Annotated in this window: 45 protein-coding genes, 1 tRNA gene and 2 pseudogenes; 17 read left to right on the top strand and 31 right to left on the bottom strand. The window is 60.8% G+C overall.

The genetic code is table 11. The annotated features are described in order from the left end of the window. Positions 1-116 precede the first annotated feature (116 nt). Together FBY03_RS21405 and FBY03_RS21400 are read left to right on the top strand one after the other, a co-directional pair. Positions 117-854: an HAD family phosphatase gene (locus FBY03_RS21405; protein ID WP_147174370.1), complete on the top strand. Its 738-nt coding sequence runs from the start codon at positions 117-119 to the stop codon at positions 852-854. A gap of 251 nt (positions 855-1,105) precedes the next feature. Then, complete coding sequence (locus FBY03_RS21400; protein WP_147174369.1) at positions 1,106-1,372, top strand: DUF4404 family protein; 267 nt, start codon at positions 1,106-1,108, stop codon at positions 1,370-1,372. Between the two features lie 55 nt (positions 1,373-1,427). Here FBY03_RS21400 and queF read toward each other — a convergent pair whose 3' ends face one another. The 5 genes from queF to FBY03_RS21375 all read right to left on the bottom strand — a co-directional run bounded on the left by queF (position 1,428) and on the right by FBY03_RS21375 (position 5,603). After that, the gene (queF, locus tag FBY03_RS21395; RefSeq protein ID WP_147174368.1) at positions 1,428-2,258 is read right to left on the bottom strand and encodes an NADPH-dependent 7-cyano-7-deazaguanine reductase QueF; all 831 of its coding nucleotides are present in this window, start codon (positions 2,256-2,258) and stop codon (positions 1,428-1,430) included. 112 nt (positions 2,259-2,370) lie between these two features. After that, a complete protein-coding gene (gene pyrF, locus FBY03_RS21390) occupies positions 2,371-3,069 on the bottom strand; it encodes an orotidine-5'-phosphate decarboxylase (RefSeq protein WP_178090745.1) in 699 nt (232 codons plus the stop codon). A gap of 101 nt (positions 3,070-3,170) precedes the next feature. Then, positions 3,171-4,376, bottom strand: coding sequence for a winged helix-turn-helix domain-containing protein (locus FBY03_RS21385; protein WP_256678016.1), 1,206 nt, complete (start codon positions 4,374-4,376; stop codon positions 3,171-3,173). A gap of 82 nt (positions 4,377-4,458) precedes the next feature. After that, positions 4,459-5,337, bottom strand: coding sequence for a PhzF family phenazine biosynthesis protein (locus FBY03_RS21380; protein WP_147174365.1), 879 nt, complete (start codon positions 5,335-5,337; stop codon positions 4,459-4,461). Between the two features lie 32 nt (positions 5,338-5,369). Further along, complete coding sequence (locus FBY03_RS21375; RefSeq protein WP_147174364.1) at positions 5,370-5,603, bottom strand: DUF1127 domain-containing protein; 234 nt, start codon at positions 5,601-5,603, stop codon at positions 5,370-5,372. Between the two features lie 96 nt (positions 5,604-5,699). Here FBY03_RS21375 and FBY03_RS21370 point away from each other — a divergent pair, with 96 nt between their 5' ends. Continuing rightward, positions 5,700-6,554 carry a LysR substrate-binding domain-containing protein gene (locus FBY03_RS21370; RefSeq protein ID WP_147174363.1) on the top strand — a complete coding sequence of 285 codons (855 nt, stop codon included), beginning with the start codon at positions 5,700-5,702 and terminating at the stop codon, positions 6,552-6,554. Here the strand turns inward: FBY03_RS21370 and FBY03_RS21365 are convergent. Next, positions 6,544-7,299, bottom strand: coding sequence for a sulfite exporter TauE/SafE family protein (locus tag FBY03_RS21365; protein ID WP_147174362.1), 756 nt, complete (start codon positions 7,297-7,299; stop codon positions 6,544-6,546). The genes FBY03_RS21370 and FBY03_RS21365 overlap by 11 nt on opposite strands. Positions 7,300-7,402: 103 nt before the next feature. Here FBY03_RS21365 and FBY03_RS21360 point away from each other — a divergent pair, with 103 nt between their 5' ends. Further along, positions 7,403-8,359, top strand: a complete 957-nt coding sequence (locus FBY03_RS21360; protein ID WP_147174361.1) for a LysR family transcriptional regulator — start codon at positions 7,403-7,405, stop codon at positions 8,357-8,359. 71 nt (positions 8,360-8,430) lie between these two features. Here the strand turns inward: FBY03_RS21360 and efp are convergent, their stop codons facing one another. The 4 genes from efp to FBY03_RS21340 all read right to left on the bottom strand — a co-directional run bounded on the left by efp (position 8,431) and on the right by FBY03_RS21340 (position 10,971). Next, on the bottom strand, positions 8,431-9,003 hold the full coding sequence (gene efp, locus FBY03_RS21355) for an elongation factor P (RefSeq protein WP_025167549.1): 573 nt from the start codon (positions 9,001-9,003) through the stop codon (positions 8,431-8,433). A 47-nt stretch (positions 9,004-9,050) separates the two neighbouring features. Beyond that, the gene (gene earP, locus FBY03_RS21350) at positions 9,051-10,184 is read right to left on the bottom strand and encodes an elongation factor P maturation arginine rhamnosyltransferase EarP (protein ID WP_147174360.1); all 1,134 of its coding nucleotides are present in this window, start codon (positions 10,182-10,184) and stop codon (positions 9,051-9,053) included. A 103-nt stretch (positions 10,185-10,287) separates the two neighbouring features. Further along, positions 10,288-10,677, bottom strand: coding sequence for a hypothetical protein (locus FBY03_RS21345; protein WP_147174359.1), 390 nt, complete (start codon positions 10,675-10,677; stop codon positions 10,288-10,290). Between the two features lie 204 nt (positions 10,678-10,881). Continuing rightward, a tRNA-Ser gene (locus FBY03_RS21340) sits at positions 10,882-10,971 on the bottom strand. Between the two features lie 403 nt (positions 10,972-11,374). On the opposite strand from FBY03_RS21340, the gene FBY03_RS21335 reads away from it, so the two are divergent. Continuing rightward, complete coding sequence (locus FBY03_RS21335) at positions 11,375-12,064, top strand: crotonase/enoyl-CoA hydratase family protein (protein ID WP_147174358.1); 690 nt, start codon at positions 11,375-11,377, stop codon at positions 12,062-12,064. 92 nt (positions 12,065-12,156) lie between these two features. Here the strand turns inward: FBY03_RS21335 and FBY03_RS21330 are convergent, their stop codons facing one another. After that, positions 12,157-12,672, bottom strand: a complete 516-nt coding sequence (locus FBY03_RS21330) for a hypothetical protein (protein ID WP_178090744.1) — start codon at positions 12,670-12,672, stop codon at positions 12,157-12,159. A 501-nt stretch (positions 12,673-13,173) separates the two neighbouring features. Between FBY03_RS21330 and FBY03_RS23615 the strand changes: the two are divergent. The 4 genes and pseudogenes from FBY03_RS23615 to FBY03_RS21315 all read left to right on the top strand — a co-directional run. Continuing rightward, positions 13,174-14,196: pseudogene (locus tag FBY03_RS23615) on the top strand (cache domain-containing protein); the annotation flags it as partial. A 30-nt stretch (positions 14,197-14,226) separates the two neighbouring features. Next, complete coding sequence (locus FBY03_RS23610; protein WP_371920809.1) at positions 14,227-15,054, top strand: methyl-accepting chemotaxis protein; 828 nt, start codon at positions 14,227-14,229, stop codon at positions 15,052-15,054. Positions 15,055-15,243: 189 nt separating this feature from the next. Continuing rightward, positions 15,244-15,969 carry a 1-acylglycerol-3-phosphate O-acyltransferase gene (locus FBY03_RS21320; RefSeq protein ID WP_147174356.1) on the top strand — a complete coding sequence of 242 codons (726 nt, stop codon included), beginning with the start codon at positions 15,244-15,246 and terminating at the stop codon, positions 15,967-15,969. Positions 15,970-16,474: 505 nt separating this feature from the next. After that, positions 16,475-17,446 (top strand): magnesium and cobalt transport protein CorA, encoded by a 972-nt coding sequence (locus FBY03_RS21315; protein ID WP_147174355.1) that lies wholly within the window; start codon positions 16,475-16,477, stop codon positions 17,444-17,446. Positions 17,447-17,561: 115 nt separating this feature from the next. On the opposite strand, the gene FBY03_RS21310 is transcribed toward FBY03_RS21315, so the two are convergent. After that, positions 17,562-18,290 (bottom strand): amidotransferase, encoded by a 729-nt coding sequence (locus FBY03_RS21310; RefSeq protein ID WP_147174354.1) that lies wholly within the window; start codon positions 18,288-18,290, stop codon positions 17,562-17,564. A gap of 238 nt (positions 18,291-18,528) precedes the next feature. Between FBY03_RS21310 and FBY03_RS23000 the strand changes: the two genes are divergently transcribed. The 4 genes from FBY03_RS23000 (at position 18,529) to FBY03_RS21295 (ending at position 19,580) form a co-directional block, all read left to right on the top strand. Continuing rightward, positions 18,529-18,666, top strand: coding sequence for a hypothetical protein (locus FBY03_RS23000; RefSeq protein ID WP_156088623.1), 138 nt, complete (start codon positions 18,529-18,531; stop codon positions 18,664-18,666). Between the two features lie 46 nt (positions 18,667-18,712). After that, positions 18,713-18,910, top strand: a complete 198-nt coding sequence (ptrC, locus tag FBY03_RS21305; protein WP_147174353.1) for a type III secretion system co-regulatory protein PtrC — start codon at positions 18,713-18,715, stop codon at positions 18,908-18,910. 204 nt (positions 18,911-19,114) lie between these two features. Further along, on the top strand, positions 19,115-19,303 hold the full coding sequence (locus FBY03_RS21300) for a hypothetical protein (RefSeq protein WP_147174352.1): 189 nt from the start codon (positions 19,115-19,117) through the stop codon (positions 19,301-19,303). 46 nt (positions 19,304-19,349) lie between these two features. Beyond that, entirely contained in the window at positions 19,350-19,580 is a 231-nt protein-coding gene (locus FBY03_RS21295) for a hypothetical protein (protein WP_147174351.1), read from the top strand. Positions 19,581-19,838: 258 nt separating this feature from the next. Here the strand turns inward: FBY03_RS21295 and FBY03_RS21290 are convergent, their stop codons facing one another. The 13 genes and pseudogenes from FBY03_RS21290 to FBY03_RS21230 form a co-directional block, all read right to left on the bottom strand. Beyond that, a complete protein-coding gene (locus FBY03_RS21290; protein WP_147174350.1) occupies positions 19,839-20,312 on the bottom strand; it encodes a hypothetical protein in 474 nt (157 codons plus the stop codon). A 188-nt stretch (positions 20,313-20,500) separates the two neighbouring features. Next, positions 20,501-22,645 carry a 3-hydroxyacyl-CoA dehydrogenase NAD-binding domain-containing protein gene (locus FBY03_RS21285; RefSeq protein WP_147174349.1) on the bottom strand — a complete coding sequence of 715 codons (2,145 nt, stop codon included), beginning with the start codon at positions 22,643-22,645 and terminating at the stop codon, positions 20,501-20,503. Between the two features lie 93 nt (positions 22,646-22,738). Continuing rightward, a complete protein-coding gene (locus FBY03_RS21280; protein ID WP_147174348.1) occupies positions 22,739-23,944 on the bottom strand; it encodes an acetyl-CoA C-acetyltransferase in 1,206 nt (401 codons plus the stop codon). 902 nt (positions 23,945-24,846) lie between these two features. Continuing rightward, positions 24,847-25,581 carry a proteasome-type protease gene (locus FBY03_RS21275; RefSeq protein WP_147174347.1) on the bottom strand — a complete coding sequence of 245 codons (735 nt, stop codon included), beginning with the start codon at positions 25,579-25,581 and terminating at the stop codon, positions 24,847-24,849. Positions 25,582-25,662: 81 nt separating this feature from the next. Continuing rightward, complete coding sequence (locus FBY03_RS21270; RefSeq protein ID WP_147174346.1) at positions 25,663-26,460, bottom strand: transglutaminase family protein; 798 nt, start codon at positions 26,458-26,460, stop codon at positions 25,663-25,665. Beyond that, positions 26,457-27,407, bottom strand: coding sequence for an alpha-E domain-containing protein (locus FBY03_RS21265; protein ID WP_147174345.1), 951 nt, complete (start codon positions 27,405-27,407; stop codon positions 26,457-26,459). The genes FBY03_RS21270 and FBY03_RS21265 overlap by 4 nt, the downstream gene beginning before the upstream one ends. 11 nt (positions 27,408-27,418) lie before the next feature. Further along, a complete protein-coding gene (locus tag FBY03_RS21260) occupies positions 27,419-28,828 on the bottom strand; it encodes a circularly permuted type 2 ATP-grasp protein (RefSeq protein ID WP_147174344.1) in 1,410 nt (469 codons plus the stop codon). 475 nt (positions 28,829-29,303) lie between these two features. Beyond that, positions 29,304-30,011 carry a type 1 glutamine amidotransferase gene (locus FBY03_RS21255; RefSeq protein ID WP_147174343.1) on the bottom strand — a complete coding sequence of 236 codons (708 nt, stop codon included), beginning with the start codon at positions 30,009-30,011 and terminating at the stop codon, positions 29,304-29,306. Positions 30,012-30,151: 140 nt separating this feature from the next. Further along, a complete protein-coding gene (locus FBY03_RS21250; protein ID WP_147174342.1) occupies positions 30,152-30,493 on the bottom strand; it encodes a ribonuclease E inhibitor RraB in 342 nt (113 codons plus the stop codon). Between the two features lie 321 nt (positions 30,494-30,814). Further along, positions 30,815-31,371: pseudogene (locus tag FBY03_RS21245) on the bottom strand (SDR family NAD(P)-dependent oxidoreductase). Then, positions 31,372-32,175: an alpha/beta hydrolase gene (locus FBY03_RS21240; protein ID WP_147174341.1), complete on the bottom strand. Its 804-nt coding sequence runs from the start codon at positions 32,173-32,175 to the stop codon at positions 31,372-31,374. Positions 32,176-32,203: 28 nt separating this feature from the next. Further along, positions 32,204-33,895 (bottom strand): choline dehydrogenase, encoded by a 1,692-nt coding sequence (betA, locus tag FBY03_RS21235; RefSeq protein ID WP_147174340.1) that lies wholly within the window; start codon positions 33,893-33,895, stop codon positions 32,204-32,206. A gap of 17 nt (positions 33,896-33,912) precedes the next feature. Further along, entirely contained in the window at positions 33,913-34,200 is a 288-nt protein-coding gene (locus tag FBY03_RS21230) for a hypothetical protein (protein ID WP_178090742.1), read from the bottom strand. A 215-nt stretch (positions 34,201-34,415) separates the two neighbouring features. On the opposite strand from FBY03_RS21230, the gene FBY03_RS21225 reads away from it, so the two are divergent. The 4 genes from FBY03_RS21225 to FBY03_RS21210 all read left to right on the top strand — a co-directional run bounded on the left by FBY03_RS21225 (position 34,416) and on the right by FBY03_RS21210 (position 36,150). Continuing rightward, entirely contained in the window at positions 34,416-34,772 is a 357-nt protein-coding gene (locus tag FBY03_RS21225) for a hypothetical protein (protein WP_147174339.1), read from the top strand. Between the two features lie 117 nt (positions 34,773-34,889). Further along, a complete protein-coding gene (locus FBY03_RS21220; protein WP_147174338.1) occupies positions 34,890-35,096 on the top strand; it encodes a hypothetical protein in 207 nt (68 codons plus the stop codon). Between the two features lie 24 nt (positions 35,097-35,120). Beyond that, entirely contained in the window at positions 35,121-35,363 is a 243-nt protein-coding gene (locus FBY03_RS21215) for a hypothetical protein (protein WP_147174337.1), read from the top strand. 190 nt (positions 35,364-35,553) lie between these two features. After that, positions 35,554-36,150 carry a hypothetical protein gene (locus FBY03_RS21210; RefSeq protein ID WP_256678015.1) on the top strand — a complete coding sequence of 199 codons (597 nt, stop codon included), beginning with the start codon at positions 35,554-35,556 and terminating at the stop codon, positions 36,148-36,150. A gap of 214 nt (positions 36,151-36,364) precedes the next feature. On the opposite strand, the gene FBY03_RS21205 is transcribed toward FBY03_RS21210, so the two are convergent. From FBY03_RS21205 to FBY03_RS21180, 6 genes are all read right to left on the bottom strand, one after another. Then, positions 36,365-36,769 carry a hypothetical protein gene (locus FBY03_RS21205; protein ID WP_147174335.1) on the bottom strand — a complete coding sequence of 135 codons (405 nt, stop codon included), beginning with the start codon at positions 36,767-36,769 and terminating at the stop codon, positions 36,365-36,367. After that, positions 36,766-37,542: an alpha/beta fold hydrolase gene (locus FBY03_RS21200; RefSeq protein WP_147174334.1), complete on the bottom strand. Its 777-nt coding sequence runs from the start codon at positions 37,540-37,542 to the stop codon at positions 36,766-36,768. The genes FBY03_RS21205 and FBY03_RS21200 overlap by 4 nt, the downstream gene beginning before the upstream one ends. Continuing rightward, positions 37,529-39,187 carry an ABC transporter ATP-binding protein gene (locus FBY03_RS21195; protein WP_147174333.1) on the bottom strand — a complete coding sequence of 553 codons (1,659 nt, stop codon included), beginning with the start codon at positions 39,185-39,187 and terminating at the stop codon, positions 37,529-37,531. The genes FBY03_RS21200 and FBY03_RS21195 overlap by 14 nt, the downstream gene beginning before the upstream one ends. Beyond that, positions 39,184-40,239, bottom strand: coding sequence for a molybdopterin-guanine dinucleotide biosynthesis protein B (locus tag FBY03_RS21190; RefSeq protein ID WP_147174332.1), 1,056 nt, complete (start codon positions 40,237-40,239; stop codon positions 39,184-39,186). The genes FBY03_RS21195 and FBY03_RS21190 overlap by 4 nt, the downstream gene beginning before the upstream one ends. Positions 40,240-40,246: 7 nt before the next feature. Beyond that, complete coding sequence (locus tag FBY03_RS21185) at positions 40,247-40,882, bottom strand: hypothetical protein (protein ID WP_147174331.1); 636 nt, start codon at positions 40,880-40,882, stop codon at positions 40,247-40,249. 214 nt (positions 40,883-41,096) lie between these two features. Further along, positions 41,097-42,254 (bottom strand): PLP-dependent aspartate aminotransferase family protein, encoded by a 1,158-nt coding sequence (locus FBY03_RS21180; protein ID WP_147174330.1) that lies wholly within the window; start codon positions 42,252-42,254, stop codon positions 41,097-41,099. Positions 42,255-42,505: the final 251 nt, after the last annotated feature.

Below are 42,505 nucleotides of genomic sequence, written 5' to 3'. Positions count from 1 at the left end.
TGGCAAGGGAATGACCATTACCTGCGTCCTGCGCCTAATCGGGGGCCATTTCTCGCGGCAACGCGGCTCGCAATGAAACGGCAACAGACCCTAGACCATTCCCACGGATGACTGCCATGCCCACGTTCGCCACGCCCCCCGACTTTACCGCCCTGCTGTTTGGTCTATCTGGCTGTCTGGTCGACTTTGGCGCACGCACCCTGCCGGTCACCTTGCAGCGCCTCTATCCGCAGCGCTTTGCCGATCAGGCAGCAACGCTGCTGACGGCACACACAGCCCTGCCGCAACTGCTCGAACGAACGCCCCAAGCCAACGAACTGCACGCCTTCGATCAGGCGTTGAGTGAAGCGGCACGCGAACACGCCGAGGCTACCCCCGGTGCAATGACGTTGCTGAATGATCTGCACCAACAACACACCCCCTGCGCCTGGCTCGATGAACTGCCGCGCGATGCCAGCATCGTTCTGGCCACTCCCCTGCCTGACTGGTTGCCCGGCGCATCCAGCACCAGCGGCCGCCCTTGGCCTGCACCGGATAGCTGTTGGCAAGCGCTAATCGACCTGCAGGTGGACCTGCTAGACGGTTGCGTGCTGATCAGTGGCGAGCCACGCCTGCTGCAAGCCGGCTTGAATGCCGGGCTGTGGACCATCGGCCTGGCTGCCAGCGGGCCACTGTGCGGCCAGGCACCTGCAGACTGGCAAGCGCTCGATAGCCTCGAACGCGACAGTCTGCGCGCGCAAGCCACGCTGGCGCTGTATCGCCTCGGCGCGCATGCGGTGATAGACCAGCTAACCGAGCTCGGTCCCTGCCTGAGCGACCTGGGACTGCGTCGTCAGAAGGGCGAAAAACCCTGAGCCCTGCTGTATATCCGACAGTGCTCGCGCCTGATCCAGCGTTACAACAGCCGATAACCACGGCCAGTGCCCGCCGACCACCGTCCTCTGCGGCCGCTCTTGCAGCCGATCCAGCCACCACTCAAATGTCTGCCCAGGTTTGATTCAGAGCAAGCAAAGCGGCGGCGCTTGGATTACCCTTGAAAGCATACGAGGATCTTTCGCGGCCGCGTAAGGTCAATGCTTTTGCTTGATAGAAAAGGGAGAGCCTTATGCCTGCAAAGCGTTTGCAGCAGCAACTGGAAGACCTGCGCGACCAACTGGCGCAGGACCCTCCGCTGAGTGAAGAAGACCGGGCCTCGCTCTTCATCCTGACCCAGGAAATCGAACTGCAACTGGCCCGCCAAGCCGCAGCGGCGCCGGATGCCACGCTGGTGGACGGAGTCAATCTGGCTGTGGAGCGCTTCGAGGCCAGCCACCCAACCCTGGCCGGCACCTTGCGCAATATTTTGCAGAGCCTGGCGAATATGGGAATCTGACCCCGCCAGCCAACCCCGCCAGTAAACAGAATCCCGGCCTAAGCCGGGATTCTGTTTACTGGCGCACCAACCGGCGGTTATCCGGCTGGATCGCTGCGGTGCTGCGATACGGATTGATGTCCAAGCCGCCACGCCGCACATAGCGTGCGTAAACCGTCAGGTGCTCGGGTTTCAGCAGGCGCTGCAAATCGAGGAAGATTCGTTCGACACATTGCTCATGAAAGTCGGCGTGCTGACGAAAGCTCACCAGATAGGCCAGCAAACCGGCGCGATCCAGCGCCGCGCCACGGTACTGCACCACCACACTGCCCCAGTCCGGCTGGCCGGTGACCGGACAATTGGACTTCAGCAGATGACTGTGCAGACTTTCCTCAATCACCCGGCCCGACTCGCAACGTAGCAGGCCCGGCTGCGGCTCTTCATAGTTGCTGATGCGGACATCCAGCTCATCGATACAGATTCCCGGCAGCGCCGCCACGCCCTCTGCGGCCACCTCGTCGAGACTGCGTACGCGCACGCCGACGGCTTTGCCGGCGGCCGCGGACAAGTCTTTTTGCAGCACCGCGACCAGCTCGGCCGACTCGGCAAACACCGTTTGATTGAGCGAGTTGAGGTACAGCTTGAAGGATTTCGATTCGATGATATTCGGCGAATCCGCCGGGATGGTGAACTCGCCGATGGCCACCACCGGCTTGCCCGAAGGCAACAGCCAGGACAGCTCGAAGCAGTTCCAGAAATCCATCCCCTGGTACGGCAGGGTTTCGGCGCTCAAACCCAGTTCGGCCCATTTCGGCGCACGCGGGATAGGGAACAGCAACGACGGTGTGTAAGTGGCGATGTATTCGCTGGATTTACCCAGTGGCGAATGTTCGGCGGCGGGGTGCATGGCAAAAACCTGGTGAGTCGAGACGAATAAATTGTATACAGTTTTTCGATCGCATTCAGCAATCCGAGCGCCGACGAACGCCTAATTGAAGCCCGCCAAATGCTGCAACGCGTCAGGCAAGCTCCGCCACTACGGCGGCCAGGGCCTGGGCCGGGTCGGCAGCCTGGCTGATCGGCCGACCGATCACCAAGTAGTCGGAACCGGCTTCCAGCGCCTGGCGCGGCGTGAGGATACGTCGCTGGTCGTCCTGCGCGCTACCGGCCGGACGAATCCCCGGGGTCACCAGCTGCAGCTGCGGATAGGTGGTTTTCAGGACCTGCGCTTCCTGGGCGGAGCACACCAAGCCATCCAGACCAGCCTGCCCGGCCAAGCCAGCCAGACGCAGCACCTGCTCCTGCGGCTCGATATTCAGGCCGATCCCGGCCAGGTCTTCACGTTCCATGCTGGTCAACACGGTCACGCCGATCAACAGCGGTTTGGCGCCGTTCAACTTATCCAGGGTTTCACGGCAGGCCGCCATCATGCGCAGGCCGCCCGAACAGTGCACGTTGACCATCCACACGCCCATCTCGGCTGCGGCCTTGACCGCCATCGCCGTGGTATTGGGGATGTCGTGGAATTTCAGGTCGAGGAACACCTCAAAGCCCTTGGCGCCCAGCGCCGCGACAATCTCCGGACCGCAGCGGGTGAATAGCTCCTTGCCCACCTTGACCCGGCACAGCTTGGGATCGAGCCGATCGGCCAGCGCCAACGCGGCCTCACGAGTCGGGAAATCCAAGGCAACGATGATCGGCGTCTGGCAAACGGACATGGACAGGCTCTCAAGCAAGGAAAATTCGCCGCGCATTGTAGCGGAACAGCGGCGCGCTTGCCGATCCGGCGATCAGTCAGGCCGCCGCAGGCCGGCGACCGTCACGCCAAATAGCCACGCAAACGCGCCGCACTGGCGCGAGGGCAGTTCAGCTGCACATGCTCCAGCCCCAGCCAGCTGGCCAACGACTGCAGCTGCTGCGCCAATGCCGCCAGGCCTTCCTCATCCAACCCCGGCACCTCCTCATGCACGGCGTGCACCGTCAACCGCTGCTGCGCCCGCTCGGCGCGCAAGTCGAGCCGTGCTGCCAGGCGCTCGTGGTGCAGGAACGGTAATACGTAGTAGCCGTACACCCGCTTGTGCGGGGGTGTGTAGATCTCCAGGCGGTAATGAAAGTCGAACAGCCGCTCGGTGCGGGCACGTTCCCAGATCAACGAATCGAACGGCGACAACAGGGCGCTGACCCTGACCTTGCGCGGAATCTTCGGTTCATCTAGGCAATAGGCCTGCTGCGTCCAGCCCTGCACGCGAACCGCTTGCAGCTGACCACTCTCGAGCAGCTCCGCCAGGCGAACCTGGCTGTCGCGGGCATCCAGGCGGTAGTAGTCGCGCAGATCTTTCTCCGTGGCCACACCCAGCGCTTGCGCCGCACGCAGCAATAACTGGCGCTGCGCCTGGGCGACATCCAGCTCAGGTTGCTCAAGCAGCGCGGCCGGCAGCACCCGCTCCGGCAGATCATACAAACGCTCGAAGCCACGACGCCCGGCGACGGTCACCTCGCCGGCGGCGAACAACCATTCCAGTGCATATTTTTCCGCACTCCAGCCCCACCAAGAACTGCTGCGCGCCTCACCCTGACCGAGGCTGCCGGCGCCCATCGCACCTCGTTCGCGGACGGCGTGCAATACCTGCGCAATCAATGGCTGCTGCTCGCGAGCAAACTGCGCGAGCTGCTTGTAGATGCCCTCACCATTGCGCGCACGCTGCATCCGCCAGCGCAGCAACGGATACAGCGACAGGGGTAACAAGGAGGCCTCATGCCCCCAATACTCGAACAGACTGCGCCGCCGCCCCTGGCTCCAGGCGGCCTGCTCCAGCAGCCCTTGCTCGTAAGGACCGAGGCGGGAAAACAGCGGTAAATAGTGCGACCGCACCAAGGCATTGACCGAGTCGATCTGCAGCACCCCGAGGCGCTCGATCAACCCGGTGACATGGGCCAGCTTGACGGTGCACGGGCGACGCCCGGTAAAGCCCTGGGCGACCAGCGCCAAACGACGTGCCTCGCGCAGGGACAGGCTCAGGGTCACCGGCTCGCGACCCGCACGGACCGACCAATCAGTCGTTGCTCGTTCGACACTCAGGGGTTCTCGATGGTTGAAAGTCCAACAATCATAGCCTGACGTGTGTCGAACGCATGACTTGGGCTGTGCCGCCCGCCATCAAACACGCTATGCCAGCCTCGCCAATCTGCAGATCGACAGTGATCAGGCTGGGCGACGGCGCAGGCATCAACCAGCCCTGCTCGATCAACAATCGCGAGGCGCTCAGCCCCAGGCGATCGCGCAGAAAACACGCCAAGGGGCCGGCGGCCATGCCGGTGGCGGCCTCTTCCTCGATACCGTAGCGCGGGGCGAACATCCTCGCCCCCGCATCGCGCCCAGCGACCCGCACCTGGCTGGAAAACACATAGAAACCAATCAAGTCGAGTTGCTCACTGAGCCTTTCGATCAAGGCCTGATCCGGCTTCAGTCCGGCCACTGCAGCCTCGTCGCGCAACGACACAATCAGAAAGCCATTACCGGTATTGACCACGCTCGGCAACACCGCGGGCATCAGTTGCTGCGCATCGATGCGCAGCGCGGCCAGCAGCTCCTGATACAACGCCGAGTCCGCGTCGATATCCTGGTAGCGCGGTGCGAGCTGCTGCATAAACACCATCTCCCCGGCGATGAGGATGTCGCGGCTACCATCGATAGTTTCTTTCGAGGTCCAGCCCTCACCCACCCGGCCTAATTGGCGCAGCAATGAGAACGTGGCGATGGTGGCATGACCACAATGAGCAATCTGCCGCGACGGGGTGAAGAACTCCAACTTGAAGGCTGCCTTCTCGGAACTCGACACGAAGGCCGTTTCCGACAGCCCCACCGCCGCGGCGATTGCCAGTTTCTGCGACTGCTCCAGATTATCCGCATCCAACACCACACCTGCCGGATTACCACCTGCCTCGCCGTCCACGAAGGCATTCACTATCTGTACGTCAATCTGCATGGGCGTGTCCTTGAATGGGCATACACAGGGGTTTATTTGGCCAGGGGATCGTCCCAGAATGGCCGTTCGCTCTCTGGCAGGATATCCGCACGACTCAGGCCCATGTCCTTGAGCGCCTCATCACTGAGACTCGCCAGTTGCCGGCGCTGCTCGGCCAGCTCATACCAGCGCTTGAGCTGAAGCCATACCTTGCGGGCCAAAGCCCCAAGATTTACACCATGGTGTGGCAGCACGTTTACGATTGCATAACCTTTTTGACCTTTCATCTCGTCGCCCTCCTGTGGGGTTGGCGCCAGTCTCGCGCCGGGCTTATGATCAATCCAACGAATGTTTCTTATGCATTGCATCTCGGAGATTGATGAATGGCCAACTACCCGAGCATCGACAGCGAACTGCTGCGCACCTTCGTCGCGATCGCCGATCACGGCGGCTTTACCCGCGCCGCGGAGATGGTCAACCGCACCCAGTCGGCGGTGAGCATGCAGATGAAGCGCCTGGAGGAAGACGTCATGCAGCGCCCGCTGTTTCAGCGCGATGGCCGCCAGGTCAGCCTGACCGCCGAGGGCCAGGTGCTGCTGGGCTACGCGCGGCGCATCCTCAAGCTGCATGGCGAAGTGATGACCACCCTGCGCGAGCCGCATATGGTCGGCTCGGTGCGCATCGGTACCCCGGATGACTATGTGATGCGCTTCATGCCGGGAATTCTGTCGCGCTTCGCCCAGGCCTACCCGCTGGTCCAGGTGGAGCTGCACTGCGAGCCGTCGTTCAACCTATTGCAACGCCAAGACCTCGACCTGACCATCGTCACCCGCGAACCGGGCACCGAAATCGGTCAGCTGCTGCGTCAGGAACGCATCGTCTGGGCCGAGGCCAATGGTTTCAGCCCACATGAACAAGAACCACTGCCCCTGGCCATGTTCAACTCGCAATGCTTCTGCCGTGCCTGGGCCTGCAATGCCCTGGATGCCATGGAGCGCGAGTACCGCATCGCCTACACCAGCCCGAGTCTGTCGGCGATCATGGCAGTGGTCAGCGCCGGCCTGGCAATTACCGCGCAGCTGCAGAGCCTGATCAGCCCGGACATGCGCATCATCGGCGAGGCCGAAGGGCTGCCCCCCATGCCGGCGGCCAGCATCGTGCTGCTACGCAATACCCATAGCCAGTCGCCGGTGACCGAGACGCTGGCCGAGCACATAGTCGAGGGCTTTAAACTTTAAGCCCGAGCAGCACGGCGCAGAGCAACAGGAACCCGGCGAACAAAGCCCGCAACAGGCGCTCCGGCAAGGCATGGGCGAGCCTGACGCCCCAGCTGATGCTGAACAGCCCACCCAGCGCCAAGGGGACTGCGAGCGCCCAATCGACGTGGCCATGCACGGCGTAAGTCGCCAGGGTCACGCCGGTACTCGGCGCCGCCAGGGCCAATGACAGGCCTTGAGCGACCACCTGGGTCGTGCCAAACACACTGGTCAACACCGGCGTGGCGAGCACCGCGCCGCCGACACCGAACAGCCCACCGAGCAGCCCCGCGCCGCTGCCCAGCAGCGCCAGCCAGGGCCAGGGGTAGCGCAACTCGGTGCTGCCAGCCGCGGGCCGGAAGTACAGCCGCGAGAAATTGTAGAGCGCCAGCGCCACGAGAAAGCCGACGAACGCCAGGCGCATGCGCTCGGCATCCAGGGTCACCGCCCAGCCCGAGCCGAGCACGGCACACAAGAAACTGCTGAGCGCCAGGCTCAATGCATGGCGCAGGTCGATGCGATTGCGCTGGTGATAGCGCCACAGGGCCAGCAGTACATTGGGCACCACCATGACCAAGGCCGTGCCCTGGGCCAACTGTTGATCGAGGCCGAACAACACGCCCAAGGCCGGAATCGCAATCAAGCCGCCGCCGATGCCAAACAGTCCGCCGAGGGTGCCGAGCACGGTACCGAGGATTAAATTCAGCGCAAAGTCGATCAGGCTCATCACAGGCTCCATTGAGATGCCGAGCATGCTAGCCAGCCGGCGCTAGTATGGAAACGCACAACCACGCACAATGGCTGTGCTATCTACGCATAACCGAGCAGCCATGAACCCCGACGCCCTCACCGACCAGCTCAGCCTGTTTCTCGATGTGCTGGAAACCTCGAGCTTCTCCGCCGCCGCCCGCCGTCACCCGCTCACCCCTTCCGCGGTCGCCCGGCGCATCGACGCGCTGGAGCGCTCGCTCGGCAGTCAGCTATTCAGCCGCAGTACCCACGCCATCAGGGTCACCCCTGCCGGCCTGGCGTTTGCCGAACGGGCCAAGCGCGTACTAAACGAACTGCACCTGGCCCGCGCCGAAGCCGTATCGCTGAGCAGCGCACCGGAAGGGCTGATTCGCATCGACGCGCCAGCGCCCTTTGGCCGTCGTCACCTGGCACCGGCGATTGCCGAGTTTCTCCTGGCCTATCCGGGACTGGATGTGCAGCTACGACTGATCGACAGTTTCGTCGACCTGCAGGGCGCGCACCTGGGCGAGGTCGATCTGGTGCTGCGCATCGGCCCGCTGGCCGATACCCGCCTGGTGGCCACGACCCTGTCGCCACTGGTGCGCGTCGCCTGCGCCAGCCCGGCCTACCTGTCCCAGCACGGCGTACCCCGCTCGCCCAGCGAACTGACCGAACACCACGGCCTGGACTGGGAGAGCCTGGCGCCGCCCTATGCCTGGCGCTTCGAGCAGGCTGGCAAGCTCAACATCTATCGCCCGAAGCGCTTACGGATGACCGCCAACAATGCCGAAACCCTGTTGTTCAGCGCCCTCGCCGGCCTCGGCATCGCCCATTTGCCGACCTGGCTGATCAGCGACTATCTGCTGCGCGGTGAACTCGTGCCGCTGTTCTGCGAACACGGCCTGCCGGCGCCAGAGCCCAGCGGTATCTATGCCTTACGCCTGGAACGCGATAGCGGATCGCGCAGTCGTCTGCTGCTGGAGTTTCTCAAGGCGCGCTTCGGCCCGGTGCCGCCCTGGGACCTGGCCCTGCAAAGCGGCTTAGGCCGCAGCTGAGCAGCAGACTGCAGACAGAAAAAAGCCCGGCACCAAGGCCGGGCTTTTCAGTTCGCGGGTAAAGCCAGTATTTAGACTGGAGCTTTAGCGCGCGACTTGTACTCGCCGGTGCGGGTATCGATTTCGATCCAGTCGTCGATTTCGCAGAAATCGGCAACCTTGACTTCGGTACCGTTGCTCAGCTTGGCCGGCTTCATCACCTTGCCCGAGGTATCGCCGCGAGCGGAACCTTCGGTGTAGGTGATTTGGCGAACGATGGTGGTCGGCAGGTCAACCGAAACCACTTTACCTTCGAAGAACACGGCTTCGCAGACGTCGGTCATGCCATCAACGATGAACGGCATGACGCTTTCGAGGTCGTCTTTGTTCAGTTCGTACTGGTTGAACTCTTCGTCCATGAAGACGTAGTTCGGCTCGCTGTAGTAGGAATAGGTCACAGCTACGCGGTCGAGGATGACCGGCTCGAGCTTGTCGTCTGCCTTGTAAACGGTCTCAGTCGAGGAACCAGTCAACAGGTTGCGCAGCTTCATTTTAACGATGGCGCTGTTACGACCGGACTTGGTGAACTCGGCCTTCTGGATGAGCCAAGGTTGGCCGTCGATCAGAGCCACACTGTTGGGCTTCATTTCTTGTGCGGTTTTCATACTAATATCCGGGTTTGGATGGAGATACGGAATTTCTAGGCCGCGTATCATAGCCAATTTCGGTAAAACTGTACCAGCGCTGCGGCAAGATCAGTCTGCGAGGCCTGCTCTAGACACCACGCCTCGGCATGTGAGGTCAGCTCCGGCCACACCTGCTGCAGCGCCAGCCAGCTTCCCCCCACCCCTTCGCCAAGGTTCCACGCCTGCCACAGAGCCGTCAGCGCCGCACGCGCGGCGGGCGACAAGCCATTTATATAGAGCGCGAGAAAGGCTTCGAGCTTGTCCAGGTGCACGCTCTCTTGCTGCTGATAGATGTGCCAGAGCAACGGCCGCCCGGCCCATTGTGCGCGCACGAAAGAGTCTTCACCGCGCACCGCATTGAAATCACAGCTCCACAGCAGGCGGTCGTAATCATCCTGGGTGACGAACGGCAGCACCTGAACCGTCAAGGCGCCCCGCATTTCCAAGGCACCCACCGCCAAACCAGTCACGCCCAACCACCCTTGCACATCGGCGAGCACCCGACCCTCGGGCACCAGCATGTGAGTCGGCTGGGCACCTGCCGCCAGCACGTCCAACCAACTGGCCAGGCCGCGGTTCTCGTAGGCAAACAATGAGATCAGCCGGACGCCCTCCTGCGGCGTCACATCCAAGCGCTGCAAGAACGCCTGCCGGGCGGCGGGGTCCCGCTGAAAGTTGCGACGCCGCTCGAGCAAGCCTGCCTCGCGCAGCAGGCCACCGGTTTCCGGGCGAAAACCCGGAAAAAAGAAGAACTTCTGCAAGCCAGTCGACTGCATTGAGGGCAGGCCGTGGCAACCACCGACCCAATCCTCGGCGCTCAAATACTCCAGGTTCAACCACAGCGATGGCCGTGCGCGCTGGGCCATGGCGGCCACATAAGCCGCGGGCAATTCGCAGGCGAAGGCCTCGATCACCACATCCGCCGCCTCGACGGGCAGCCAAGGCGCCGGCCAGTGACGAATATCCACGCCCTGCCGGGATTGTTGCGCGGCCCGCACATCGGCCTCCGGGCACAAGCGGGCAAAGGCCTGCAGATCATCCACCCACAGGCGCACCGCAGCATCGTGCTCGGCCACCAGTTGCCGTGCCAGGCGCCAGGTCACGCCGATGTCACCGTAATTGTCGACGACGCTACAGAAGATGTCCCAGCTTGGGCGCATATGGAACTCCGACAGCGGATGGCCAGACATTTAAGCGCGGGACCTGCAGGCTCGTCGCGTCTCCTGCGCCTCGGCATAACGCCTGATCAAGCAGCCGCTAAATTTACTGGCTGCCTTTCTGAGCGGGCTTGTTATACAGATCGACTGGCACCGTCGCGTTTGATGGCAGCGTGTGGCTGCCCAGATTCGCCTCCTCACCTTGATTGCCGGGTACAACCTGGGCTTGCACCTCGGGTGATTTAACCGAGACATTCCAGCTCGCTTCCTGCCCGGCTTGCGCTGCAGCCTGAGGGCCGTCGCCGAATACCGGCTTACCGGCAAAATGCAATCCGCTGATCAGCTGGGCAATATCATAGCTACCGGGCCCGGCAAACACGGTCGCCAGCCCCCAGATAGCGGCGGCACCGACACCCAGGACAAGCCATAGCCGCCGCCCGCTCCGCTTTTTGCTGCGCAGGTGCTGCGGGATGTCATCTCTATCTACTCTCATCAACGTCCTCGACGCATTAGCCACAGATTGAAAGTCTAATTTTTCCGCCACCCAATACCGTAAAAAGTCAGCCGATGGGTATCAGCGAGTTGACTCGCAGAACACGCGCAATCTAAAGCCGCTTCGATACTTTATCGACACCAGCAAAAGCCAGAAAGCAAAAAGCCCCGACAACTTTCAGTTATCGGGGCTTTAGCTGAATCTATCTGGCGGTGAAGGTGGGATTCGAACCCACGATACGATTTCTCGTATACACACTTTCCAGGCGTGCTCCTTCAACCGCTCGGACACTTCACCGGGTCTCGACGGCCATTGCTGTCTGTCGAGGCGCGCTAATGTAGCCGAACAGTCCGCCAAAGGCAAAAGTTTTTTCTGAAGATTCATGTGCTTATAACCGATGCGCGGCACCTCCCTCGCACGCCTGGGGAACAGCGCCGAAACGCTGCCGAGTAAACAGCAGCACGACCAACAGCATAAGCAGACTGATACCCCTCCTGCAGAAGGCATCGACTAGGTTTAGTCTTGTCGGGGCGCTGGTGCCGGCGCAATCGGGCCGCCCATCGGCTCAGCCCACACACCGACAGCCAATATTTCGCTTATATAAGCCCAAGATGCCTGACTCACCAGTCAGCCGCCGCGCTTTACCTGCGGAAGGCGGATGGGTAACGTCTGCTCCACTTCAGCACAAGGAACACGACCCATGAGTGACCTGATCAGCTACCAACTCGATGACGGCATCGCCACCCTGACCCTGAGCAACGGCAAGGTGAACGCCATTTCCCCCGACGTGATCGCCGCCTTCAATGCCGCATTGGATCGCGCCGAGCAGGACAAGGCCATCGTCATCATCACCGGCCAACCGGGCATCCTCTCCGGCGGTTACGACCTGAAGGTAATGACCTCCGGCCCGCAGAACGCGGTCAACCTGGTCGCCGCCGGCTCGACCCTGGCCCGGCGCATGCTCGCTCACCCGTTCCCGATTATCGTCGCCTGCAGTGGCCATGCCGTGGCCAAGGGCGCGTTCATCCTGCTCTCGGCCGACTATCGGATCGGCGTAGAAGGCCCGTTCAGCATCGGCCTGAATGAAGTGCAGATCGGCATGACCATGCATCATGTCGGCATCGAACTGGCGCGCGACCGTCTGCGCAAGTCGGCGTTCCACCGCTCGGTGATCAATGGCGAGATGTTCGATCCACAAAGCGCTGTGGACGCCGGCTTCCTCGACAAAGTGGTGCCGGCCGAACAATTGCTGACCAGCGCTCAAGCGGTCGCTCAGCAGATGAAGAAGATCAACATGACCGCGCACAAGAACACCAAGTTGAAAGTGCGCAAGGCGCTACTGGAAACCCTCGATAAAGCCATTGAGCTGGATCAACAGCAACTGGTCTGAGCCCTAGCTCCATATTCAGAAGCCCGGCTTGGAGCTGGGCTTCTGCTTGTCGGGGAAGACACTCAAGACGGCTGGTTAAAGTCGCGGCCTCGTCAGTTACTGATAACGCCCGCGTTCATGCCACCGTTGTCATCGAACTCATCGCCCGCATCCTCGCCACGGTCGTCACCTGGCTCTCCTCCGGCATGTTCGACACCTTGATGATCGGCCTCCCGACCCAGGTGCTCGTCAGCTTCATGCTCGTCGCCCTCGTGCTCGGCCTCCATACCTGCATGTTCGCCATCGTCGTCATGGTCCGCGCCGCGGTTTCTGTCATGGTCTTCGCCCCGCTCAGTATCACGCCCCGAGTGGGCACTGCCCGGGCCGCTGTTATCGCCGCGACCAGCATGGTCACCACCGTCGCCATCGCCGCCGCGCCCACCATGGCCACCACCGTTGCCATGACCGCCGCCATCACCACCATGCCCGCCTCCGCCTCCCCCGTCGCCACTGCCACCTTCTTTGGCGTACGCACTGGAAACCCAGGAAACACTGATGGGCGCGAACGCAGCCGAGGCAAACACCAGGGCACATACAGACGCGATAAAAAAGCTCTTCTTGATCAACATGAGATGACTCCTATCGAACAATAGAAAGCAACATCACAGGTTGCAGGGTTGCAACCGTGCCCACTGTTTGAACATCAGGCATTGCAAAAGATTTCATTTCCCCAGACTCCAACGACCAACGGCCATCGCCCGGCAGCCACAACGTACTGGCGACGACGCGAGCCTCATCGGCGATCGCGCGGTAAAGCCCGCAAGCGCAAAAAAGCCTGTAATTGCGAGTGACTCAGGCGCAGAACTGCCCTCCCGAGCGCGCCTCAGAGTGCTGACCACCGTCAGATGCTCGACCCATCGGTCTACGGTTACTGGCTCTATCGACTCGCCGCCTCTGCGCGGAAACTTAGCCGTATCAGGCTACCGCTACGCCGCTGGTCAAGCAGCCGACCAGCGGCGCATCAAGATAACCTGTCGCCTGCCGATCAAATCATGACCCAAGCCTTTAGTCGTATAGACTCGCGCCCCCAACCGTAGGGTGGCCGACCTAATAACAAGGAACATGCGCGTATGAAGATTGCTCATAAAGTGGGCCTGGCAGCAGCAACGGTGTTGTTTATCACCACCAGCCTGCTGTCGTTTGTCCAAGTCAGCCAGGTGCGCTCCAGCCTGAGCGACCAAGCAGCCTCGAGCATTAATGATGCGAGCGGGGCGCTGGCCCGACAGATTGAGAACTGGCTGAACGGCAAACTGCAGCTAATCGACCTGATGGCGCAAACTATCGACAGCCAGTTCAGCGGTGAGCAGATCCAGCGCGTATTCAACCAACCCCTCCTCAAGCAACAATTCCTGCTGATTTTCGGCGGACTGGATAGCGACGGTAATCGCATCACCAATGATGCTAGCTGGAACCCAACTGGTTGGGATGCGCGGCAACGCCCCTGGTATCCAGTGGCGAAGTCCGCCAGTCATGCGATGCTGACCGAGCCCTACCCCGACGCCGCCACCGGTGAAATTTTGATCTCTGCGGTGGCCAAGCTGAGCGATCAAGGCCAGTTCAAGGGCGCCTTCGGCGGTGACATTAGCCTCAAGACCATCTCCGACACGATCAATACCCTGAACTTCAACGGTGCCGGTTATGCCTTTCTGCTCGCGCGCAACGGCAACATCATCTCGCACCCGGATACCAGCCTGAACGGCAAATCCTTCAGCACCCTGTTCGACGGCAAGAGCCCTGCCCTGAACCAGACCCTGACAGCCATTACAGGAGGCGACAAGGATCTACTGGTGTCCTTTACCCCGCTGAGCAACCTCAACGGCATGGATTGGTACATCGGCGTGGTGCTCGATGAAGCCAAAGTGATGAGCGAAGCCAACGCCCTGAGCTGGCGCGCGGCGGTAGGCACCTTGATCGGCGTGGCACTGAGCTTGTTGCTGCTGGCCGCGCTGATGAGCCGACTGCTTAAGCCCCTGGCCAACCTGCACGGCTCGTTGAGCGAAATCAACCGCGGCGAAGGCGACCTCACCCGCCGCCTGCCAGCTCAGGGTAATGATGAAATCGCCCTGGTCGAGCGCGAGTTCAATGGCTTTCTGCAGAACCTGCAAAGTCTGATTGGCGATGTAATGAGCAGCTCCCGCCAAGTCAGGGAAAGCACCACGTTGACCTCTAACGAAGCCGACCAATCGGCTAATCGCCTGCAACAACAGCTGCTGGAACTCGACCAACTGGCCACGGCCATGCAGGAAATGGCCTCCACCGCCGAAGAAGTCGCGCGCAATGCTCAGGCCGCGGCTCAAGCGGCCATCGCCGCCGATCAGGAAACCGAGAACGGCGTCACCGTGGTCTCGCAGTCCACTGCTGCGATCAAGCGCCTGGCCAATGAAATGGACGACACCAGCCAGTCGATCAACGAGCTGGCCAAGCTCAGTCACAGCATCGAATCGATCCTCTCGGTAATCACCAGCATCGCCGACCAGACCAACCTGCTCGCGCTCAATGCCGCTATCGAAGCGGCACGCGCCGGCGAGTCGGGTCGAGGTTTCGCTGTCGTGGCCGATGAAGTGCGCTCGCTGGCTTCGCGCACTCAGCAGTCGACCCAGGAAATCCGCCAGATGATCGACCAACTGCAGACCGGGGTGAAGCAAGCCGAGACGCGCATGCAGCAGAGCCGCGACACTGCCAGTAAAACGGCCGACGAAGCCAGCGCGGCCAACGACATGCTGGGGCGCATTCGCGAGGCGATCACCCGTATCAACGACATGAACCTGCAGATCGCCACCGCTGCAGAGCAGCAGAGCGCCACCACCGAAGAGATCAATCGCAACACCACCAACATCCGCGACATCAGCCATGAGGTCGCCGGCGGGGCCGAGCAGCAAGTACGGCAGTGCGCGGTGATGACCGATCAAGTAAGCCATCAGGATCGCCTGCTGAGCCGCTTCAAGGTGTGAACCTGGAGCCGCCCTGGCTGGGCGGCCACGCATCAGGGCATCGAATGGGCGCCAGGTTGACTGAGTGCCCGCTCGACCTACCCCGTCAAACACTGCAAATTCGCCGGTAATGGCCGCCGATCAGCGCCATTTGCCGTAAAGCTTGCACGACCGTACACTGCGCGCCCTTTGTTCTGGCGGGCGTCACCAATGCTTTTTCTTCTGCGCATGCTGGCGATGGCCGTGCACTTTATCCTCGCCGGTATCCTCGGCCTTCTCCTCGGCCTGAGTCGTCCGTTCAACCCCGATAACAGTCGCCTGTGCGCCCGCCTCTATTCACTGCCGGCACTGTGGTTGTTACGCCTGAAACTGAAGACCGACGTCAAACCGCTGCTGGAGCACCGCGGCGCCTGTGTCATCGTCGCCAACCACCAGTCCAACTACGATCTGTATGTACTGGGCCGCGTGGTGCCGCAACGTACCGTCAGCATCGGCAAGAAAAACCTGAAATGGGTACCCTTTTTCGGTCAGCTCTACTGGTTGGCCGGCAACGTGTTGCTCGACCGCAGCAATGCGCTCAAGGCCAAACGCGCCATGCTCACCACCACCGACACCCTCAAGCACCAGAACACCTCGATCTGGGTGTTCCCGGAAGGCACCCGCAACCTCGGCGAAGATCTGTTGCCCTTCAAGAAAGGCGCCTTTCAGATGGCGATTGCCGCCGGTGTACCGATCATCCCGGTGTGCGCCAGCAGTTACGCCAAACACATTCGCCTGAACCGCTGGAACAGCGGCAACCTCATGATTCGTGCATTACCGGCGATCCCCACCGCCGGCCTGAAGCAGGACGACCTGCCCCAGTTGATGCTCGATTGCCGTGCGCAGATGCAGCAGTGCATCAATGCCATGGATGAGGAACTGGCACGCGCCGCCTGAGCGTCCGTTTGGCGCGCCAAGGGCCATGCCCCGGTGCCTGTCGTGACGGATTGCGGCGCGGCCGGACGTGCTAGCGATGACCTGCATGGCCGCGCCTTGGCCGTACTCGCGCAGCAGCACACCGACCTCCCGGCTCGCCATGCGCCTGAGTCCGCCCTAGCCATTGCTCGCCCGTGGCGCCGAAAGCGGCTGCTGAACCCCTCCCCGCGATTTTTGCGCTCAGGAGCGCGCCCACCAGCTTTGCGGCGAAGCGGTGTTTGGTAGGAGAATCTTCAGCGCGAAGCAGTGCGATGTATTGGCCAGCGCCGCCGCGGCCTTGGCCATGCGGTGCGCTAGGGTGGGTCATGCCGCGACTGGTCGCTGGCGGCGTGAACCGAGAGCATGACCTGGCCGATACAAGCCAATTTGCCCGATTATCTGGAAGAACTCGCCGACCCCGGCAACACTCTGACTGACCAGCGGGTAAGCTCCGCACCAGCGCCACCATCCAACCAAGGGAATCGCCATGGGTCACGTCGTTGCCGCCGCCGTCTACAGCAAAGGCCGGAAAGTTACAGACATCACCCTCGATGAAGGCAAGCAGTGGTCGAAGCAACCCGGCCATTTCGTCTGGATCGGCCTGCACGACCCTGGCCCCGAGGAGCTGACTAATCTGCAACGTCAGTACGATCTGCACGAACTGGCGCTCGAGGATGCGCTGCAACGGCATACCCGGCCCAAACTGGAAACCTTCGGCGACGCGCTGTTTCTGGTGGTCTACTCGCCGATCAGGGTGAACGACCAACTGGAATTCATCGAGACCCAGTTGTTCGCCGGCAATGGCTACATCATCAGCGCCCGCTATGGCCAGTCCGCGCCCTACTCGCAGGTCCGCCAGCGTTGCGAGGCCAACCCCTTGCTACTCGAACACGGCGAAGATTTCGTGCTCTATGCCCTGCTCAGCTTCGTGATCGAGAACTACCAGCCGCTGATGGACGCCTACTACGCCGAACTGGAGGAGGTCGAGCAGGAAGTACTCAGACGGCCCTTGGCCCAGGCCGATGTCGAGCGCATTCAGGGGCTACGGCGCGACCTGCTGCGCCTACGCCGCTACATTGGACCAATGGCGGAAATCTGCCAGGACCTGCAGCGTCTCGACTTCCCCTTTATCGACAAGAACATGCGCCCGTACTTTCGCGACGTGGCGATCCACGTCAATCGCCTGCTGGAAGACCTGACGGCCCTGCGCGAAATGGCCAACCACGCCATCGAAATCGGTCTGCTGCTGGAGTCTTCACGGCAGAGCATCACCCAACGCAAGTTCGCCGCCTGGGCTGCCATCCTTGCCTTCCCCACTGCGGTGGCGGGCATCTACGGCATGAACTTCAAAAATATGCCGGAACTCACCTGGCAGTTCGGCTACTTCGGCGTGCTCGGGCTAATCAGCATCGGCTGCATCGGGCTATACGCCAGCTTCAAGCACTACGGCTGGCTCTGAGCCGCTCCCGCGTAAACCCGCAAAAAAGCCCGGCGCAAGAGGCCGGGCTATGGGTGGTTACAGGCAGAAGTGGACGGCTGCAAGGGCCGCACGATGAGCCTGGTTTGAGCCTCGCTTAAAGGTCCAAGCCCTGCTTGCCTTGGGCGACGAAGCGCATCATCCACTCGCCCACCGTGTGGCCCTGGTGAGCATGCTGCAGGCTGTCCACACCCTTGCGGTAGGCCGGCTCGCCGATGTGCTGCTGACGAATTTCCAGCAACTCCTTCGAGTAGTCGTGGATGAACTCCGGGTGCCCCTGGAAACACAGCACCTGATCATTGATGCAGTAAGCGGCGATCGGACAGAAGTCGCTGGACGCCAGCAGCGTGGCGTTTTCCGGCAACCGAGTGACCTGGTCCTGGTGACTGATCAACAGGGTCAGCTCCTCCAGCACCGGGCTCATCCAAGCCGGCTGGTGGGCCAGACGATATCGATGAGTGCCCACGCCCCAGCCCTGCTCGGCCCGCTCGGCCTTGCCGCCGAGCAACAGCGCCAGCAGCTGGTGGCCGAAACAGATGCCCAGCAGTTTGTCGCCGTGGGCATAGCGTTCCAGCAGATAGGTCTTGAGGGTTTCGATCCATGGATCGCTGCCGAACGAGTCGGCCTTGCTGCCCGTCACCAGGTAGGCGTCGTAGTGCTCACTGGCGGGTGGATAGTTGCCCTGCATCACGTTGTACACGGTGAACTCGGCAGCAATCGGCTGATGGGCGAAGAGCTGCTCGAACATACGACCATAACCTTGGTACTGGTCGATCAGTTCGGGACGAAGAATGTCAGTTTCCAGAATGCAAATCTGCAGCGGCATGGGGCGGATACCTGAAACGCGGGTGGTAATAATTCGAGTGTTCAAGCCTGCCTTGCGTCACGTTGCAAGGCAAGTGGGGAGCGCCATCGGTGTGGCATAAACCCGACCGACTACCCTGCCCACCGATCTATCAACGCGCTCGATAGTCAGCATAACGCCCATTCACTTCTGTCGATAACGCCATGCGCGGATGATCTGGCCATCGGGCATCGCCCACCCTCACAGAAGGACACACGCCATGAACAGTTTTGCCGCCATCGCCAGCCTGCTCGCCGCCTCCGCCTTCGCCAGCAGCGTCAACCCCGACCACCAGCGCCACGCCAACCAAGCAGCGAAAGCACAAGGCAAAAGCGCGACAGCCCCCACCAGCAAATAAGCGCACCCGTGGTGCTGCAAGGCGCGCCAAACCCAGGAGAACAGTCATGAACGCCAGCCAACCCATAGCCGAGCAGAACGCTTACGGCATCACCTACGTCACGCTCGATGGCAATGGCTTGCGCTTCGAGTCCGAGCGGGTCATCCACCTGACCGATGGCACGCTGACCACCCTGAAGATGCCGACGCAACTGAGCGAACGCCTGGCGATTCAACAGCTGGTTTGCGATCGCCAGGCACGCTGAACCCCGCTTAGCAAGCCACGCGCAGGACCGCGCTATTGGCCGCGCGCTTTACCTCTAGATTGATCCGGCTTGAGTAGCCGTCACTGCCGTCACATACATCTAATTAATAGATTTATATTACGAAAATAAAGCAACTTTAAATCAATTTTATCTATACGACGCAAAGCACACCCAAGCATCGAGACGGCATAGCGGAGAAGACAGATGAACCGTTTGACCATCAAGTACGCGCGCAATGGCGCCTTAGCCGGCATCGGGCTGTACCTGATGATCGCCATCCCCCTGCTGACCCTAAGCCTGAGCTACGTAAAGCCAATGGGCCAAGGCCACGCGGCCCCCAGCCAGGCCGTCCAGCAGATCGGCGCGCTGGCCGTAGCCCTGCTGAGAAGTTGAACCACCTCGACCGAACGCAGCACCACTCACCCCAGGCTGGAAGACCATGAAACCGCAGAACACCAACTTACTGATCGTCGCCGCCTTGGCCCTTCTGACCAACGGCTTATCGCTGCTCGGTCTCAACCATGGCTCTGCCGGCGCACTGGCCAGGAATATCGAGTGCAACTCGAGCATGTCGCGCAATATCCGGGTTGCCGTATCGCTCGAGCAACTGCCCGCTAATCCGCCCTGCCGACCCGACAACTCCTTCGCCGGCCCCTTCAGTTTCAGCTAACCAGAGTGCCGCCCAGAGCCTCAAGCGAGGTTGCCCTGCACGATGGATAGATACTCTGAACGAGCAGCCCGCGAACGAACCAGTCACCGCACCAGGCCATGCTGGTACGGATTGATATGCCCATAGTCGATGCATCGGGGCGACGCCGGTAGACGCTGCATAGCCCTACCCGCCATAGCAAGAAGCGGGTACGCCATGAAATGACCCGCGGACAGCGTCGCGTTGATCTGTGCACCTAGTAGCACGACGCCCGCAGATCTAGATGTCGATGCGCTGATTGCTCTTGGCGCAATGCCTGGACACACCTTGCACCGCTGGCTGCCCAGCGAGTTGCGCGCTACAGGCTGCCAGGCTGGCTGCCTTGTGAACCTGCAGCGCAGACGACGGTTGCTCGACAGAGATCAGGTACGCAAAGTCGTAGTGCATGCTGTCATGCCATGAGTCGATACCCAATTCGCTGGTCACGCAGCGATAAGCGATCCTGGCAGTGAAGCCCTGCATTTTGTCAGTGCGCAAGATATGGTGATATTTCAACCAGTCATCGTCGCGCTGACCGCGTATCCAAGCCTGGGTACAGCTTTCCAGGTCGGTGATGTCCGGCTCGTGAAGGAAGATCGTGTTCGCGAGGTTCGAGCCACCCAGCGTCACCGTGGCCATCAGGTAGACCTTCTGCTCAGCAGCCCCACTCAGCGGTGAAAGCAACAGCAGCAGGCACAGCAATCCGTGCTTCATGAACAACTCCAAAAGTAATACGGGGCCGCCATAGTAGCGGCCAATGGCTTCACGCCAAAGCGTTGCGGGCCAGCCATGGTCTCCCTGCTCACTCGACGTCGCGGCTATTCAGCTGGCAGCCCGCTGAAGCATAAAAATCCGGCTCCTGGGAGCCGGCTATTCATGCCGTGAACAGGCGAGATGAAGCCCTAAAAACCCTCGTCCTTAGCCGCCTTCTCCAGCAACAAGGCCGGCGGCAGGAAGCGTTCGCCGTATTGCTCGGCCAGGTAATGAGCGCGGGCGACGAAGTCCTTGATCCCGTATTGGTTGATGAACTGCAACGCACCGCCGGTCCAGGCGGCGAAACCGATGCCGAAAATCGAGCCGATATTGGCGTCGGCCACCGAGGTCAGCACGCCTTCTTCCAGGCAACGGACGGTTTCGATGGCCTGGATGAACAGGATGCGGTCACGCACGTCTTCCGCGGCAATTTGCGCATCGGCCTGCTCGAAACGGCGCTTCAGTTCTGGCCAGAGATGCTTCTTGCCGCCGACCGGGTATTCGTAGAAACCGCCACCGGCGGCCTTGCCTGGACGCTTGTACTCGTTAAGCATCAGCTCGATGACGGCGTAAGCCGGGTGCGGCGCAATCGCCTTGCCTTCCTCGCTCAGATCCTTGATGGCCTGCTGACGAATATGATTCATCAGGCTCATCGACACTTCGTCACTGATCGCCAGCGGCCCCACCGGCATACCGGCCTTGCGCGCTTCGGTTTCGATCATCGCCGCCGATACGCCCTCACCGAGCATGGCGATCCCTTCGTTGGTGAAGGTGCCGAACACCCGCGAGGTGAAGAAGCCGCGGCTGTCATTGACCACGATCGGGGTCTTCTTGATCTGCATGACGTAATCGAAGCCGCGCGCCAGGGTCTCGTCGCTGGTCTGCTGGCCCTTGATGATTTCCACCAGCGGCATCTTGTCGACCGGGCTGAAGAAGTGCAGGCCGATGAATCTGTCCTGATGCTGTACCGCAGTGGCCAGGCCGGTGATCGGTAGCGTCGAGGTGTTTGAGGCGATCACTGCATCGCTCAAGGCCGCCCGTTCTGCCGCGGCGGTGACATTGGCCTTGAGGTCACGGTCCTCGAACACCGCCTCGATGATCAGGTCACAGCCGGCGAAATCGCTTTCGCTGTCCGTGGCGGTGATGCGAGCGAGGAAAGCATCGCGCTTCTCCACGCTCATCTGACCGCGCGCCACCTTCTTCTCCAGCAGCTTGGCCGTGTAGGCCTTGCCCTTCTCTGCCGCCGCGATGGACACGTCCTTGAGCACCACCTCAATACCGGCGGCGGCCGAGACATAGGCAATGCCGGCGCCCATCATGCCGGCGCCGAGCACCCCGACCTTCTTGGTGGTGTAAGGGGCAAAACCTTGCGGACGCGAGCCGCCGGCGTTGATTTCATTGAGCTGGAACCAGAAGGTGCCGATCATGTTCTTCGCCACCTGCCCGGTGGTCAGCTCGGTGAAGTAGCGGGCTTCGATGATCTGCGCGGTGTCGAAATCGACCTGGGCGCCTTCCACAGCCGCGCACATGATCTTCTCCGGCGCCGGGAAACAGCCCTTGGTCTTGTCGCGCAGCACCGAGGGCGCGATGGCCAGCATCTGCGCCACGCTGGGGCTGGACGGCGTGCCGCCGGGAATCTTATAGCCGGCGATGTCCCAGGGTTGCATCGGCGCCGGATTGGCGGCGATCCAGGCGCGCGCCTTGGCCAGCAACTCGTCCTTCTCGCTGGCGATGTCGTGGATCAGCCCCGCCTTCAAGGCCTCTTGCGGACGGACCTTCTTACCTTCGGCGAGATAAGGCAGGGCTTTTTCCAGGCCGAGCAGCCTGACCATACGCACCACCCCGCCGCCGCCCGGCAATAAGCCGAGGGTCACTTCCGGCAAACCGAGCTGCACGCTGGAGCTGTCCAGGGCGATGCGGTGGTGGCAGGCCAGGCAGATTTCCCAGCCGCCGCCCAGGGCCGCACCGTTGATCGCGGCCACCACCGGCTTGCCGAGGGTTTCCAGGCGGCGCAACTGGCCCTTGATCCGCAGGATCATCTGATAGAAGTCGTTGGCGTCGGCCTTGCCGACCTTGATCAACTCGTTGAGGTCGCCGCCGGCGAAGAAGGTCTTCTTCGCCGAGGTGATGATCACGCCGGCGATGCTGTCTTTCTCCGCCTCCAGGCGCTCGACGGTCTCGGCCATGGCCTCGCGATACAGCGCGTTCATGGTGTTGGCACTCTGGCCCGGCATGTCCATGGTCAGGACCACGATGTTGTCCGGGCCTTTTGCGTAACGGATGGCGTCAGTCATTTCTTCTGTTCCCGTGAATTCTTGTGTCGTCAGCCCTGTAGGAGCGAGCTTGCTCGCGATCCGGGCTGTGACGTATCGCCAGCAAGCTGGCTCCTACACGCGCTCGATGATGGTGGCGATACCCATGCCGCCACCCACGCAGAGGGTGGCCAGGCCATAGCGCAACTGGCGCTTCTCCAGTTCGTCGAGCAGGGTGCCGAGGATGGCGCAACCGGTCGCCCCCAGCGGGTGGCCCATGGCAATGGAGCCGCCGTTGACGTTGACCTTGTCCGCGCTGACGCCCATGTCTTGCATAAACTTCATCACCACCGAAGCGAACGCCTCATTCACCTCGAACAGGTCGATGTCATCCACCTGCAGGCCGGCCTTGGCCAGCGCCTTGCGGGTGGCCGGCGCCGGGCCGGTGAGCATGATGGTCGGGTCGGTACCGGTCACCGCGGTGGCGACAATGCGCGCGCGCGGCTTGAGGCCCAGCTCCTTGCCCTTGGCCGCGGAGCCGATCAGCATCAGCGCCGAACCGTCGACAATGCCGGAGCTGTTGCCCGGGGTGTGCACATGCTCGATACGCTCGACATGGCTGTAGACCCGCAGCGCGGTGCTGTCGAAACCCATCTGGCCCATCATCTCGAAACTCGGCTTGAGCTTGCCGAGGCCTTCGAGGGTGGAGTCACCGCGAATGAATTCGTCATGGTCGAGCAGCACGATGCCGTTCTGATCGGTGACCGGAATCAGCGACTTGCTGAACGAGCCATCGGCGCTGGCGCGTGCGGCCTTGTGCTGCGAGCCCAGGGCGAAGGTATCGACATCGGCACGGCTAAAGCCCTCCAGGGTGGCGATCAAGTCCGCGCCGATGCCCTGAGGGGTGAAATGCGTGTGCATATTGGTTTCCGGGTCCATCACCCAGGCGCCACCGTCGGAGCCCATGGGAATCCTCGACATGGACTCCACACCGCCGACCACCACCAGATCCTCGAAGCCGGAGCGCACCTTCATCGCGCCCAGGTTCACCGCTTCCAGGCCCGAGGCGCAGAAACGGTTGAGCTGCACACCGGAGACGCTGACGTCCCAGTCCGCCACCATCGCCGCGGTCTTGGCGATGTCGGCGCCCTGATCGCCCACCGGGGTGACACAGCCGAGGACAATGTCATCGACCTGGCTGGTGTCCAGCTTGTTACGCGCTTGCAGGGCTTTGAGCAGGCCGGCGATCAGACTGACCGGTTTGACGCTATACAGCGCGCCGTCCTTCTTACCCTTGCCGCGGGGCGTACGCAGCGCATCGAAAATAAATGCTTCGGTCATGGCGTCCTCAAACCTCCAATGGAGGGATAGGTGACGGCGCGTCGTAGCCTGACAGAGGCCTGTCGGGATTCGGCATCTAGGACTGCCCTAAGTTCGGCAGACTCACTGCACTTGACTGCGCCTGTTGTGGTTCGGCGGATCTACCATACGCCCAGGCAGCACAGGCTCAATGACCGAAGTGCTCAGGCCTATTGACCGGTCTGCTCAGACGAACGGTCGCTTAGTGGCGTAATGCAGGCACCCGCTGCACAGCAGCGTCTGGCTCAAGGGTTGCTTGAGCCTTTTGCTGAGCAGCAGCTGAGTTGGGCATAACTCATCGTTCCAAGACGCGACGGGCTAGCAACCAAGTCATCTAAAGGATTTGTGATCTGAGCCCTAGAGTTACTAAGACTGCATTGCAGTAAGCATGCAGTAGAAATGCCGCTGCCGGGTTTTGCCGGAGCGGTTTCAGTACACGCCCAGGCGTGACGCTGCAGCCCGACAGGACGTTAGAGCGGGCAACCGACGCCACACCAACAAGAACAAAAGGCAGATGGCCATGTTTAATCAGCCAAAAATCCGGCAAGCGAGCCTGATCGTATTTGCCACCACGGTGATTCTTATCCTTCCCAACCTGACCCGTCTGGTCAGCTGAGCACTCGGCGTCCTTGGCGCTGCGTACCCACGTAGCGCGGGTCGCCTTTCGCGACGATCAGCAGGCCGCTGAAAAAACCAGCGAGCGGTGCTGAGGTTAGGCCAATTCAGGCCACAACGCGGCTTTACCCGTTGTACCTGGGCATTCGATTCGCTTCGCGCCCCTTAGGCGACGCGCTGACGCGCGTGCAACGCTGCGCTTTTCTGAATACTGGGTTCAACGCCGCATACCGGAACGCAGGGTTTTGCAACCACTGGCGCGCAACGAACTAGCGCCAATATTCGCCAGGCGGTGCCGGCAGCCGACCCAGCAAGTCACGCAGGCCACCACACCATTGCTGGCGGATCCCCTCGAAATAGGCATCGCCGTCGTTGACCCGATAGCCCGTCGGCACCTCCAGGCTATCGGCCTTGTACGCCAGCAAGTCCAGCGGCATGCCTACCGAGAGGTTGCTGCGGATGGTCGAGTCGAAGGAAATCAACGCGCACCGCAACGCCTGCTGCAAGTCCATCCGGTAGCTCAGAGCGCGATCGAGGATCGGCTTGCCGTATTTGCTTTCACCGATCTGGAAGTACGGCGTGTCCTCGCTGGCGACGATGAAGTTGCCCTGCGGATAGAGGTTGTAAATCGCCGGTGCTTCGCCGCGGATCTGCCCGCCGAGGAGAAAGGAGCAGCCCAGGTCGACGCCCTGGGTCAGGGTCGCACCGCCGTCACGCGAGAGCACCTCGCGGACGGTATCGCCCACTAGCGTGGCGGCAGCGAATAGGTTCGACACTGTGTACAGATGCTCGCCATCACCGTTCAGCCGTTGCCGTAGCAGGCCGATCACCGACTGCGAGGTAGCCAGATTGCCGGCGCTTTGCAGCACAATCAAACGCTCACCCGGTACCCCGAACACATGCAGCTTGCGAAAGGTCGCGATGTGATCGACCCCCGCGTTGGTGCGAGAGTCAGAAACGAACACCAGCCCTTCGGCCAGGCTCATGGCAACGCAGTAGGTCATGCTTCACCTGTAACGAACACAGGCGCCCGGTGCAACTTAGCAGCTGCACCGGGCGCGATTGAGTGGCTTGCCGAGACAATCTTACTGTTGCTGGACCTGCAGCAGGGGTGAAACTTCCACATGTGCATGCATCTGTTCGCTGCCACCGCCCCGACGCATGCCCCGCACCGGGCACGCATCCAGGTAGTCCAGACCGACGGCCAGCTTCAAGTGCCGCTCGGGCTTCGCCAGGCAGTTGGTCACATCGAAGCTGTACCAGGCGCCGTCCAGCCAGGCTTCGGCCCAGGCATGACTGGCCAGGTGCTCGCTGCTGTCGGTGTACAGATAGCCCGACACATAACGCGCCGGAATCCCCAGGCTGCGGACGCAGGCAAGAAATGCATGGGCGTGATCCTGGCACACCCCCTGACGCCCGGCGAAGGCCTCGGCGGCGCTGGTTTCGACTTCGGTGGTGCCGGGTTGGTAGCTTATGTGCGCATGCAAGGCGCCCATCAGGTCGATCAAGCCGGTGCGATCACGGCGAGTCCTGCAATGCTGACTGGCGAACTCACGCAGCGCCTGATCCGCCGCGGTCAGGCGGGTGAAGCGCAGAAACGGCAAGGCCGATGGCGCCTCGTGCTCGGCCTCGCGCAGTTCATCGATGACCACCTGCCCCTGGGCGCCGATAATGATCGAGTCATGCGGTTCTTCCAGGGTCAGCACATGCAGGATATTGCCGTAGGGGTCGAGTTGCGCACGCACCGGCCGCGGCAACTTGAGCTCCCAGCTGAGCACCTGCTGGCGCTCACTGTCATGCGGAGTCATGCGCAGGTACTGGATACTGGTACGCACCTGATCTTCATAGTGATAGGTAGTGGCGTGGCTAATGGACAGTCTCATTCGACCTCCAGGTAGGAACTTTGAATGGATTGGCCCAACTGGCGTACCAGCAGGATGAAATCGGTGAGCCAGGCGTGCAGCCCCTCATCCAGAACTTCGTTGATGCTGGTGTAGCGCAAGCGCGCTTCCAGCTCCGCCGACAGGCGTTGCGCCCGACGACCGTTGTCGCCCGGCAAACTGGCGAGCATCAGGTTGAGTTCATCCATGCAGGCGCGCAGCGAACGCGGCACGTCGGGACGCAGCAGCAATAACTCGGAGACCTTGCGCGTACCCGGCGAGCCGCGGTAAATCTCGGCGAAGGCCTCGAACGAGGACAGTGCGCGTAATAGCGCGGTCCACTGGTAGTAGCTACGCGCCGGGCGACCATCGATTTCGTCGATGTCCTCGCCGAGCATTTCGTAACGCGCATCGAGCAGACGCAAGGTGTTGTCGGCACGTTCGATAAAGGTGCCGAGGCGAATGAAGCGGTAGGGATCACCGCGCATGATGGTGCCGAAGGTGGCACCGCGGAACAGGTGCGAGCGTTCCTTGACCCACTCGCAGAAACGGCTGATGCCGTAGCGCCCCAGACCCTGTTCGGCAATACCGCGAATCTCCAGCCAGGTCGCGTTGATGTTCTCCCACATGTCCGCGGTGATTCGCCCGCGCACCGCGTGGGCGTTGCTGCGCGCCGCGCCCAGGCAGCAGTAGATGCTCGCCGGGTTCTCTGCGTCCAAGGCAAAGAAATGCAACATGCGTTCGGCGTGCAGCGGGCCGTGGCGTTCCAGGTACTCATCCAGGGTGCCGGTAATCACCAGCGGCAAGGCCAGTTCTTCCAGTCCATCGCCACGACCATCCTGCGGCATCAGCGAGAGCAAATAGCTGACGTCGAGCATCCGTGCGAGGTTCTCGGCACGCTCCAGATAGCGCGACATCCAGTACAGGTCAGAGGCAGTTCTACTGAGCATGATGCGACTCCTTAATCCTCGACGACCCAGGTGTCCTTGGTCCCGCCACCTTGCGACGAATTAACCACCAGCGAACCTTCGCGCAGCGCGACACGGGTCAGACCACCCGGTACCAGACGTACTTCCCGGCCGGACAGGACGTACGGGCGCAGGTCGATATGCCGCGGCGCGATGCCGTTCTCGACAAAGGTCGGGCAGGTCGACAGACACAGGGTCGGCTGGGCGATGTAGGCCTCCGGCCTGGCGATCAGACGGGCACGGAAGGTTTCGATCTCCGCCGCGCTCGCCGCCGGCCCGACCAACATGCCGTAGCCACCGGAGCCCTGGGTTTCCTTGACCACCAGCTCGGCCAGATTGGCCAGCACATGGGACAATTCGGCCGGCTTGCGACACTGCCAGGTCGGCACGTTCTTGAGGATCGGTTCTTCATCCAGGTAGAAACGGATCATCTCGCCGACATAGGGGTAGATCGACTTGTCGTCCGCCACACCGGTGCCGATGGCGTTGGCCAGTACCAGGTTGCCGGAGCGATAGGTCGAGAGCAGCCCCGGCACACCGAGCATGGAGTCCGGATTGAAGGCCAGCGGGTCGAGGAAGTCATCGTCCAAACGCCGGTAGATCACATCCACCTGCTTGGCTCCCGCCGTGGTGCGCATGTACAGCCTGTCGTCGCGAACGAACAGGTCTGCGCCCTCGACCAACTCCACACCCATCTCGCGCGCCAGGAAGGCATGCTCGAAATAGGCGCTATTGAAGCGCCCCGGCGTCAGCACCACGACATTGGGGTTATCCAGCGGGCTGGAGGTCTTCAGGGTATCGAGCAGCAGATTCGGGTAGTGATCGATAGGCGCGACACGCTGCGCAGCGAACAGCTCGGGGAACAGCCGCATCATCATCTTGCGGTCTTCGAGCATGTAGCTGACGCCGCTCGGCGTACGCAAGTTGTCCTCCAGCACGTAGTAACTGCCATCGCCGTCGCGCACCAGGTCGACACCGGCGATATGCGCATACCGATTGCAGTGCAGATCGAGGCCCTGCATGGCCAGTTGATAGCCCTCGTTGGCCAGCACCTGCTCGGCGGGAATGATCCCGGCCTTGATGATGCGCTGGTCATGGTAGAGGTCGGTGAGGAACATGTTCAGCGCCTGCACCCGCTGGATGCAACCGCGTTCGACTACGCGCCATTCACTGGCCGGGATGCTGCGCGGAATGATGTCGAAAGGAATCAGCCGCTCGGTGCCCTGATCGTCGCCATAGAGGGTGAAGGTGATACCCGCGCGATGAAACAACAGGTCGGCCTCACGGCGACGCTGAGCCAGCAAATCCGCCGGCGTATCCAGCAACCAGCGGGCGAATTCGCGATAGTGCGGGCGGCAATCGCCACTCGCCTGGTACATCTCGTCATAAAAGGTGCGGGCCATGCCGTACTCCTTGTCACCCGGATGTACCCATGCATTGCAAAGCCCGCGCCAGAGATATTATTCCTTACAAATCAACATCCTAAATAAGTTAAGAAGACATGACGCACTGATACTGGGCAATGCCATGCCTCCACCGAAGCGACGCGCGCCATTACACGGCAGCATTCGATTGGCAACGCTCATGCGGGATCTGATTTACCCCCAGCGCAACGACCACCAGGCGGGTACGGCGCGGTCGATCGGCAGTACTCGCTGCGCTTAGCCCGCAGTTCGATACGCCTGACCAAGCCCGGAGTGTGGATCACCCGCCCGGGTTGCGCCGGTTGCAACATGCTGCCGCCTCCTGATGGCTCCCGAGTATCGGCTCATCGCCCCCGGCGCCGCAGCAAGGGTTGGCCACGGTCGCATCACCCTTTAGCGCAGACACCGGCAGCCTGCAGTGGGCGGCAGAATAGCCCCGCTCTGGCCGATTCGCTCAGGCGAACGCCAGTTTCAACCAATGCCGGTAGAAGCCTTCAGCCACCTGATTGAGGGCAGCCGCTTTGATTGGCAGGCCTTCCAGCATCTGCGCCTTGCTCTGCTGGCTGGGCTGGCTGTCGTCGAGCAAATGTGACCAGTCATTGAGCCACAGACGCACCAGCTCCTCGTCCATCTCTGGATGGCCTTGCACCGCGAGAATCGTCTCGCCCCAGGCAAACGCCTGGTTCTCGCACCATGAGTTGGTCAGCAGACGCTGCGCCCCCACGGGCAGGGCGAAAGTATCGCCGTGCCATTGAAAGATCGGAAACTCCGCCGGCAGATGCGCCATCCATGGGCTGGAGGCAGCCGCAGCCGTCTGCTGAACGGGCTGCCAGCCACTTTCGGTATAGGCCATGCGGCTGATCTCGGCGCCGAGTGCCCTGGCCAGCAACTGCCCGCCCAGGCAGTGGCCGATCATTGGAATATCGCGCTGGATGAAATGCTTCAACGCGGCAATTTCCGTGTTCAGCCACGGCAAGGCATCGTTGACGCTCATCGGCCCGCCCATGATCGCCACGGCTTTCGGTCGATCCAGGTCAACGCCGTCCAGTTCGCCCAGGTCAACGCGCAGGACGCTGAAGGCGCATTGCGCTTCATCCAGTACCCTGCCCAAGTGGCCCGGTGTGCAGTAATCGGTATGAGTCAGAATCAGGATATCGGTCATGAACAGCCTCCGCCGCCCAGTTTGAGGCAAAGCGGTGGCTAGGGTCGAGTCCGGTACAGCAGATCGAGTGAGCGAGCGAGGGAGGTGCACACCGGCCGGCCCTGGGCCAACCGGTGGCTATTGCCGATAGCTTATGACGTTCAAGGTCGCAGGCTTTTGACCTCCTGTGTCACGCCCCAACCATCCAACTTGCCCCCGAGAGGGATCACTACCGAGCCCATGTCCTGCTCGAAGTCACCAATGCCGACGTGAGTGGCAAACATCACTTTGCTGACTTGCAGATGCCAGACGCCGTCGTCGCGAGCACTGACCTGGGCATTCAAGGATTCACCACGAAAATTACCGGCCGCCAGGCGAGCCCGCTCCTCATCCGGGAAAATGGCGTAGAACTCGATTGGATGAAAGCTGGCGAAGTCGAAGCCACCCTCCTTCATCCGCCGTAACACACCGCTGCTGACATCATCATGTATGGCTGTGCTCATGAAGTAATCTCCTCAGGCGATGGATGAATTAACCGATTTTCCATTGCAACCGCCAGAACTGCGCGGTGTCGCGACACCTAAAGCGATGTCGCCCGAGAATCAAGCAAGGGCTGCTTGATGTGTCATAAGCCAGACCTGAAGCCAGGACTGGTCGACGTTGAGCCATTCAGTGCGAAAAACTCAGAGCCGTCTATTGCAGAGTAGTGCGTCCTCGGCCGATTTGTCGACTTTCAAGACAGCTGGTGAAAAAACCGCTGTTCATCAGCCAGGCTGGCAGCACGCTTTTCACCCAAAAACCCAGGGCAAAAAGCCACCTATGCCCTACGCCCGACTAAGCCAGCGCATGATCAGGGGAGATCCAAACCGGGGAAAGCCGCCCGGACCAGCACATCAATTTGAACGCCACACTGACTGGACGATGCACCTTCGCGCCCTGCGCCTGCTGCCAGACAGCCGCGGCTATGTCTTCGGCCTTGAGCTTAACGCCCAGACGTTGCATGACCGGGGCCACGAAACACTGGTTGGCCAGCATCGGCGTGTTAACGAACGGCGGCATCAAGTCGCCGACGCTAATGCCGTGCTTGGTCCACTCCAGATCGAGTGCCTCGAAATAATCACAGCGCAGTAGCCCCGCACAATTACGGCAAACGCCATTGGCCGCCATGCAGCGTGCAGAACTCCGCCAAGGCCGCTTTCACAGCAGTTGCATCCACCACATCCAGCGGGGCATGCCGGGCGCCCTCCAGCTCGGCCGCCGGCGCCATCACGCCACTGTGATCGCTATCGAGCAGGCCCACCTGCCAACCGCGCGCATGAAACAACCGCGCAGTCGCCGCGCCGATCCCCGAGGCGGCGCCGGTGATCAGGGGGTTGTCCATTCAGCAGCCTGGCTCGCGCAGGAAACTCACCACCCGACCGAGGGCGAAATCCGCCGCCTTGAGCAGGCCGGCATGAGCCTGGAACAGATGCCATAGCTGCGGATAGCGTTCCAGACGCACCACCACGCCGGCCGCCTTGGCCTTTTCGGCGAAGCGCAGGCTGTCGTTGAGCAAGAGCTCGTCCTCATCCACCTGGCTCAACAGCGGCGACAGACCCGGGTCGTGACGCGGCACATCCTGCGGGCAATACAGCGCCACCGCCTGCTCGATCCATTGCCGATGGAGCAGCGGATCGCCGGCTGGCGGTTGATGCAGCTGGGCGAAGGTGAAGTCGGTAACCGGTGACAAACACACCAGTGCGGCCGGTTGAGGCATGCCCAGTTCGCGCAGGCGCAGACTGGTGACCAGGCTCAAATTGCCTCCGGCGGAATCGCCACCGATGACAACCTGCGCCGGCGTATAGCCAAGGTCGAGCAACGCGCAGTAGGCCGCCAGCGCATCGTCGCGAGCAGCCGGATAAACAAACTCCGGGGCCAGGCGGTAATCCAGGGCGCAGACCTCAAGCTGCCCATGTTTGGCCAGGTTGGCGCAAATCGCCCGGTGGGTGTGCGGCCCGCCGATCAGGTAGGCGCCGCCGTGCAGGTAGAGCAGCACGCTACCACTGCTCTGTGGCGGGCGATGCCACTCGCAAGGCCGGCCGCCGATTGTACCTGCCGTACGGTTGACGCCAGTACACGGCAATCGGCATCGGTGGACGCACCAGGCTGTGAAGCCACCCGTAGGTTTTTCCCGGGTCAGAACCACGCGACGCTAGCCCGTCCGGCAACGCGCTCTAACCGCCAAGCGGCCCTCGTTCGCGCTGATTCTCCTGCCAGCCTGGAACAACGAACACCGGCGCGTCCGACGGCTTCAGCAGCGCTCTGCCGAGGATGTGATCCGCGCCCTTCTCGCCGATCATGATGGTCGGCGCATTGAGATTGCCGTTGGTGACAGTGGGCATGATGGATGAGTCCACCACCCGCAGGTTTTCAATGCCGTGGACGCGGCACTGGGGATCGACCACCGCCATCGGGTCGGTGCCCATGCGGCAGGAACCGCAGGGGTGATAGGCCGTTTCGGCGCTCCGGGCCAGCCAGTCGTCAATCTCCTCGTCGCTCTGCACCTGCTTGCCCGGCGAAAGCTCCTCGCCGAGGAAAGGCTTGAACGCAGGTTGCGCGAATATCTCCCGGGTCAGGCGCAAGCCCGCGCGGAACGCCTGCTTGTCTTCCTCTTCAGCCAGGTAATTGAGGAATATCTCCGGCGCGGCAGCCGGATCGCTGGACTTCAGCCGCACGTAACCCCGGCTCTTCGGCTTGTTGGCGCCCAGATGCACCTGAAAACCGTGGCCTTCGGCGGCGCTGGAACCGTCGTAGGCGATGGCCCCGGCGAGGAAGTGGTATTGCAAGTCCGGATACTTGAGACCGGCCCGACTGCGGATATAGCCATTGGACTCGAACTGGTTGCTCGCCCCCAGGCCACTCTTGAAGAAGAACCAACGGGCACCGATCAGCAACTGGCCAAACGGGTTGAGCCAACCATTGAGGGTAATCTTCTGGGTACAGGCTTGCTGAACCCAGACCTCCAGATGGTCGTGCAGGTTCTCGCCAACGCCAGGCAGATCGTGAACCACCTCGATGCCATGCTTGTGCAGCTGTTCCGCTGGACCAATGCCGGACAGCATCAGCAGCTTCGGCGAATTGAAGGCACTGGCGCAGAGGATCACCTCGCGCCGCGCCTGCACCCGAAACGTCTTGCCCTGCTGGCGGTACTCGACCCCGACCGCGCGCTTGCCTTCCAACAATACCCGAGTGGTCAGGGCGTGCATCTGCAGGTGCAGATTGACCCGGCTCAACGCCGGTTTCAGGTAGGCATTGGCGGTGGAGCTGCGCACCCCGTTACGCACGCTCATGTCCATCCGGCAGAAGCCTTCCTGGCGATAGCCGTTGTAATCGTCGGTCTGGCCATAGCCTGCCTGGCGACCTGCCTCGATGAAGGCGCGATACAGCGGATTCTTCATATTGTTGCCGTTGCACACCCCCACCGGCCCGCCGCTGGAGCGGTACTGATCGGCACCGTACAGGCAGTCTTCGGCGCGTTTGAAGTAAGGCAAGACGTCGGCGTAACCCCAGCCTTCGGCGCCCAACTCCACCCATTCCTCGTAATCCCCGGCGCAGCCGCGTACGTAGGCCATGCCATTGATCGAGGAAGAGCCGCCGATCACCTTGCCGCGCGCCTGGTGAATCTTGCGCCCCTTGAGGCCCGGTTCCGCCTCGGTGTACAGCTCCCAGTCGAAACGCGGTTTATTCAGCGGGATGGAAAAAGCCGTGGGCATCTGAATGAAGATCGAGTTGTCCTTGCCGCCGAACTCCAGCACCAGGACCTGGTGCGTGCCATCGGCGCTCAAGCGGTCCGCCAGCACCGAGCCGGCCGAACCGGAACCGACGATGACGTAATCGAAACCCTGATCGAAGACTTGCTCGTTCATGGCATGGCTCCTTCGCCTCAGCGTCCGGCGGTGGCGGAATCGTCGGGCATCCTGGTCTCGCGGCCAGACATCTCCCGCTGGGTGTGCAAGAAGAACATATGGCGCTCGTATTGATCGAGAATCTCGCCGATCACCTGTTCCTGAGTGTAGCCGGCCAGGTCGTAGCCTTGACCGCCCTCACCGATGTGCACTTCCTGGCGGTAATAGTGCGGGCCCGCACCGGTCGCGCGCAGGGCGAATGCCGGCATCGCACCCCGACGCGGCCAGATCTGATAGGTGAAGTCCTGCTCGCCGCCCAGGTCCACGTTCAGCTCGCCCCAAGCTTAGCCTTGGTTGTGAGCCAACACCTCTCAGCACCGGTGCAATGCATAGGCAAATCTGTCAGCTGCAGCTCTCCGCTCAGCGCATGCAGTGATACTCACGGAGGTCCAGCGCGCGGGTCAGACGACACAACGTCAGGCTTGAGCCCTGCATACAGCTTCGGGCAGACTGCCAGCATCCTTATCCAAGGCGAACCGACATGGACGTGGTCAAAACCCTCAAACCCGGCATGAACGGCACCAGGCGCCTTGTCGAAATCTACGGCGACGACCTGATCGCCGTGCGTTACCGCCTCGATCCCGAACGTCAACTCAGCTACACCACCGTCGAACTAATCATCGAACGCAAGCCCGCGCCGGTAAAAGGTATCAACCGCACGGCCCAACGCCTTTATCAGAACCGCCAAACCGTTGCCTTGCGCATACTCCGACACGAAACCGACCTGCAACGGCTGGTGCAAAGTCCGGGGGCCAGATGGCAGCCTGACCGACAGCTGTGGCTGATGCGACAGGGCGATGCAATAAAGCTGGGCCTCAGCGAGCGGATCATCAAATGATGATGGTCAGATATGGATACGCGATGCCTACATGTGGACACCGTTACCAGATATGGGAACAGTGGTCATATGTAGGCATGCCGCATAATTATAGTTATGTTTCATTAGGAGAGTTCTGTGCATAAGCAAGCATATGATGCCAAGGGAAGTCATATCGGAACATTTGATGGTGAATTCCTTTACAGCATGTCTGGAAAGATCGCGCTACGCGTAGATGGCGATGAAGTCTATACGACAGAAATCCCATGTAAATGCATTGGCGTGTATGAAAGCAATGAAGCCAGAAAACTAGATGGCTCACTATTATTTCGCACAGAAGAATAGGCCGACAACTGCCAAGGAATTCCCATGACAGTCACAACCAAAAAAGACGAAAAAATTGCAGCTACAGTTGTCGCTTTAGGAGAAAATTTCTCGCCTGATGAATTCGTTGAGAAGCTCAAAGAATTGCACCCAAAAGACTGGGAGAGAATCGAGCGAAATTTCCGTAAGCATGAACGAGACACCAAGCCTGGAAAAAGCCACCCAATGCCTGAACCCAGTCAATACATTAAAAACGCTCTTAATGTTTGGGCAGGCAAGCGTAAATGAAACATAACAACTCACTGGACTCGCAAAAGCTGCGCTTTTGCTCGCCTGTTAGCTTAATCGTTAGCTTACTTAAGGAAGAGTAATGTATCCGCCAGCATACCCACACGACCAAATACAAAGCCTATACCCCGGAGTGTTTCTGCTGCATGGCAGTATTAAGATGGGGCCAGGGATGAGAATGAACAGAAATATGGTCATTCTACAAAGCGGTTCAGAAATCACATTAATCAATCCTGTTCGCATGAACGAGGAAGGTCTTGCTGCTTTGGATTTACTTGGAAAGGTGAGCAAAATAATTAGGCTTGGCGACTTTCATGGCCTTGACGATGAGTTTTACCTGAATAGGTATAAATGTGAGCTTTGGGCTCAAAAAGGTCAGGAAACATACAAATCGCCAAGCCCAACAAGAGACATCAACCCAAACACTACTGGCCCCATCGAGAATTCTGAATTTTTCATTTTCGAGTCTGCCACTTATCCAGAAGCAGCACTCCTCATTAAAGAACACAAGCTATTAATAACCACTGACAGCATCCAATATCATTCTGACTGGAGTTATTTTTCGTGGCTTACGAAATTTGCCTTTAAGTTATTAGGCTTCAAAACAGGCCTAAATATTGGTGGCCCTTGGTTGAAACGCGTAACCCCAAAGGGTAAGACGCTTAAAAAAGATTTTGAAATCCTTTTAACTCTCGACTTTGACGCCATCATTGCTGCACACGGCGCACTCATTGGAAATGGCGCCAAAGAATTACTTAAAGTCGAAATTAATAATGTGTTCACGTAAGCTAACAACTGGTACATGGACTCTCCCCGCAAGCGGTGAGTAATGCTTTTTCTGCCCTGTCGTCAGTGCGGTTGCATTCGTATATCCGGCCTGTGTTGGGGGCTATCGCCCTGGCCACTCTGCAGTTCGCGCAACGGGGGCCAAGCGTTCCGGCTGGCCCACGGCGGTCTTCAAGGCGAGCCCTGTTACAGCCTCTAAATACCACCCAACTCGATCAGGGTGTAATTACATTGCCCGCGGTGAAATCTGCGTAGCGTATGATGGCCTTCAACTGCCCTTGCGCATTGCGCCGATATTTGTAGAGGTTGCCTCTCGCCCGCCCCACGAAGCGGCAAGTCGGTTGATCGAAAACAAGGCAAATCTGCCCATCGGGCATCACATGCCAACGCCCTCGCCTGACTTCCCAAAAGCGTTCCTGCAGCACACTTCCATTGGCATCGTAGTAGGTCAGGGTGTTGATTTTTCGCCCGAAATTGTAAGAGCGGACTGTGTGACCTGAAAACGCCGTGGTCACCTCCTGAGTATTGAGCAACAGTGGATCGTCAATACTGCGGGAAGTGAGGCCCGTGCAGCCTGACAATACGACTGCAACTGCAAGCAGCGTAAGTAATTTTCTCATGATGGCAACTCCCTTCCCCGCGCTAGAAAGCGAAAAGTTCGCTCGACCATATCGGTCTGGGTAACGCACAAGGCAAAGTCATGCGTGCCCCCTTTTAACTCGTGCAGGTACAGATTGGTTGCATGGCCAAGCGCTCGCCACCGCTCAACCCAGTTGTGCGCGCGCGCCAGGCGGTGCAGCCCCTGCTGCTCATCGATGCGCTCGCCCTTGCGCAAACTGGCATCGCGCTCGGTATCGTGATCACCGACTAATACCAGCGTGGGAATCTTGCTCATCACCCTGACGGGCGCCGGGCCCGGTAGCATCGAAGGCCAGTTTGCAAGCCCTCGCGGATATTTCACCGAACGCTCCGGGAAGGTGTACCAGCCGGCACCCGCGAGCACGAGACTACTCACGCGAGCGGGATAGCACAGCGCATAACGGTGACAGAATTGGGCGCCTCCGGAATAACCGAACATATCCAGAGTCCAGCCCTGTTCACGCAGATCGCCGGCGAGGCTGATCAGCATACGATTCAGCGCAAGATCAGCACGGGTATAACCCTGGGCATTGTCCAGGCGCTGATACCCGGGAAATCGCTCTTCGCTGAACTCCGGTGCGAGCAGGCGGACACCCAGTCTGTCGGCAGTAGAGCTGAAAGCTTCTTGCTGTTGCTTGGCGTTTCTCGAGATGCCATGGATACAGACCAATAACTTCTGTGGCTCCACGAGAGCGGGAGGTTCATAGAACCACGCGGACAGTTCACGCGTGCGATAACACTCAACCTTGGCCATAGTTAACCTCATGACGTTGTGTCCGATGCCCCACTGAGGTCTCGCTCTGACTGTCAAATATTGGCTGTGGTAACACCCAGCAGGTGGTCGCCCAACTGGGATAATTGTCGGTTATGCGGGTCACGATAATAGTGCCGGGGAAATAATCGCTGAGCCCGCTAAGCAGCTCATCGACTTCGACATGATTCGACAACGCGGGATGGTCTATCAGCAGCAACGATGGCCGCCTCAAGAGTGCACGTGCGAGCATCAAGCGCAGTTCTTCTACGCTGGATAAGTTGACGCCCCTGCTGCCCAGCTGGCTGTCCAAGCCCTTGGGTAAACCTTCGACCAGCGCCCGCAGACCACAGAGGCTGATGGCCTTGTCGATATCTTCCGGGCCACCCCGACGCATGCCATAGGTCAGGTTGGCCCTGATGGTTGTTTGCCAGAGTGACGGTTCGTTGACCAGCACAATCCGGCGCTGCCGCTCGTTTGTTGCCAGGTCCTCGAGCTGTATCGCTTCGATCATGCAGCGCAGGTCAGACATGGGCTCTATCCCTGCCAGAGCACGTAACAAGCGACTCTTGCCGGAGCCCGACGCTCCCGACAAGATGACCCGTGCACCCGCTGGGGCATCCAGTTCCAGTTTAGCTGCGCGCCCTGAGGTAACGCACAGCGCGACTGAAACCGGAGCACCCGTAGGCAATTTGAGCCTTTTGCCGCCCGCCGCTACCGTTGCTCGCCTCAGGAAGCGTTCCAGCTTGGAGCGAGCCAGTTGGTACTGCGTCCAGTACTCGTAGATACGTCCCAGTCGGCGTAACTGCGGCAACAGGTACAGCGCCACGACGATCACCAGGACGAACTGATCCGCGGAAAGCTGATTAGCCAGCACTCGATAATGGCCAACCAAGATGAGCAGCCCGAGCAGAATCAGGCTGATGAACTCGGTACTGGCACGCAGCAACCCTCCCCCGCGCGCACGCTTGAGTTGCCAGCGGAGCATCTCGTTGCTCAACCGGTGGAAGTTGCGCTCCTCACGGCCCGTTTGATTCATCGACTGGATCAGCGCCACGGAAGCAATACGCTGATTCACGTAGTTCATCAAACGGGAGCGGTGCTTGCGGGTATTGCTGCTGGCGCGATACAGGTATCGACCGCCGAGCCAATACACCGGGAGCGCGAGGACACTGAGCACAGTCAGCACGGCAACCAGCAGCGGGTCGATGACCCATAGGGTAATCAATGCAACGGCTAACCAAATGCTCAGCACCATGACCGGCGCGACGCCCAGTACGAGCCAATTGCGCAGGGCTAAGAGGTCGCCGGTCAAGCGCATCAACAGGCTACCGCGGCCAATCCGCAAGGCGTCCTTAGTGGGCAAACGGAGGAAGTGGCCGAAGACCTGATTACGCACCTGGTGTATGTAGCTCTGCGCCACCCTTTCTGCCACCGTACGCTCTAAATATCGCCCGTACGCCAGTACCAGCACCAGCGGGGCGAGCAGCAGCAAGACCTGGATCAGCTGCCCTTGCTGGGTCATGATCCGATTGCGAATCTGCACGATGAAAAACAATAGCGACAGCGATTGAACAAGACCGATCAGGCCCAGCCCGATGAGACCCCGCCAACGTTGATCATCGATAATTCCGGCCAATTTCCTCATCGAATAGGGCTCAGTTCTCCAAGGGCGACATTTATCGTGCCGATATCGAAGATCTGATCCATCGTCAGGCAGGGCAGCCCCGTGCGAGCGCAGACCTCCTCCATCAACAGGGGCGCCTGGGTCAGTGTCCCGCTGATCGCCAGCACTGGCAGTTTCCACGACGACAGCTGCTGCACCAGCAGCAGCGCACCCGGCGCACAGTCGGCAGCGACAAAGCAGGCATCGCAAAGCGATTGAAACTCGCGATCCGCCAACAGCGCATAGGTCTCTTGCTGCAGAATTCCATCAGCGAGCTCAAGGACCAGGTAGCCCGCTTCGTGCTCGCAGGCCGCCTGTACAATCTGTTTGGTAATCCTAATCAACAACTCCGTCGGTTGCTGCCAGGTGCCCGGCAGCCCGGCATCGGTAAAGTCCAATGCGGCAATCGCGCCGGCATCGCGAAACCGCCAGACATCCGGCCCTGAGCCGGTTCCAGTCAGCTTTGCCGCGACGACTCGACAGGCCTGACGACTGAGCGTTGAAATCAGGGCACTCGCCAGGGTGGTCTTGCCGCTGTTCATACCCGTTCCCACGACCAGCAGGGTGCGCATAGCGCCCCGCTTGGTCTCACTGGGCGCTGCGCCGAGTGAGGTAAAACGACTGAGGTTCAATACCTGTCGATGTTGGTCGGCAAGCATGCCGATAATCTCGATTTCGGTGGCCGGCTTGATCTGCACATGGCGGCTGACGACCTGGGCGGCTATGCCCCCGCCTGCCACCAGATGAGCAGCGTTTCCCGCGGGCAGCGTGGCCTCGAACTGATCCGTGGCATAGCGATTGCCGGCAACCAGAATCAACTCGTCACCGACAAACAAGTTGGCGCGACGCCCATCGAGCAACTCGATTCGGGCGTGCTGCCTGATGCGTTTCACGCGGGCAAGCAGCAGATCGCCTAAGTTTGCCCCCTGCATGGGCACCAGTGCGTGGCATGCGGATAACGGCAGGTGGCGGGTCACATAACTTTGTTTGGCCTTGTGCAGGCGACTCAGCAGAGATGCGGAAGAATCGCTCATGGGCTACTCACTTCGCCAGTTGGCGGTGGATATGCCTGATCCTTGTGGCGCTAACTTGCTCGGGCGCTAGGAGCTGCTTCAATGCGCGGCTGGAGGTTGAGTTCTTGGTCTTGCGCTCAAACGAAACGCTCAACTGCAGAGCGGGCGAATAACTGATCGTTCGCTGTTCTCGAACTACAACGCGCTTTCTTTTGGTATAGGAGAGGCGTGTGCAGGCATACCGATCCACGTCGAGGACTTCAGACTGCAGCGGCATCGTGCTCCGGCCAAGCGACTCGCAGCGCCACTGCCGCCGAATGCTGCGACCATTACGATAGGTGCGGATCAAGACGAAGCGCTGGGAGGTTCCGGCCGCGGTTCCGAGCAAGCGCTCAGGATTGGAAGCATCGATCCTGGCTGAGTAGCTCTTCGCGGGGCGCAGACGGTCTTCACGGATAATTGCAGGTAGGAGGGGGTTGGTTCCATAGATGTAACGACGTTTGCGGGTGTCCTCCCAGACCGCTCTACCCTCCTGATAAGCGACTAACTTCTCCACCGCGCCATCTGAATAGAAGGCCACCGTCCCGACCTCCAGCCTAGCTTCAGCGCTGAGAGTGATCAGGGATAAGCCTAGAATCGAAAGCAACAGCTTTGCGACTGACATAAGCAGCTCCGAGTGTTTCATCACTTACGGTGCATGCTCCGGCGGGCTTACCGGACGTCCAGTAAGCGTGGCCCATCGTTCGCTGTATTCAAGTGGGTTCAAGCAGTATCCGAGGAACGGTCAAGTCAACACCCGAACGAAGACCTGGAGCCTGGCCGTCTATTTGCGTGGCGCTGCTCTATACGGGGGCCAATAGTCCTATCGCGGTACGCCGCTAACCCTGGATTAAGGTTAACGCCTGCTGTAGATCGCGGCGCAGATCGTCGACATGTTCGATGCCTACCGAGAGCCGTACCAGGTTGTCGCTGATGCCGATCTGCGCGCGGCGTTCCGCGGGGATCGAGGCGTGGGTCATCCTGGCCGGTTGGCTAATCAGGCTTTCCACCCCGCCCAGGCTCTCGGCCAGGGTGAACAGCTGGGTGGCCTCGAGAAAACGCCGGGTGCCTTCGGCGTCGGTGGCCAGGTAGATAGTGATCAGGCCGCCAAAGCCACGCATCTGTCGCGCTGCCAAGTCGTGCTGCGGGTGACTGGGCAGGCCGGGGTAGAGCACCGACGCCACCTGGGGTTGGCGCTCCAGCCAGGCCGCCAGCTCGGTGGCGTTGTCAACATGCCGTTGCAGGCGCAGCGCCAGGGTGCGCATGCCGCGCAGGCAGAGGAAGCTGGAGAACGGATCGAGAATGCTGCCCACCGAGTTATGCAGAAACGCCAACTGCTCGGCCAACTCCGGTCGGTCGGCCACCGTCACCAGCCCGGCGATCACGTCGGAGTGGCCGTTAAGGTACTTGGTAGCCGAATGCACGACGATGTCGAAGCCGTGCTCCAGCGGCCGTTGCAGGTAGGGTGAGGCGAAGGTGTTGTCGGCCACCGTGAGGATGCCGCGCGCCCGCCCCAGCTGGCCGACCTGGGCCAGGTCACAGAGCTTGAGGGTGGGGTTGGTCGGCGTCTCGACCCAGATCATCCGGGTTTCGGGTTTGACTGCGGCGGCCAGGGTCGCAGCATCGGCGTCGGCCGGCACATAGCTGACCTGCAGGCCGGCGCTGAGCTTGCGCACCCGCTCGAACAGGCGATAGGTGCCGCCATACAGGTCATCCACCGCGACTATGTGACTGTTCGCCGGCAGCAGATCCAGCACCGTGGCGCAGGCCGCCAGACCGGAGGAAAAAGCATAGCCCTGGCTGCCACCCTCGAGTTCCGCGATGGCGCGCTCCAGGGCCTGGCGCGTGGGGTTCTGGCTGCGCCCGTACTCGTAGCCGGCATGCACCCCGGGCGATTGCTGACGAAAGGTCGAGGTGGCGTAGATCGGCGGCATCACCGCACCGGTCCAGTCCGGTTCATAGCCGGCATGCACGGTCAGGGTTTCGAATTCACTCATGTTGGACTCCCTTAGGTGATTAGATCGCCAGCTGATACCACCCGCGTGCAGGAGCCAGCTTGCTGGCGATCGCCTGCGACTGTTGCTGGATCGCCAGCAAGCTGGCTCCTACGGGGTTTTACCCGCGGCGCCGAGTTGGTTTAGCAACTGCGTGCTCTAGGGTCTGTTGCCGTTTCATTCGCGGCCGCGCCGTAGCTTGTTTTTGCGCGAGGCAAGGCACGAGGAGCGCGGTTTGGTTGTTCCAAATGAGC

Origin of the sequence: Pseudomonas sp. SJZ079 (genome assembly GCF_007993865.1) — a bacterium.
Taxonomy (GTDB): domain Bacteria; phylum Pseudomonadota; class Gammaproteobacteria; order Pseudomonadales; family Pseudomonadaceae; genus Aquipseudomonas.
Note: the sequence above shows the minus strand (reverse complement) of the source record. Positions and strands in the feature narration are given on the sequence as shown.

What these genes read in the sequence shown, in the direction of transcription:
- FBY03_RS21250 (WP_147174342.1), bottom strand. Translation starts at nt 30,493, where the DNA reads ATGAGCACAGCCATACATGATGATGTCAGCAGCGGTGTGTTACGGCGG.
- FBY03_RS21255 (WP_147174343.1), bottom strand. Translation starts at nt 30,011, where the DNA reads ATGACCGATATCCTGATTCTGACTCATACCGATTACTGCACACCGGGC.
- FBY03_RS21200 (WP_147174334.1), bottom strand. Translation starts at nt 37,542, where the DNA reads ATGGCCAAGGTTGAGTGTTATCGCACGCGTGAACTGTCCGCGTGGTTC.
- FBY03_RS21310 (WP_147174354.1), bottom strand. Translation starts at nt 18,290, where the DNA reads ATGCCGCTGCAGATTTGCATTCTGGAAACTGACATTCTTCGTCCCGAA.
- queF (WP_147174368.1), bottom strand. Translation starts at nt 2,258, where the DNA reads ATGCACCCCGCCGCCGAACATTCGCCACTGGGTAAATCCAGCGAATAC.
- FBY03_RS21295 (WP_147174351.1), top strand. Translation starts at nt 19,350, where the DNA reads ATGAAACCGCAGAACACCAACTTACTGATCGTCGCCGCCTTGGCCCTT.
- FBY03_RS21210 (WP_256678015.1), top strand. Translation starts at nt 35,554, where the DNA reads ATGGTCATTCTACAAAGCGGTTCAGAAATCACATTAATCAATCCTGTT.
- FBY03_RS21180 (WP_147174330.1), bottom strand. Translation starts at nt 42,254, where the DNA reads ATGAGTGAATTCGAAACCCTGACCGTGCATGCCGGCTATGAACCGGAC.
- FBY03_RS23000 (WP_156088623.1), top strand. Translation starts at nt 18,529, where the DNA reads ATGAACAGTTTTGCCGCCATCGCCAGCCTGCTCGCCGCCTCCGCCTTC.
- FBY03_RS21205 (WP_147174335.1), bottom strand. Translation starts at nt 36,769, where the DNA reads ATGAGAAAATTACTTACGCTGCTTGCAGTTGCAGTCGTATTGTCAGGC.
- FBY03_RS21320 (WP_147174356.1), top strand. Translation starts at nt 15,244, where the DNA reads ATGCTTTTTCTTCTGCGCATGCTGGCGATGGCCGTGCACTTTATCCTC.
- FBY03_RS21330 (WP_178090744.1), bottom strand. Translation starts at nt 12,672, where the DNA reads ATGTTGATCAAGAAGAGCTTTTTTATCGCGTCTGTATGTGCCCTGGTG.
- FBY03_RS21225 (WP_147174339.1), top strand. Translation starts at nt 34,416, where the DNA reads ATGGACGTGGTCAAAACCCTCAAACCCGGCATGAACGGCACCAGGCGC.
- FBY03_RS21375 (WP_147174364.1), bottom strand. Translation starts at nt 5,603, where the DNA reads ATGAAAGGTCAAAAAGGTTATGCAATCGTAAACGTGCTGCCACACCAT.
- FBY03_RS21380 (WP_147174365.1), bottom strand. Translation starts at nt 5,337, where the DNA reads ATGCAGATTGACGTACAGATAGTGAATGCCTTCGTGGACGGCGAGGCA.
- FBY03_RS21190 (WP_147174332.1), bottom strand. Translation starts at nt 40,239, where the DNA reads ATGAGCGATTCTTCCGCATCTCTGCTGAGTCGCCTGCACAAGGCCAAA.
- FBY03_RS21370 (WP_147174363.1), top strand. Translation starts at nt 5,700, where the DNA reads ATGGCCAACTACCCGAGCATCGACAGCGAACTGCTGCGCACCTTCGTC.
- FBY03_RS21365 (WP_147174362.1), bottom strand. Translation starts at nt 7,299, where the DNA reads ATGAGCCTGATCGACTTTGCGCTGAATTTAATCCTCGGTACCGTGCTC.
- pyrF (WP_178090745.1), bottom strand. Translation starts at nt 3,069, where the DNA reads ATGTCCGTTTGCCAGACGCCGATCATCGTTGCCTTGGATTTCCCGACT.
- FBY03_RS21185 (WP_147174331.1), bottom strand. Translation starts at nt 40,882, where the DNA reads ATGTCAGTCGCAAAGCTGTTGCTTTCGATTCTAGGCTTATCCCTGATC.
- FBY03_RS21265 (WP_147174345.1), bottom strand. Translation starts at nt 27,407, where the DNA reads ATGCTCAGTAGAACTGCCTCTGACCTGTACTGGATGTCGCGCTATCTG.
- FBY03_RS21360 (WP_147174361.1), top strand. Translation starts at nt 7,403, where the DNA reads ATGAACCCCGACGCCCTCACCGACCAGCTCAGCCTGTTTCTCGATGTG.
- earP (WP_147174360.1), bottom strand. Translation starts at nt 10,184, where the DNA reads ATGCGCCCAAGCTGGGACATCTTCTGTAGCGTCGTCGACAATTACGGT.
- FBY03_RS21215 (WP_147174337.1), top strand. Translation starts at nt 35,121, where the DNA reads ATGACAGTCACAACCAAAAAAGACGAAAAAATTGCAGCTACAGTTGTC.
- FBY03_RS21300 (WP_147174352.1), top strand. Translation starts at nt 19,115, where the DNA reads ATGAACCGTTTGACCATCAAGTACGCGCGCAATGGCGCCTTAGCCGGC.
- FBY03_RS21270 (WP_147174346.1), bottom strand. Translation starts at nt 26,460, where the DNA reads ATGAGACTGTCCATTAGCCACGCCACTACCTATCACTATGAAGATCAG.
- efp (WP_025167549.1), bottom strand. Translation starts at nt 9,003, where the DNA reads ATGAAAACCGCACAAGAAATGAAGCCCAACAGTGTGGCTCTGATCGAC.
- FBY03_RS21315 (WP_147174355.1), top strand. Translation starts at nt 16,475, where the DNA reads ATGGGTCACGTCGTTGCCGCCGCCGTCTACAGCAAAGGCCGGAAAGTT.
- FBY03_RS21195 (WP_147174333.1), bottom strand. Translation starts at nt 39,187, where the DNA reads ATGAGGAAATTGGCCGGAATTATCGATGATCAACGTTGGCGGGGTCTC.
- FBY03_RS23610 (WP_371920809.1), top strand. Translation starts at nt 14,227, where the DNA reads ATGAGCAGCTCCCGCCAAGTCAGGGAAAGCACCACGTTGACCTCTAAC.
- FBY03_RS21285 (WP_147174349.1), bottom strand. Translation starts at nt 22,645, where the DNA reads ATGACTGACGCCATCCGTTACGCAAAAGGCCCGGACAACATCGTGGTC.
- FBY03_RS21335 (WP_147174358.1), top strand. Translation starts at nt 11,375, where the DNA reads ATGAGTGACCTGATCAGCTACCAACTCGATGACGGCATCGCCACCCTG.
- ptrC (WP_147174353.1), top strand. Translation starts at nt 18,713, where the DNA reads ATGAACGCCAGCCAACCCATAGCCGAGCAGAACGCTTACGGCATCACC.
- FBY03_RS21290 (WP_147174350.1), bottom strand. Translation starts at nt 20,312, where the DNA reads ATGAAGCACGGATTGCTGTGCCTGCTGCTGTTGCTTTCACCGCTGAGT.
- betA (WP_147174340.1), bottom strand. Translation starts at nt 33,895, where the DNA reads ATGAACGAGCAAGTCTTCGATCAGGGTTTCGATTACGTCATCGTCGGT.
- FBY03_RS21275 (WP_147174347.1), bottom strand. Translation starts at nt 25,581, where the DNA reads ATGACCTACTGCGTTGCCATGAGCCTGGCCGAAGGGCTGGTGTTCGTT.
- FBY03_RS21280 (WP_147174348.1), bottom strand. Translation starts at nt 23,944, where the DNA reads ATGACCGAAGCATTTATTTTCGATGCGCTGCGTACGCCCCGCGGCAAG.
- FBY03_RS21260 (WP_147174344.1), bottom strand. Translation starts at nt 28,828, where the DNA reads ATGGCCCGCACCTTTTATGACGAGATGTACCAGGCGAGTGGCGATTGC.
- FBY03_RS21405 (WP_147174370.1), top strand. Translation starts at nt 117, where the DNA reads ATGCCCACGTTCGCCACGCCCCCCGACTTTACCGCCCTGCTGTTTGGT.
- FBY03_RS21400 (WP_147174369.1), top strand. Translation starts at nt 1,106, where the DNA reads ATGCCTGCAAAGCGTTTGCAGCAGCAACTGGAAGACCTGCGCGACCAA.